General features: G+C 40.9%; 53 protein-coding genes and 3 tRNA genes (2 of these 56 running past the window's edge). 35 read left to right on the forward strand and 21 right to left on the reverse strand.

Annotated features, from left to right (window positions below):
* On the forward strand, nt 1-498 hold the 3' portion of the coding sequence (locus MSKOL_RS18075) for a protease inhibitor I42 family protein (RefSeq protein WP_048123307.1). The gene continues 369 nt to the left of window position 1, outside the view; 498 of the gene's 867 nt are visible here — the last part of the coding sequence; its start codon lies off the left edge, out of view; it ends in the stop codon at nt 496-498.
* A 104-nt stretch (nt 499-602) separates the two neighbouring features.
* Here the strand turns inward: MSKOL_RS18075 and MSKOL_RS18080 are convergent, their stop codons facing one another.
* On the reverse strand, nt 603-794 hold the full coding sequence (locus tag MSKOL_RS18080; RefSeq protein ID WP_048123308.1) for a hypothetical protein: 192 nt from the start codon (nt 792-794) through the stop codon (nt 603-605).
* A gap of 233 nt (nt 795-1,027) precedes the next feature.
* On the opposite strand from MSKOL_RS18080, the gene MSKOL_RS18090 reads away from it, so the two are divergent.
* From MSKOL_RS18090 to MSKOL_RS18100, 3 genes are all read left to right on the forward strand, one after another.
* Nucleotides 1,028-1,102 (forward strand) — tRNA-Met (locus MSKOL_RS18090).
* 63 nt (nt 1,103-1,165) lie between these two features.
* Nucleotides 1,166-1,240, forward strand: a tRNA-Met gene (locus tag MSKOL_RS18095).
* A gap of 344 nt (nt 1,241-1,584) precedes the next feature.
* Entirely contained in the window at nt 1,585-2,916 is a 1,332-nt protein-coding gene (locus MSKOL_RS18100; RefSeq protein WP_048158002.1) for a signal recognition particle protein Srp54, read from the forward strand.
* Nucleotides 2,917-3,126: 210 nt separating this feature from the next.
* Here MSKOL_RS18100 and MSKOL_RS18105 read toward each other — a convergent pair whose 3' ends face one another.
* The gene (locus MSKOL_RS18105; protein WP_048158003.1) at nt 3,127-3,696 is read right to left on the reverse strand and encodes a GMP synthase subunit A; all 570 of its coding nucleotides are present in this window, start codon (nt 3,694-3,696) and stop codon (nt 3,127-3,129) included.
* Between the two features lie 426 nt (nt 3,697-4,122).
* Here MSKOL_RS18105 and MSKOL_RS18110 point away from each other — a divergent pair, with 426 nt between their 5' ends.
* The 6 genes from MSKOL_RS18110 (at nt 4,123) to MSKOL_RS18135 (ending at nt 11,023) form a co-directional block, all read left to right on the forward strand.
* Nucleotides 4,123-4,920 (forward strand): 2-amino-3,7-dideoxy-D-threo-hept-6-ulosonate synthase, encoded by a 798-nt coding sequence (locus MSKOL_RS18110; RefSeq protein WP_048123315.1) that lies wholly within the window; start codon nt 4,123-4,125, stop codon nt 4,918-4,920.
* Between the two features lie 97 nt (nt 4,921-5,017).
* Nucleotides 5,018-6,160: a 3-dehydroquinate synthase II gene (locus MSKOL_RS18115; protein WP_048158004.1), complete on the forward strand. Its 1,143-nt coding sequence runs from the start codon at nt 5,018-5,020 to the stop codon at nt 6,158-6,160.
* Between the two features lie 169 nt (nt 6,161-6,329).
* Entirely contained in the window at nt 6,330-7,073 is a 744-nt protein-coding gene (gene aroD / locus MSKOL_RS18120; RefSeq protein ID WP_048158460.1) for a type I 3-dehydroquinate dehydratase, read from the forward strand.
* Nucleotides 7,070-7,912: a shikimate dehydrogenase gene (locus MSKOL_RS18125; RefSeq protein ID WP_048158005.1), complete on the forward strand. Its 843-nt coding sequence runs from the start codon at nt 7,070-7,072 to the stop codon at nt 7,910-7,912. The genes aroD and MSKOL_RS18125 overlap by 4 nt, the downstream gene beginning before the upstream one ends.
* A complete protein-coding gene (locus MSKOL_RS18130; protein ID WP_082091192.1) occupies nt 7,909-9,375 on the forward strand; it encodes a prephenate dehydrogenase in 1,467 nt (488 codons plus the stop codon). Before MSKOL_RS18125 ends, MSKOL_RS18130 begins: the two co-directional genes overlap by 4 nt.
* 97 nt (nt 9,376-9,472) lie before the next feature.
* On the forward strand, nt 9,473-11,023 hold the full coding sequence (locus MSKOL_RS18135) for a HEAT repeat domain-containing protein (protein ID WP_048158006.1): 1,551 nt from the start codon (nt 9,473-9,475) through the stop codon (nt 11,021-11,023).
* A gap of 72 nt (nt 11,024-11,095) precedes the next feature.
* Here MSKOL_RS18135 and MSKOL_RS18140 read toward each other — a convergent pair whose 3' ends face one another.
* Both MSKOL_RS18140 and MSKOL_RS18145 read right to left on the reverse strand, forming a co-directional pair.
* Nucleotides 11,096-11,599: a VTT domain-containing protein gene (locus MSKOL_RS18140; protein WP_231592312.1), complete on the reverse strand. Its 504-nt coding sequence runs from the start codon at nt 11,597-11,599 to the stop codon at nt 11,096-11,098.
* A 50-nt stretch (nt 11,600-11,649) separates the two neighbouring features.
* Nucleotides 11,650-12,129, reverse strand: a complete 480-nt coding sequence (locus MSKOL_RS18145) for a hypothetical protein (protein WP_048158007.1) — start codon at nt 12,127-12,129, stop codon at nt 11,650-11,652.
* Nucleotides 12,130-12,253: 124 nt separating this feature from the next.
* Here MSKOL_RS18145 and MSKOL_RS18150 point away from each other — a divergent pair, with 124 nt between their 5' ends.
* The 4 genes from MSKOL_RS18150 (at nt 12,254) to argS (ending at nt 18,609) form a co-directional block, all read left to right on the forward strand.
* Nucleotides 12,254-13,303, forward strand: a complete 1,050-nt coding sequence (locus MSKOL_RS18150; RefSeq protein WP_048158008.1) for a metallophosphoesterase — start codon at nt 12,254-12,256, stop codon at nt 13,301-13,303.
* A gap of 224 nt (nt 13,304-13,527) precedes the next feature.
* A complete protein-coding gene (gene twy1, locus MSKOL_RS18155; protein WP_048158009.1) occupies nt 13,528-14,556 on the forward strand; it encodes a 4-demethylwyosine synthase TYW1 in 1,029 nt (342 codons plus the stop codon).
* Nucleotides 14,557-15,333: 777 nt separating this feature from the next.
* Nucleotides 15,334-16,581, forward strand: a complete 1,248-nt coding sequence (gene prf1 / locus MSKOL_RS18165; RefSeq protein ID WP_048158011.1) for a peptide chain release factor aRF-1 — start codon at nt 15,334-15,336, stop codon at nt 16,579-16,581.
* Nucleotides 16,582-16,899: 318 nt separating this feature from the next.
* Complete coding sequence (gene argS / locus MSKOL_RS18170) at nt 16,900-18,609, forward strand: arginine--tRNA ligase (protein ID WP_048158012.1); 1,710 nt, start codon at nt 16,900-16,902, stop codon at nt 18,607-18,609.
* Here the strand turns inward: argS and MSKOL_RS18175 are convergent.
* Nucleotides 18,602-18,850 (reverse strand): hypothetical protein, encoded by a 249-nt coding sequence (locus tag MSKOL_RS18175; RefSeq protein WP_052725607.1) that lies wholly within the window; start codon nt 18,848-18,850, stop codon nt 18,602-18,604. The genes argS and MSKOL_RS18175 overlap by 8 nt on opposite strands.
* 105 nt (nt 18,851-18,955) lie before the next feature.
* Between MSKOL_RS18175 and MSKOL_RS18180 the strand changes: the two genes are divergently transcribed.
* From MSKOL_RS18180 to MSKOL_RS19630, 5 genes are all read left to right on the forward strand, one after another.
* Nucleotides 18,956-19,366 (forward strand): hypothetical protein, encoded by a 411-nt coding sequence (locus tag MSKOL_RS18180; RefSeq protein ID WP_048158013.1) that lies wholly within the window; start codon nt 18,956-18,958, stop codon nt 19,364-19,366.
* Nucleotides 19,367-19,685: 319 nt separating this feature from the next.
* Nucleotides 19,686-20,399 carry a hypothetical protein gene (locus MSKOL_RS18185; protein WP_156151142.1) on the forward strand — a complete coding sequence of 238 codons (714 nt, stop codon included), beginning with the start codon at nt 19,686-19,688 and terminating at the stop codon, nt 20,397-20,399.
* A 1-nt stretch (nt 20,400) separates the two neighbouring features.
* The gene (locus MSKOL_RS18190) at nt 20,401-21,198 is read left to right on the forward strand and encodes a hypothetical protein (RefSeq protein ID WP_231592313.1); all 798 of its coding nucleotides are present in this window, start codon (nt 20,401-20,403) and stop codon (nt 21,196-21,198) included.
* Nucleotides 21,199-21,318: 120 nt separating this feature from the next.
* Complete coding sequence (locus MSKOL_RS20580) at nt 21,319-21,495, forward strand: hypothetical protein (protein ID WP_156151143.1); 177 nt, start codon at nt 21,319-21,321, stop codon at nt 21,493-21,495.
* A gap of 72 nt (nt 21,496-21,567) precedes the next feature.
* Nucleotides 21,568-21,975 carry a hypothetical protein gene (locus MSKOL_RS19630; RefSeq protein ID WP_082091194.1) on the forward strand — a complete coding sequence of 136 codons (408 nt, stop codon included), beginning with the start codon at nt 21,568-21,570 and terminating at the stop codon, nt 21,973-21,975.
* A 204-nt stretch (nt 21,976-22,179) separates the two neighbouring features.
* Here MSKOL_RS19630 and MSKOL_RS18200 read toward each other — a convergent pair whose 3' ends face one another.
* The 3 genes from MSKOL_RS18200 to MSKOL_RS18210 all read right to left on the reverse strand — a co-directional run bounded on the left by MSKOL_RS18200 (nt 22,180) and on the right by MSKOL_RS18210 (nt 28,621).
* Nucleotides 22,180-25,077 carry a type I restriction endonuclease subunit R gene (locus tag MSKOL_RS18200; protein ID WP_082091195.1) on the reverse strand — a complete coding sequence of 966 codons (2,898 nt, stop codon included), beginning with the start codon at nt 25,075-25,077 and terminating at the stop codon, nt 22,180-22,182.
* 113 nt (nt 25,078-25,190) lie between these two features.
* On the reverse strand, nt 25,191-26,582 hold the full coding sequence (locus MSKOL_RS18205; RefSeq protein ID WP_082091196.1) for a restriction endonuclease subunit S: 1,392 nt from the start codon (nt 26,580-26,582) through the stop codon (nt 25,191-25,193).
* The gene (locus MSKOL_RS18210; protein WP_048158016.1) at nt 26,579-28,621 is read right to left on the reverse strand and encodes a class I SAM-dependent DNA methyltransferase; all 2,043 of its coding nucleotides are present in this window, start codon (nt 28,619-28,621) and stop codon (nt 26,579-26,581) included. The genes MSKOL_RS18205 and MSKOL_RS18210 overlap by 4 nt, the downstream gene beginning before the upstream one ends.
* Before the next feature lie 315 nt (nt 28,622-28,936).
* Between MSKOL_RS18210 and MSKOL_RS18220 the strand changes: the two genes are divergently transcribed.
* The 6 genes from MSKOL_RS18220 (at nt 28,937) to MSKOL_RS18245 (ending at nt 33,525) form a co-directional block, all read left to right on the forward strand.
* On the forward strand, nt 28,937-29,623 hold the full coding sequence (locus MSKOL_RS18220) for a hypothetical protein (protein ID WP_048158018.1): 687 nt from the start codon (nt 28,937-28,939) through the stop codon (nt 29,621-29,623).
* Nucleotides 29,624-29,778: 155 nt separating this feature from the next.
* The gene (locus MSKOL_RS18225) at nt 29,779-30,291 is read left to right on the forward strand and encodes a DUF6398 domain-containing protein (protein WP_048158019.1); all 513 of its coding nucleotides are present in this window, start codon (nt 29,779-29,781) and stop codon (nt 30,289-30,291) included.
* Between the two features lie 188 nt (nt 30,292-30,479).
* A complete protein-coding gene (locus MSKOL_RS18230; protein ID WP_011306037.1) occupies nt 30,480-30,704 on the forward strand; it encodes a hypothetical protein in 225 nt (74 codons plus the stop codon).
* Nucleotides 30,705-30,731: 27 nt separating this feature from the next.
* Nucleotides 30,732-30,983 carry a type II toxin-antitoxin system RelE/ParE family toxin gene (locus MSKOL_RS18235; protein ID WP_011306038.1) on the forward strand — a complete coding sequence of 84 codons (252 nt, stop codon included), beginning with the start codon at nt 30,732-30,734 and terminating at the stop codon, nt 30,981-30,983.
* A gap of 167 nt (nt 30,984-31,150) precedes the next feature.
* Nucleotides 31,151-32,197 (forward strand): methionine synthase, encoded by a 1,047-nt coding sequence (locus MSKOL_RS18240; protein WP_048158020.1) that lies wholly within the window; start codon nt 31,151-31,153, stop codon nt 32,195-32,197.
* 293 nt (nt 32,198-32,490) lie between these two features.
* Entirely contained in the window at nt 32,491-33,525 is a 1,035-nt protein-coding gene (locus MSKOL_RS18245; protein ID WP_048123352.1) for a methionine synthase, read from the forward strand.
* A 278-nt stretch (nt 33,526-33,803) separates the two neighbouring features.
* Here MSKOL_RS18245 and MSKOL_RS18250 read toward each other — a convergent pair whose 3' ends face one another.
* The 4 genes from MSKOL_RS18250 to MSKOL_RS18265 all read right to left on the reverse strand — a co-directional run bounded on the left by MSKOL_RS18250 (nt 33,804) and on the right by MSKOL_RS18265 (nt 36,478).
* Nucleotides 33,804-33,974, reverse strand: coding sequence for a ribbon-helix-helix protein, CopG family (locus tag MSKOL_RS18250; RefSeq protein WP_011306041.1), 171 nt, complete (start codon nt 33,972-33,974; stop codon nt 33,804-33,806).
* 520 nt (nt 33,975-34,494) lie between these two features.
* Nucleotides 34,495-34,568 (reverse strand) — tRNA-Lys (locus MSKOL_RS18255).
* A 399-nt stretch (nt 34,569-34,967) separates the two neighbouring features.
* Nucleotides 34,968-35,693, reverse strand: coding sequence for a transposase (locus MSKOL_RS18260; protein ID WP_048158021.1), 726 nt, complete (start codon nt 35,691-35,693; stop codon nt 34,968-34,970).
* Nucleotides 35,690-36,478 (reverse strand): transposase, encoded by a 789-nt coding sequence (locus tag MSKOL_RS18265; RefSeq protein WP_048158022.1) that lies wholly within the window; start codon nt 36,476-36,478, stop codon nt 35,690-35,692. The genes MSKOL_RS18260 and MSKOL_RS18265 overlap by 4 nt, the downstream gene beginning before the upstream one ends.
* A gap of 458 nt (nt 36,479-36,936) precedes the next feature.
* On the opposite strand from MSKOL_RS18265, the gene MSKOL_RS18270 reads away from it, so the two are divergent.
* From MSKOL_RS18270 to MSKOL_RS18290, 5 genes are all read left to right on the forward strand, one after another.
* Nucleotides 36,937-37,143, forward strand: a complete 207-nt coding sequence (locus MSKOL_RS18270) for a TRAM domain-containing protein (RefSeq protein WP_048123355.1) — start codon at nt 36,937-36,939, stop codon at nt 37,141-37,143.
* Nucleotides 37,144-37,207: 64 nt separating this feature from the next.
* Complete coding sequence (locus MSKOL_RS18275; protein ID WP_011306043.1) at nt 37,208-37,414, forward strand: TRAM domain-containing protein; 207 nt, start codon at nt 37,208-37,210, stop codon at nt 37,412-37,414.
* 55 nt (nt 37,415-37,469) lie between these two features.
* The gene (locus MSKOL_RS18280) at nt 37,470-37,676 is read left to right on the forward strand and encodes a TRAM domain-containing protein (protein ID WP_011033303.1); all 207 of its coding nucleotides are present in this window, start codon (nt 37,470-37,472) and stop codon (nt 37,674-37,676) included.
* Nucleotides 37,677-37,728: 52 nt separating this feature from the next.
* Nucleotides 37,729-37,935, forward strand: coding sequence for a TRAM domain-containing protein (locus tag MSKOL_RS18285; RefSeq protein ID WP_048123358.1), 207 nt, complete (start codon nt 37,729-37,731; stop codon nt 37,933-37,935).
* Nucleotides 37,936-38,412: 477 nt separating this feature from the next.
* On the forward strand, nt 38,413-38,841 hold the full coding sequence (locus MSKOL_RS18290; RefSeq protein WP_048123360.1) for a polymer-forming cytoskeletal protein: 429 nt from the start codon (nt 38,413-38,415) through the stop codon (nt 38,839-38,841).
* An 83-nt stretch (nt 38,842-38,924) separates the two neighbouring features.
* Here MSKOL_RS18290 and MSKOL_RS18295 read toward each other — a convergent pair whose 3' ends face one another.
* From MSKOL_RS18295 to MSKOL_RS18305, 3 genes are all read right to left on the reverse strand, one after another.
* A complete protein-coding gene (locus tag MSKOL_RS18295; protein WP_048123362.1) occupies nt 38,925-39,689 on the reverse strand; it encodes an ABC transporter ATP-binding protein in 765 nt (254 codons plus the stop codon).
* Between the two features lies 1 nt (nt 39,690).
* Nucleotides 39,691-40,476 carry an ABC transporter permease gene (locus MSKOL_RS18300; protein WP_048123364.1) on the reverse strand — a complete coding sequence of 262 codons (786 nt, stop codon included), beginning with the start codon at nt 40,474-40,476 and terminating at the stop codon, nt 39,691-39,693.
* 143 nt (nt 40,477-40,619) lie between these two features.
* On the reverse strand, nt 40,620-41,648 hold the full coding sequence (locus MSKOL_RS18305) for an ABC transporter substrate-binding protein (protein WP_048158023.1): 1,029 nt from the start codon (nt 41,646-41,648) through the stop codon (nt 40,620-40,622).
* Nucleotides 41,649-42,287: 639 nt separating this feature from the next.
* Here MSKOL_RS18305 and MSKOL_RS18310 point away from each other — a divergent pair.
* Nucleotides 42,288-42,809 (forward strand): helix-turn-helix domain-containing protein, encoded by a 522-nt coding sequence (locus MSKOL_RS18310; RefSeq protein ID WP_048123368.1) that lies wholly within the window; start codon nt 42,288-42,290, stop codon nt 42,807-42,809.
* 219 nt (nt 42,810-43,028) lie between these two features.
* On the opposite strand, the gene MSKOL_RS18315 is transcribed toward MSKOL_RS18310, so the two are convergent.
* From MSKOL_RS18315 to MSKOL_RS18335, 5 genes are all read right to left on the reverse strand, one after another.
* The gene (locus tag MSKOL_RS18315; RefSeq protein WP_048158024.1) at nt 43,029-46,517 is read right to left on the reverse strand and encodes an S-layer protein domain-containing protein; all 3,489 of its coding nucleotides are present in this window, start codon (nt 46,515-46,517) and stop codon (nt 43,029-43,031) included.
* A 162-nt stretch (nt 46,518-46,679) separates the two neighbouring features.
* Nucleotides 46,680-47,702 carry a thiamine-phosphate kinase gene (thiL, locus tag MSKOL_RS18320; RefSeq protein WP_048158025.1) on the reverse strand — a complete coding sequence of 341 codons (1,023 nt, stop codon included), beginning with the start codon at nt 47,700-47,702 and terminating at the stop codon, nt 46,680-46,682.
* A 682-nt stretch (nt 47,703-48,384) separates the two neighbouring features.
* Nucleotides 48,385-49,167, reverse strand: coding sequence for an anaerobic ribonucleoside-triphosphate reductase activating protein (locus MSKOL_RS18325; protein WP_048158026.1), 783 nt, complete (start codon nt 49,165-49,167; stop codon nt 48,385-48,387).
* 48 nt (nt 49,168-49,215) lie between these two features.
* On the reverse strand, nt 49,216-51,600 hold the full coding sequence (nrdD, locus tag MSKOL_RS18330) for an anaerobic ribonucleoside-triphosphate reductase (RefSeq protein ID WP_048158027.1): 2,385 nt from the start codon (nt 51,598-51,600) through the stop codon (nt 49,216-49,218).
* 105 nt (nt 51,601-51,705) lie between these two features.
* Nucleotides 51,706-51,957 carry a glutaredoxin family protein gene (locus MSKOL_RS18335; protein WP_048123380.1) on the reverse strand — a complete coding sequence of 84 codons (252 nt, stop codon included), beginning with the start codon at nt 51,955-51,957 and terminating at the stop codon, nt 51,706-51,708.
* A gap of 787 nt (nt 51,958-52,744) precedes the next feature.
* Between MSKOL_RS18335 and radB the strand changes: the two genes are divergently transcribed.
* Entirely contained in the window at nt 52,745-53,443 is a 699-nt protein-coding gene (gene radB / locus MSKOL_RS18340) for a DNA repair and recombination protein RadB (protein ID WP_048158028.1), read from the forward strand.
* Nucleotides 53,444-53,791: 348 nt separating this feature from the next.
* Here the strand turns inward: radB and MSKOL_RS18350 are convergent, their stop codons facing one another.
* Nucleotides 53,792-54,892 carry an inositol-3-phosphate synthase gene (locus tag MSKOL_RS18350; protein WP_048123386.1) on the reverse strand — a complete coding sequence of 367 codons (1,101 nt, stop codon included), beginning with the start codon at nt 54,890-54,892 and terminating at the stop codon, nt 53,792-53,794.
* Nucleotides 54,893-55,430: 538 nt separating this feature from the next.
* Here MSKOL_RS18350 and MSKOL_RS18355 point away from each other — a divergent pair.
* The 3 genes from MSKOL_RS18355 to MSKOL_RS18370 form a co-directional block, all read left to right on the forward strand.
* A complete protein-coding gene (locus tag MSKOL_RS18355; protein WP_048124342.1) occupies nt 55,431-56,450 on the forward strand; it encodes an S-methyl-5-thioribose-1-phosphate isomerase in 1,020 nt (339 codons plus the stop codon).
* Nucleotides 56,451-56,911: 461 nt separating this feature from the next.
* The gene (locus MSKOL_RS18365) at nt 56,912-57,079 is read left to right on the forward strand and encodes a preprotein translocase subunit Sec61beta (protein ID WP_048123390.1); all 168 of its coding nucleotides are present in this window, start codon (nt 56,912-56,914) and stop codon (nt 57,077-57,079) included.
* Between the two features lie 26 nt (nt 57,080-57,105).
* Nucleotides 57,106-57,671: the 5' portion of an alpha/beta hydrolase gene (locus tag MSKOL_RS18370; RefSeq protein ID WP_231592314.1), read on the forward strand. 406 nt of this gene lie beyond the right edge of the window; the window shows 566 of its 972 coding nt (coding positions 1-566); its start codon is at nt 57,106-57,108; its stop codon lies beyond the right edge, outside the window.

A 57,671-nucleotide genomic window follows, 5' to 3' on the forward strand; every position in this document is an offset into this window, starting at 1 on the left:
GATGCATTCTGTACACAGGCTATAAAGAGTTTTACAGAAACAATTCCACTTGAAGTTCAGGGTCTCAAAGCAGGAAATTACACTGTAAATGTGAATGGAGTAACGGGGTCCTTTGAGCTACCTGTAGATAACGTACCTGAAGAAACTTCCGGCTCTATGTCGCCAAAACAACAGGTAATAACCGAAGCGGACAACGGAACAAGTATAAGTCTTGAAAATGGAAGCACATTTTTCCTAAGGCTTAAGGAAAACCCAACCACAGGTTACTCATGGGAACTCAATCTGAGCCAGGGGCTCAATAATATATCAGGGGAATACTATCCACCGGAGCAGCCTGAAGGAATAAAGCAACCTCTTGTGGGCGCGGGAGGAGTCCATTTATGGGAGATTAAAGCCGTATCTAAAGGCAGTCAGCAAGTAACTGGAATATATAAAAGACCCTGGGAGAACGTAACCGGAGAGGAAGAGAACTTTATACTCAATGTTGAGGTTGTCTGAGTTGCCAGCAATACCTACCCTTTTCCAAATTTTTCCCATTCGGTAAAGAAGAAGGCATTTTTAACTTTTAATCCGGTACTGTATATTCTCTCCGGCTGGTCTTTTTAAAGAGATCCAAGAGCCTGTTTCAAGTCTTTAAGGCAGTTTTCGCAGATGTAGGATGTACCGATTTGTGTACATCCAAGAATTTCCGCACCTTCTTCCTTTTCTCTCTCTTCCTGGCCTCCAGGATAGCCTTCGCAGTAAACTCCACACCTAACTTCGCAATAAGCTCCGCAGAATAAGCACCTTGTCATAATATGATTTAGGGTTTGAAATATCAAATATATTTCCGGAAAAGCCTGAGAAAATAAAGGGCAGAATATGAAATATGACAAATTGCAGTTAACTGAGGAATTTCTTTAGAGAAACGCCTAAATTCTACGATAAAACTCTGAAGATTAAAAGGCCAAGCGAAAAGTATATAAACGATCGTTAGTATGTTCTGATAGTTGTCCCAGGCAAGGTGGCCTGATAAATAAAACCCTGTAGCGGGGTGGGGTAGCCAGGAGATCCCGACGGGCTCATAACCCGTAGACCGATGGTTCGAATCCATCCCCCGCTATAGTAAAGCTCTTTTCTGAGTTTATTTGTGGTTTGACACATTTTCAGATTTTAATTCCCCGGTAGCGGGGTGGGGTAGCCAGGAGATCCCGACGGGCTCATAACCCGTAGACCGATGGTTCGAATCCATCCCCCGCTATAGTAAGTTTATTTATAGATTTTTATGGTGTTTTTTGGCTTTATGGTATTTTTTGGTTTTATGACATTTTTTGGTTTTATGACATTTTTTGGTTTTATGACATTTTTTGGTTTTATGGTGTTTTACGCTTTTAAGAATCTTTCAGATAACACATTTTCAAATCTTCATACCCGGCAATGTTTTTATAGCCGGTTACCGATTCATATATAGAATCCATTTACTTATCCCTTTTTTAAGCTACTAAACTCAAGGCTTATTAAGGAAGGTTACTTTCTTACACAAGGTCAAAAAAGTGTGAGTATCTTTTCATTTATCCTCAAAAAAACCAGCAGGATGACTTTCATATGGTAATGGAAAAACTTGGAGACTCCTTACAGGGGGCACTCAAGAAGCTGATCGGCGCGGGGCGAATTGATGAGCGTACGGTCAATGAAGTAGTAAAAGATATCCAGCGGGCTCTGCTCCAGGCCGACGTGAATGTAAAACTTGTTATGGGAATGTCCCAGAGAATCAAAGAGCGTGCGATGAAAGAAGACCCTCCTGCAGGTATGAACCCGAGGGAGCACGTAATCCGCATCGTATACCAGGAATTAATGGAAATTATCGGCAAAGGAGCTGTGATTCAGCTCAAGCCGCAGATTATAATGATGGTTGGGCTTCAGGGAAGCGGAAAAACTACCAGTACAGCAAAGCTTGCTCGCTACTTCCAGAGAAAAGGACTCAAAGCAGGGGTTATCGCCGCAGATACCTTCCGACCTGGCGCATATCACCAGCTTAAAACTCTCTGTGAGAAGCTCAACGTAGCTTTCTATGGAGAAGAAAACAATCCCGATGCCGTTGAAATTACCAGAAACGGGCTCAAAGCCCTGGAAAAATACGACGTAAAAATTGTGGATACCGCAGGCCGGCATGCTCTTGAAGCCGATCTAATAGAAGAGATGGAACAGATCAACGCCGTTGCCAAGCCAAACCAGAAGTTCATGGTACTGGATGCAGGTATCGGACAGCAGGCAAGCCAGCAGGCACATGCATTTAATGATTCTGTCGGGATTACGGGCGTTATCATAACGAAACTTGACGGCACTGCAAAAGGAGGCGGAGCCCTGTCTGCCGTTTCCGAAACAAAAGCCCCTATTGCCTTTATCGGCGTTGGGGAAACGCCGGAAGATTTTGAAAAATTCGAAGCCGACAGGTTCATTTCAAGGCTTCTTGGCATGGGAGACCTTAAAAGCCTGATGGAAAAAGCTGAAGAGACCCTTAGCGAAGAAGACGTAAATGTCGAAGCCCTGATGCAGGGGAGATTCACCCTCAAGGATATGTACAAGCAGCTTGAAGCCATGAACAAAATGGGCCCTCTCAAACAGATTATGTCCATGCTGCCACTAGGAATGGGCGGGATGGGAGGCGTTAAGCTCTCAGATGAAATGTTCCAGGCTACAAGTGACAAGATGAAGAATTACAAGATAATCATGGATTCCATGACTGAAGAAGAAATGAATGACCCCAAGCTTATAGGCGGTTCCCGGATCAAAAGGATTTCAAGAGGCTCGGGATGCAGCCCTGAAGAAGTAAGGGAGCTTCTGAAATATCACAAAACCATGCAGACAGCTCTAAAAGGCTTCAGGGGTGGAAAATTCAATATTCAGAAAATGATGAAGAAAAGACTCGGGATGTAATTTATCCCGAAGACTTTTTTATCTTTATATAGTGTTTATTTGCGTTTATTTCTCTTTTACAATTCTAAATTTAAAGGACATTTCATTCTTGAGATTAATATCGATTGTTAATATCGATTGTTAATATCGGTTGTTAATACCGGTTGCTAATATCGATTGCTAATATCGGTTGTTAATATCGGTTGTTAATGTCGATTATTAGCATCAATCTTAATATTTTTCACAAATTTCAAGGAAGTTAGTAAGCAGTTCTTCTCCCTTCTCTGTATGGGAAACCTCGGGATGCCACTGAACACCGTAAATAGGTTTTGTCGGGTGGCGCATGGCTTCAATTTCACATATATCAGAACGGGCAAGATGGATAAAGCCCTCAGGCAGAATGGCAACCTCATCTGCATGGGAAGCCCAAACTGTAGTCCTGGGTCCGAGTCCACGAAGAATATCATCTTCTTCGAGAACTTCTACCTCAACCTCTGCATACCCGCCTTTTTTCCCTGCATGAACGTGCCCTCCATATGCCAGGGCAATTGCCTGATGCCCGAGGCAAATCCCAAGAATAGGGAGATCGATTTCCCGGACGTAATCAAAACATAAACCTGCCCTATCCATTTCCGGCCCACCACTCAGGATCAGTCCGTCCGGTTCTTCTGCCAGGATATCTTCAATTGGCGTTGTATTGGGAATTATTTTCGTATCCATGTCAAGGTCTCGAACAGCCCGGTGAATGAGATGGCAAAATTGTCCGTAGTTATTAACAACAAGAATTTTCAGCTCTTTCATAGTTCCTTCAGTTCCTGTTTTAGTCTGATTGTATTTTCTGACGCTCTGAGTTTACTCTATTAGCCGGTCTTATCCTATTTTAATTCTTGTATGTTTTCAAAGTTTAGAAATGCGAATTGTTTTCGTAGTCAGTAGGCTTTGAGTTCGGTACGTTTCTCCAATCTATGTTTCTATGGCCTGGAATGTATTTTCAATGATACTATTTACTCATAACAAAGAATTGACTCTCAGATGTGGTCATTATAGTACATTGTTATACAGAAAAGTTCAAGAATATCCGTTACTATTAAAGTGCATACTTTGTCTCATAGCTAGTTGGAATAGCTTTAAATAGGTTTAGTGTGCTAACGTGTCACATGCTAGCACGGAGTTTCTTAATAAATATAGCAATAATTTGAGAACATTTTGCGCTCGAAGGAGATTATAATGTCAGAAATCGGTAAAAAGATACGGATAGAAAGGCTGATGAACCGGGAAAGCAGAAACATGGTCATTATTCCCATGGACCATGGGATCTCAGACGGGCCTATTGACGGGCTTATCAATATCACTGATACAGTGAACAGAGTTGCCGAAGGAGGAGCAAATGCCGTCCTTATGCAGAAAGGAATGGTAAAATACGGGCACAGGGGATACGGCCACGATATAGGCCTTATTGTGCATATAAGTGGTTCTTCTTCCCTGAGTCCGGACCCCAATGCTAAAGTGCAGGTCTGTACAGTAGAGGAAGTCATTAAGATGGGAGCTGATGCTGTTTCCATGCACATAAACGTAGGCTCTGAAACCGAAGCTGACCAGCTCGAGCAGCTCGGAAAAATTTCCAGAGACTGTACGGAATGGGGCATGCCTCTCCTTACTATGATGTACCCCAGAGGTAAAAAGATCACAAATCCTCACGACCCTGTAAATGTAGCGCACGCTGCAAGGATCGGGGCCGAGCTAGGTGCTGATGTTGTGAAAACGGTATACACCGGAGACCCTGATAGCTTCAGAGACGTTGTAAGAGGCTGCCCTGTACCTGTAGTTATCGCAGGAGGACCTAAAACCTCAACGGATCTGGAACTCCTGGAGATGATTGACGGGGCGATGGAAGCAGGAGCCAGAGGTGCTGCAATTGGAAGAAATGTTTTCCAGCATAAGGACCCTGTTAGACTCACCCGGGCTATTTGCGAAATAGTACATCATAGAAGGCCTGTAGAAGAAGCCCTCGAACAGCTAAAGTGAGAGCTAGATATTGAAAAGCAAGACCAGAACCCGAAACAGAAGTTAAAAAAGGGAAAAGGCCTGAGTAAAAACAGAAAATATACAGGGGTTGAAGCCTTTGAAGAAGAAAAGCGTGTGGATAAAAGCCGATGAAGGCGGATGGGAACAACAGAAAGAAAGAATCACGACAGGCCTTGAATCAGGAGCTGACTGCGTACTTGTAAACCCAGGAGATGTCGGAAAAACCAGGGAACTGGGAAGTATTCCAGTAGCAACCTTTGGCCGTGACAATAAATCCGGGGCTGAGATTATTGTCGTTGGGAAGAGGGGAGAAGGCGACGGGACGAAACCTTTACCCCTTGAAACTCAAGGTTCTCTTGACATAAACGCAGCAACCCTTCTCAGGGATAAAGGGGTGGCTGTTGGCGGATATGTTATAATCAAAGACAAACGCTACGAGCAATTTGCAGCCGAACTCGGAAAGGTATGCGACTTCCTGATTGTGACAGGCACGGACTGGAAGGTTATTCCTCTGGAAAACCTGATAGCTGAGCTTCAGCGTTATGACGTAAAAATAATTTTCGGGGTAAAGAGTGCTGAAGAAGCAAAGCTGGCCTTCCAGACCCTTGAGACCGGAGCAGACGGCGTCCTTCTTGACAGTGGGAACATCCAGGAAATAAAAGATACCATCCAGGCTGCAAGGGAGCTGGAAAACGAAAGTGCTGAGCTTGAGTCTGCGGTTGTAACCCGGGTCGAGCCTCTTGGAATGGGAGATAGAGTCTGTGTGGACACATGCAATCTCATGCAAAAGGGGGAAGGCATGCTCATAGGTTCTCAGGCAAGCGGGATGTTCCTTGTAAATTCCGAATCTGATGACAGCCCATATGTGGCAGCCCGCCCATTCAGGGTAAATGCAGGTGCGGTTCACTCTTATATAAAAATTGGAGATAAAACCCGCTACCTTTCGGAACTTAGAACCGGAGATGCGGTAACCATAATCGATTCAAAAGGGAGACAGAGAGAAGGTTTTGTGGGTAGAGTTAAGATAGAAAGCCGTCCTCTCATGCTTATTGAAGCAAAAGCAGGCAATCGTATTCTGAGCGCAATCCTGCAAAATGCCGAAACTATCAAGCTGGTCGGAAAAGACGGAAATCCGATTTCAGTCGCCAAACTCAAGAAAGGCGATGAGGTTCTGGTCCGCCTGGAAGAGGGAGCCAGGCATTTCGGTAAAAAAATTGAAGAGACAATTATAGAGAAATGACCTCCTAAAAAGGAAAAATCCTGAAAAGAAACGATTGCCAGCGGGAAACAAAAACCAGAAAAAGAAACGGTTATCAGCGGAAAAACGGAAAAAGAAACGGTCATCAGCGGAAAAACGAAAAACGGAAAAGGAAACGGCCATCAGCGGAAAACAAAAACCGGAGAAAACAATGATTCATATTGGTCAGCTTGACCTTGAGAAAAAAGCTGCCGTTGTCGCAGTAATCCTTGAAAAACCTCTTGAAACTTCAAGAAAGGCCGCCAAAATGGGAGCCGACCTTCTCGAAATCCGGCTGGATTTACTTGGAATCAGGGATCTTGAAACAGCTGTAGAAACAATCCGAAAAGTAAAATCCGAAACCGGACTTCCGGTAATCCTCACAAATCGCTCAATTAAGGAAGGAGGGAAATGGGAAGGAAGAGAAGACGACAGAATTGAACTTCTTACAAATCTCTTTTCTACAAATCTCATTTTCCTGAAAGATGGGCCAGATGCAGTAGACATCGAGCTCTCTGCCGGAAGAGAAGCAAGAGACAAGGTAATAAAAGCGGCAAAAGCCTGCGGAAAAACCGTAATCGTTTCTTCCCATGACTTTTCAAAAACTCCGGATTTCCAAGAAATGAAAACTATTCTGGAAGAAGCATTCCTGGCAGGGGCAGATATCGCGAAACTTGCTGTTATGCCGCAATCGAGAAGAGACGTACTTGACCTGTTAAGAGTTGCACTGGATGCCAGGGAGGCAGGAAACGCTGTATGTACAATCGCTATGGGCAAGCTTGGAAAACATACAAGGGTAATTGCTCCTTTCTACGGTTCGGTCCTGACATATGCGGCTGTTGATAGTGAAGTTTCTGCCGCTCCCGGGCAATTTCAGGTAGATGAAATAAAGAAGATATTGGAGCTGCTCGAATGAAGCGAGTTTTTGGCGTATTTGGAGACCCTATAGCCCATTCCCTTTCTCCTGCAATGCATAACGCAGCTTTTTCAGCCCTTGGGATGGACTGTATCTATCACGCTTTCAGAGTGAAACCCGAAAAACTGGAAAAAGCAATTCTTGGGGCTGCAGCTATGGGGTTTGGAGGGCTCAATCTGACAGTACCCTTAAAAGAGGTAGCTTTGAAACTTGACTGCATAAAACCGGACCCACTTGCCGAAAAAATAGGAGCTGTAAACACTGTCGTTTTCGGGGAAACCGGAGAAATAAAAGGGTACAACACGGATGGATTAGGAGCAAAACAGGCACTTCAGAATTCTGCAGTGGAAATAGAGGGGTCTAAAATCGTAGTTGCAGGAGCAGGGGGGGCAGCAAGATCCATTGCTTTTCAGCTTGCAGCCGATGGCGCTGAAATCATAATAGTAAACCGGACCGAAGGAAGGGCAATTGAGCTTGCAAAAGATATCTCAACTGCCGCCCTTTCTGGAAACGTAACTGGAAGAGGACTCTCCGGATTAAAAGAACTGTTGCAGGATGCCAATATTCTGATCAACACCACGACTCTTGGAATGCACCCGAACACAGAAACTACAATTGCCACAGCAGAAGATCTTCACCCTGACCTTACTGTTTTTGATATTGTCTATAATCCTCTGGAAACCAGGCTCTTAAGAGAAGCAAAAGCCTCAGGCGCAAAGACTGTGAGTGGAGTCTTAATGCTTGTCTATCAGGGAGCTGAAGCTTTCAAACTCTGGACAGGAATCGAACCTCCAGTTGAACTTATGAAAAAAACGGTTCTGGAGGCTTTGCAGGCTTGAGTGTTAATCTGAAACCAGGGAGTCAGGTCAATACAGATCAAAACCCTGAAAAAACGAAGGTGCTGATCCTTGGCGGAACTGGGGAGATGGGACAATGGTTTACCCGTTTTTTCAAAGAAAAAGGCTACGAAGTTACAGTCTGGGGAAAAGGGGGGAAAACCGAGATTGCAAGGAAATTAGAAGTTCCTTTTGCCTTAAATCTTGAAGAAGCTATTCCGGGAAGTGACATAGTAATAGTCTCGGTGCCCATCAATGTAACTGAAGAGACTATTGCGGAATTTGCCCCAAAAATGAAGGCTGGAAGCCTCCTTATGGACTTTACTTCCATTAAAGTAAAGCCTGTGGAAGCTATGAAAAAGTTCGCCCCTTCAGATGTGGAGATTCTCGGCACACATCCAATGTTTGGCCCAACAATTCCTACTATCAGAGGGCAAACTGTCATTCTCGTCCCTGTAAAAGGGCGTTCAGAGAAGTGGTTTCCGGTAATAAGAGAGCTTTTTGAGGAAGGAGGGGCGCATGTTGAAATTACTACTGCGGCCGAGCATGATAGGCTTGTATCGGTTGTGCAGGGGCTTACCCATTTTGCCTATATTACTATAGGAACGACAATTGACCGGTTAGATTTCGATATAAAAAAATCTAGAAAATTCGTAAGCCCGGTCTACGCCATAATGCTTGACTTTGTAGGCAGGATCCTTGGCCAGAACCCCTATCTGTATGCCCTCATCCAGATGGAAAATCCCGGAGTGCTGGAGGTTCATGACGCATTTATCAGGGAATGTGAAGAGCTCTCGAAGCTGGTGCGAGCCCATGACGAAGAAAGTTTTGTGAAAAAAATGAAATCTGCTGCTCGTAAGTACGGAGATACGGCTCATGCCCTGCGTAAATCGGACAAACTGATTAATTCCAGAATAACTGAATACGAGACAATCCTGAACTCTATTGGAAAGGTCTGTGGCTTTTCTCATTTTTATTCCGGAAAAATCCACGTAGGTCTCCTGGAAAAGGCAGGACCGGATGAGATCGTCCTTACAAAGCTGGTATCAAAAGGCACCTCTCCCCATATAAAAAACAAATTTGTAAAACTCAAGCTTGAAAATCTTCGCATGCTTTCGGAATCAGAATTGTGGGAATGGAGAAAAGAAAACCTTGAACATTCCACAAGGGATATTTCAGTCCTTATCCCTGAAGGGGCTGACCCTGCAGTTATACTTAACGCTATAAATACTAACAAACAGCTTGCAGCCTGCGAAATAAGTGATATCTATAAAGGGGAAGATTATAAAGAATTTAACCGGATAGAAACTGAAAAAGAAAAAGAAGAATTAAAAAGGCTCGGAGTTACTTACAGGATAACGGTTTTTGGGGATTGTGATGCTAATTCTGTCGAATATGATGTTACATCACTCCTTTGCGGCCTTGGGTGCAGAATAAGAGAGAAAAATCTGAAGCAGAAGAGATGAAAACTCCTTTCTCCTTATAAGTCCTCCTTATAAGTCCGCGTTGTCTGTATAAATAAAGAGAGAAAGTGATATAAACAATAAAAAAAAAGATAGTGTAATGTCCGGAGTTAGATGGAGAGTCTCTCTTTTATTTGCGCTTATCACTCTTTCTATATTTTTTTCACTTCTTGCAAATAGTGATAGGTTTATGGAATTCAGTGGAAATGGAACATACACACAAACCGGAACTGGGAGTTTAAACAATTCAATCATAAATCTCACAAATAGGCTGGAAGCCGACAATCATGAAGCGAGACTGAATGCTGCAGCTGAACTTGGGGAGATTGGCAGGCCTGCGGCAAATAATCTTGTTGACAAAATAGCGTCAAATAATTCGAGTTCGGAAGAAATAAACAGTTACATGCTTCTCGCACTTCTTGAAACCGGAGATGACAGGGCAGAAAATATCCTTTCCGAAAACTTTGAGAAAATTGGGGCTTCGAATAATGCCACAAACGAGAGCAAAGCTGAAGAATGGAAACAAGGGACCTCAGAAGACACCCTGCAGGCCATAGAAGCAAAAGATACAACCACAAGAAAGTACATTGCAGATTCCATTGCTATGGACTCAGCCAGGGCGGGGGACAGGGGAGAAACAAACGCTTTTGAGAGGGCTCTTAAATCAGAAACACAGAATTCAAGTATCTATGTTCCTTTTGCGCTTTCAGACTTTGGACCTGAAGAACCAGGAAGTGAAACCGAAAAACTTCTTAAAGCTCTTAAAAGCAATAAAGGAAGCACAAGAGTTGCAGCTATGATGGCTCTTGGAGAAATGAGAGAAGAAGCGGCAGTAAATCCCATAATTGGAATTCTAACGAAAGATTATCCGCCAGTACAAGCCAGTGCAGCAATTGCACTTGGAAAGATCGGGGATGAAAGGGCAGTAGAAGTTCTAAGAAAAGAAATGAAAGATGGCGATAACGAATATGTTAAAGGCAGCTCCGCAATTGCGCTTGCGAGGATAGGGGACGAAAATTCAGTACCCTATATTATAGATAGGCTGAGAGACCAGAGAATCAAAGTAAGAAGTAGTGCGGCTCTTGCACTCGGAGAAATAGGAAACGAGACCGCAGTAGAACCCCTAATAGAAATCCTGAAAACCGGAAAGAGTACAGAAGGGCAAAAGAGTACTTCCTTGAATGCAAACCCTGATGTCCGAAAAAGCGTCATCCTTGCCCTTGGAGAAATAGGGAGCACTAACTCTAGTGAAATTTTAATCGGCATAATTACCGATAAAGAAGAAGAGCTTGAAGTCAGAACAGCGGCAGCTTCAGCCCTGGGGAATATAAAAGATCCAAAAGCTGTAGAAACGCTCAAACAGACGTTTGCTGACGAAACTATGGATGCAAATATTAGAAACGCGACTTTTCTTGCACTCAGCAAAACAAGAGACCAGGAAACTGTAGGAATGCTTGTAGGAAAACTGGGAGATGAAGAATTTGGGGCTATCGCAAGAGAAGCTCTCATAGATCAGGGGGAACTGGCTGTTGGTCCCCTTATAGAAAATTTGAAAACGGAAGACAAGAAAATTAGAGCTGAAACAGCCTTAATTCTTATTGAAATTGGGGATCAGAGGGCAGTTACGCCTCTTATTGAGGCTTATAAGTAACTTTAAGGAATGATTCAAGTATAATATCAAGGTATTTGTTGCCAAGAATCATTATTAAGATGCTGAAATTACTTATGATAAACTGCCTTTTATAAGCATCGTGGCTGTAATTATATAAAAAGCATTAATTATAGATTCTCCTATGAAAACCCCAAGGAGACACTTGAATACATTTATTCTTAGGCTGGACACAATGTAGACGATCAAATTTGTGGGAACCATAGGAAAAAAACTCCATCCAACAATCAAAGGGAGTTCTTTATCCACGAGTTTGGATTTCATTTTATGGGTATATTTACTGTACTTTGTTTCAAGATAAACGTCGCATTCAAGGTATCTGGAGAAATAATATACTATTGTAGCAGAGGTCATTACACCAGCCATGTTTACTACAAATAATTTAATTGGATTGAATATGAGTGTCCCTACAAGTATAAGTGGTGAGGGCATAAATACCACTCTTTGAAATGAAAGGAGAAGGTAATAAATTATAGGAGTTTCAACAGGATAATTTGCAGCGGTTTCTTCCAGGAATGAAAAGCTTAATTTTTCTGGAAATAATAGGTATGTAGTCATACCTCCGAGAATAATAATTATCCACAGGTAAAAAGTGATCTTTTTAAAATTCATTTGAAGCCCCATTCTCCTGTATGTCGTTCACCTTCAGATCTGTGAAGTTTAATCCGCTTGTGTTTTGGATCTGATAAGTCCAGTTGCCGAGTGTTTTTATAGACCAGATTCATGTACTTATTGATTCCATAAATCGTATACCTAGACTTATCGTTAGGATCCTGGATATCATAAGTGATCATGAATATTCTTTCTTTTTTGTTTTCTGTCCCATAGTGACTTTCAAAAAGCTTTATAAAATCGTCTTCTGGGGTTAGTGAAATATTAAAAAATTCAGATGCAAATTCTTCTTTTGAATAGGCTTGAAAATTTACTGTGCCAGAATCTATGTCATTAAATTTAATCAATGAATTCGCAAATAAATTCATGAATAATGGGTTTGAAAATATCAAGAAACCGAATATAAAAGTGAGTAGAGAAAAGGTCAAAAAAGTATAAAAAGCAATTTTTAAGTATTTTTTTATTTTTTCGGCCATTAGATTCAGTTAATTGTACCATTTATATAAACTCAGTGTCTCAAAACATTAATTAGATTACAATGGATGCCCAAACAATTGTCTTGAGATTATTATTTATTTCAGTAATCTAATGAATTCTCAAATGAAGCAAGCTTATATAGTTATCTCAGATGTACATTTAGGCAACGGGGAATGCAATCATAAAGATTTTTGTGATTTCCTTGAGTGGGTGCATGGCTTGGAAAAACAGTCTGAGGTTATAAAATGCAAGGATAAAAAAATAACAATTAAAACTCCTGATAAAATAATTCTCTTAGGGGATATCTTGGATTTGTGGAATCCAAAGAATAGTGACAGAAATAACATTATAAAAGATGTTATGAAGCCTTTTTATTTACTTACTAATATTAATTGCGACAAAATATATGTAGTTGGCAACCATGACGATTCTTTGGGCGAACTTGAAGGAAAGGGTGATTTTGATGTTTTAAATAATGGAAAAAAAATTGTTATTTACAATAGGCATTATCCTAAAAAAGATAAGAAATCTGGTAAAGCACACGGTATTAAAATTGGAAACAAATCATATTTTTTTCTCCATGGTCATCAATTTGATAAAAATCAAGCTATTTTAAAGCATGTCAATAGAATCTGGAATCCCATTAATTGGTTCCAAGATCTTTTCAATGTCAAATTTACTAAAAAATACTGGAAAGCAAATTTTGCTATATTTTTAGGCTTGTTAATTTGTGATAAATACTTTTTAATGAGAGAATTTCCACAACCTGATTTTTTTGATAATCTGAGTTGGGCTATGATTATTGGCTTTTTTGCATTGAGTTCGATTCCTGGTATTGTTGCCAATACTCAAGGAATAATTTACAACTCCACGAAACCTAGGGATAAGACTGTAGAACAAGTCATTAAAGATAAGTATTACCAGAAAAACAGGGAAACTATAGATGCAGATGTTGTTGTTTTCGGTCATACTCATTTTGCAAGCTCTTATGAGCTAAAGACAGAAACAGGGAAGAAATTATTTCTTAATAGCGGGTGCTGGGTTGGGTCAGACATAGAATATAATGGAATAATGTGTTATGCAAATACGTTTCTATACCTAGATGAGAGCGGGGCATATATCATGACATGGCGTGGCTCTGGTAATATCGAATGTATTGAAGCTTTTACATAAAATGAAGTATGTAGAGTGATATGTCAGAGATTGAACAGAGTTATCTTTTTTATTGACGCATATTTTTACTACAAAAACTATGCATTTTCTCGTCTTAGCTTCTATCTTTACAGAATTTTGGTGCACTGCCTTGAGGTTTATTCGATTTTAACTTGATCGCTGAAGCCCTCTCCAAAATTATTTTCCGATCCTTATATATACCACAAAGATTTAATATGCGGAAAATGCCGCTGGAAGAAAAAAAAGAAAATACCTGGGAAGATTTCCCCGACGTTCCGGAAAAAAACAGGGGGGAAGATACTGCTTTGCTTCCTTTTGACATCCCTGATTTAAAAACTCTCCTGAAAAAACAGGGCTATGCTCTGGCAGGCCGCCACTCAGCTGTTAAGACCTGTCTCTGGCTAAGGCACGCTATGAATGGCCAGGGCTTTTGCTATAAATCGAAATTCTATGGAGTTCAGTCTCATCGCTGCCTTCAGATGACTCCAACACTTATGTGCAACCAGCGCTGTCTTTTTTGCTGGCGTCCGACTGAGGTCCCTGTTCCTGCGCCCGAGGAATGGGATTCACCTGAAAAGATAGTAGAAGAAAGTATTGCCTGCCAGCGTAAGCTAATTACCGGCTTTGGTGGTTCTCCTAATGCACTGAAGGAACGCTGGCTTGAGGGCAATGAGCCGAATAATGTTGCAATTTCCCTGTCTGGAGAACCAACCTTTTACCCTTATCTCCCTGAACTTATCGAGGAGTACGAAAAAAGAGGTTTTACGACTTTTCTTGTCACAAACGGCACAGTCCCCGAAATGCTTGCAAAGGTTTCCCCTTCCCAGCTCTATATGAGTCTTGATGCTCCAGATATTGAGACTTACCTGAAAGTCTGCCAACCCAGGTCGCCTGCTCTATGGGAAAAGATCAATGAATCTCTGTCCCTGATGAAGCAGAAAAAATCAAGGACAGTCATCCGAACAACCCTTGTGAAAGGTGAAAACCTGTTCAAGCCTGAGGCTTATGCCAGGCTAATGGAAAAAGCCTCCCCTGACTTTGTGGAGATAAAAGCATATATGCATCTGGGCTTCTCAAGACTCAGGCTTGACCGCTCTGCAATGCCTACTCATGAAGAGGTCCTCGAGTTCTCACAGGAACTTGCAAAACATCTTGGATATGAAATCGCAGATGAATCTGAAATCAGCAGAGTAGTCTTGTTATCAAAGGATGGGAGAAAATCTCCTGTCAAAAGAGTTTCCTGCCCTGACTAAATTCAAGTTTTTGATCTTAGTACCAGTAACATCCAATGTGGAAACACAGCATGGTTTTTATATATTAATTGATATATAAAATACGTTTGGGGATAGAAACAAATATAAACTCATGTTTCATTTAGGGGTATAACTCCAGCATGGATTTATCCAGTTTTATAGTTTATATACAGTTTGAGTAAAATTATGTCTCACATCTAGTGATATCAACAGAGCACGAAATAGGAAAAGTTTACGTAGCAAAGGAGCCGTCTTTTTCCGGAATTTCTGAGTGTCTTTCCCGGATTCGAAGTGTCGGTTCTTCTGGCAGCGTACTCTTACTCTTAGTTTCTTGTGTTCAGAGCGGTTTTTACATTCAGCTTTCGGTGAGATGGGGCTCGCTGTGTAATTTGCCATTATCAAATCCTCTGTCACCCTTGTTAAACTAACCGAAAAGCTAAACGAACGACAAACTGGGGAATAAAAATTACTAAGATAACACATTTGGAATGAAATTAAAATTCTTAATAAAATTAAAATTCTTAAATGTGTTTTCAAATTCGATAGTTTCAAAAAGGCTAACCAATTCATTGAAAACTTCAACGCGCTCAATAGCTCAAGTTAACTCAGCAGTTGAAGTTAATTTTATAACTCAACTTTATTAAATAGTCTAGATTAATCTGCCTCAAATTTATCAATCCAGATCGAAAAGACAATCTCAAATTTAATAAAGGATTCAACCTCAAACCTGCCAAAAATACCAAAATTTTGCTATTATCTTTACGGGGAACATTTAAAATGGCTGAACAATCTGCACACGAAAAGTACGAATTTAAAAAGAAGCTTGAAAGCCTGAGGGACAAAAAAGGAAGAAGCACTGAATTAATTTCTCTTTATATCCCTGCTGACAAGCAGATTTTTGATGTTACAAACCAGTTGAAAGACGAACACGGACAGGCGGCAAATATTAAGTCCAAACTTACCAGGACTAATGTACAGGGAGCCATTGAATCTCTTCTTTCAAGGCTTAGATATCTTAACAAGGTTCCTGAAAACGGGATCGTTTATTTCACAGGAGCCGTGGATATCGGGGCTAACAAGACAAACATGGAGAGCGAAGTAATTATCCCCCCGGAACCCATTACTGTCTATAAATATCATTGCGACTCCTCTTTCTTTCTTGAACCCTTAGAGGAAATGCTCAAGGATAAAGGCACCTTTGGGCTTCTGGTGCTTGACCGAAGAGAAGCTACAGTAGGGCTTCTTGTCGGAAAAAGGATTCAGGCTTTCCGCAATCTTACCTCAACAGTTCCGGGAAAACAGAGGAAAGGTGGTCAGAGTTCTCATCGTTTCCAGCAGCTCAGGTTAATTGCTATCCATGATTTCTATAAGAGGATAGGAGACGCCGCAGATGATATTTTCCTCGCCGTTGAGCCTAAAGATCTCAAAGGTATCCTGATAGGAGGTCCTTCTCCTACAAAGGAAGAGTTCTACGCCGGGGAATTTCTGCACCACGAACTTATGAGAAAGATCCTTGGGCTCTTTGATACGGCTTACACTGACGAATCAGGGCTCTCGGAACTTGTGAATGCTGCCGCAGATAAGCTCCAGGATCTTGAGCTCATGGGACAGAAGAACGCTGTCAGGGCCTTCTTCAAAGAACTTATTTCCGACTCAGGCAAAGTAGCCTATGGGGAAACTCAGGTACGGGCAAACCTTGAAATCAATTCTGTGGAAATGCTCCTGCTTTCCGAAGATCTGCGGGCTGAAAGGGTAACCACGAAGTGCAGTGTTTGCGGATATGAAAATAAGTGGACACGGCGCTGGAAACCCGGAGAATCTGCACCTACAGCCGGGAACTGCCCGAACTGTGGAGCTTCCCTTGAAGTTACGGATGTTACCGACATCGTTGACGAGCTCTCAGCCCTTGCTGACAAAAGCAATGCAAAAGTTATTTTCGTGTCTACAGACTTTGACGAAGGCTCGCAACTTATGAATGCTTTCGGAGGCATTGCTGCAATTCTCAGGTACAGTACTGGAGTCTGATTTCACTCTGACTCCTATCAAATACTTCCCATCAATATTTTTCGTCCAATAATTTTTACCCAATACTTTTTTAATTAAACCGTCCTTAGATCACTGGATCAAAATTAGTAAATTAAAGCTATTGAATTAAAATCCGTAAATCAAATTTAGTGAATTAAAACTGTTAAATTAAGTTTAGCGAATAAAATTTAGTAAAGTGGGATTAGTGAACCAAAATTAAACTCAGGAAATTAAACTCAGCAAAGTAAACTCAGTAAATTAAACTTAGTAAACTCAAGGCTATCACATTGTTTTCGTAGTTTTTACAGGTGATTTATCTTGTTCCTGGAACTAAAAGCTCAGGCTACATCAATCTTAAAAGACGCTATCCAAAAGGCCGGACTTGAAATTGAAGATTCCGAACTTTATTTCGAAACCTCATCTTACGCTGACCTCGCAAGCAGGGCCGCTTTCAGACTGGCAAGTCTGTACAGGCAAAACCCGAAAGAATTAGCAGCCCGTATTGTTTCTGCAGTTGAAATTCCGGATGGTTCGTACATAGGAGAAGTAAGTGCTGCTGGCCCTTACATTAACTTCCATGCTAGCAGGCGCTATCTGGACATAACGGTTACTACAGTCCTTAAAGAGAAGGAGAAATTTGGCTGTGGAGCTCCAAAGGATAAAATTTTACTTGAGCACACCTCAGCAAACCCGAATGGTCCCCTGCATGTAGGCCACATCCGAAACTCCATTATCGGAGACACTCTTGCCCGCATTCTCAGAAGAGCAGGATATGACGTGGAAGTACAGTATTATGTCAACGATATGGGCCGCCAGATTGCAGTAGTTTCCTGGGCGTGCGAACGTTTTGAGCTTGACCTTTCCAGAAAATCCGACTCTGCCATTGCTGATGTGTATATCAAAGCCAATGTCGAGCTGGATAAAAACCCGGAGTATGTAAAGGAAATCGACGCTCTGATGGAAAAGGTAGAAATAGGGGATGTCAAGACAATCGACAGTTTTTACAAGGCAGTTTCTCTGGCGGTTTCCGGGATCAAGGAGACCTTACTTCGTTTAAATGTTGTCCATGATAAATTTGTCAGTGAATCAACTTTCCTTAAATCCGGCGCAGTACATGATATTGTCGAGCGGATCAAAGCAACCGGAAGGACAAAAATAGACAAAGGTGCCCTCGTAGTAGACCTTTCGGACTACGGGTTTAAAAAAACCCTTGTTATCCAGCGTTCAAACGGCACTTCTCTTTACACAACCAGAGATCTTGCTTACCATGAATGGAAAGCCGGCCAGGCAGACCGCATAATCGATGTCTTCGGAGCTGACCACAAGCTGATTTCAGGCCAGCTAAGGGCTACGCTGAACTCAATCGGGATCAAGGAACCTGAGGTTGTTATCTTCGAGTTTGTCTCCCTCCCTGAAGGTTCAATGAGTACCCGCCGTGGGCAGTTCATAAGTGCAGATGATCTATTTGACAGAGTTACGGAAGCTGCCCTTGAACAGGTCGAAACCCGCCGTCCTGAAACCTCTGAAGAGTTCAAGAAGCAGGTTGCGGAAATGGTCGGAATTGGTGCTGTAAGATACGATATAGTAAGAGTCTCCCCTGAAAAGTCTACGGTTTTCAACTGGAAAGAGGCACTGGACTTTGAGAAGCAGGGTGCCCCTTATATCCAATACTCCCATGCCCGCGCCTGCAGTATTCTCGAGAAAGCAAAAGAAGAAGCAGCCTGGGACCCCTCGGCAGAAATAGATTCTTCTCTGCTTGTTGAAGATACTGAAATCGATCTTATCAAGAAGATGGCGTCATTTGACAGCATAATCGACCTTGCAGCCCGCGAACTCAAGCCTCATGTGCTTGCAATCTACGCCCGCGAACTGGCAGATGCTTTTAACCAGTTCTACCGCTTTGTCCCTGTAATTGCTGCCGAGGACGAAAAAGTCAGGGCTTCAAGACTGGCTCTTGTGAACTGCGCAAGGATTGTGCTTGCAAACTCGCTTGACACGCTTGGAATTGCAGCTCCCGAATCTATGTAAATATTTTTCTTGTTCCCCTTTTTCTTTCTTTATCTTTCTTTTTCTTTTTTTTCGTTTTCCCCTCTTGTTCCTTTTTTCTCCTCGATCTGTCCTTTTTCCCCTCTTTTTCCCCTCTTTTTCCCCTCTTTTTTTCTATTTTCTCCTCGATCTTTCCTTTCTTTTTTTCTTCAGTCTTACTTTTTGTTTTGCTATTTATGTGGATGTACGAGTTTAATACTTCCTGGGCACCTTCTAGAGACACTGGCTATTGAAAATCAGTTCTCCAATCCTGTACAGAAGGCCTTGAGAAAAATATAAAATCTTTTGCAGCAAAAAGGATAATTTACAAGTACTGCTGCAGGATATTATGACAACGATAAACGAAGCTTTTCGGATGTTCTTGAATGAACAGGAAGGCAACTTGAAACCTGATACCTTCCTGGACCTTGAAGATGTGATCCTTCTTTACGAGGAATTCCTTGAATTCAGTGCAGAAGATTCTTTTTCTGAAGAAGACAGGGAACTTTATAATGCCCGACACGAAAACGAGAACAGGAGTTACTGCGACATTTTCGGCCCTGAGCATCTCACCCCATCAGGAATTAAAGAATTCCTCGATGATTATGTAGTTGAGGTAGGAGGAGGCAAGAAGTTTATAGGTACAGCCGCGAAAGTCATTGAAAAATTCTTTGAATGGGCTCAGGAAAAAGGTTACATTGACGAGAAGGCTTTAGAAGTAAACAGCGAAGTTCTCAGGAAATATAAGAAAAGGTACTGATGTTGCGTAACTAGCAAAATGTCGAAAAAACCAATCGCAATTATTCAGAATCGTTAAATCCTTGGGGGTTGACGAGACAGTAAACAATGTGTTGAAGAAACTTTTTCTGAAATAGAGGCCTGAAAAACCTGTTTTCAGGTAGTCCTTTTCCTTTTTTGCTTATTTTGTAAATCCCGTTAATTCTGCTGATTCCATTTATTTCGTTTATTTATCAAACATTTTGAAGTTATTTATCCTTGGAAGGAGAGTAGGCCGGAAACTCTCAAAAGCAGGGCAAAATCTTGAAAAATTGGAAAAACAATTCTCTTATAGAACTGCCATGAAAACGATAGATGAAGCTTTTCGGGAATTTTTAAAAGAGCAAAAAAGAGAGTTGAGTCCCAGGACACATCGGGACTATGAAAATTTAATCTCTCTTTTTGAGGAATATCTCGATGTTTGTGCTTCTGATGACCTTTATGAAGAGGATCAGGCACTCTATGAAGAGAAGCATAAGAACGAGCATAAAGAATACTGCCAGATTTTTGACCTTGAGTATATTGTGCCTTTAGATATTGAATATTTCCTTGAGGATTATCTAATTAATGATTTTGGAGGGAGCGCGGCTTTCGTTGAAACTTCGCGGCGTTTTTTCCGTAAATTTCTGCCCTGGGCTTATGAAAAAGACTACCTTGATCCAGAGCATTATAGTGAACTTGCTGAGGTTGTAGGGAATATAAGAAAAAAAGGGAAAAAGACTGCTTCTCAAGTTCAGAAATTTGGCAGTTTGCTCTGCGATTATGTGGACGCACATCCGGCTGAGGAGAGTCCAGAGTGGAAAGAGGGAGATTTTGAGATCAGGAGAGTCGAACCCGGAAAGTTATGGGTAGAGGATTATCTGGACCCTTACATCGAAATCGGGCCTGTTAAGGTTTCGGAAGAAGTGAGTTCGCTGGCAAAGACAGGCTGGTACCTTAATTTCGGAATAGTAAAAGTCAGGGACTTCTGGCAGATAGTATATGTAGAGGGAGTTTCGTCCCGCTGCCCTTATTGAAATGCTCGACACTTTCTGGAATTATTGGATATCTCCGGGATTTTTAAAAGAAAAAGAATATCAAAGAACGGGAGGTAAGGTCGATAAAAAGAAAACAACAGTCAGTAGGTCAATTCATGAAATTCTGAGGGAATTTCTGGCTGAACAGGAAGCCCGCCTGAGCTCTAAAACCTATTCTGGATATGAAGAGGCAATTTCTTTTTTCAGGACATATCTCAATAACTTCGGGCATCAGCACTTGAATAGGGCTGAGACTGAAAGATATGAAAAACTTGAAGCTTCCGAAGACAAGCAGTTCTGGGACATTTTTGGCCCTGAACACCTTCGCTCTTCGGAAATCTCTGATTTTCTGGCCGATTTCATGGTCAGAAAGGTTGCAGGCAGCAGGACCCTTATGGAAACAACAGGCAGGGTCATGTATAAACTGGTCAAATGGCTGCATGAAAAAGGTTACATGCCTGATAAAGAATATGAAGAAGCGACTGAAAACGTAAAAGAACTCAAAACCGCCCTCCCGTTAGTTGGAGAAGTTACTGACCTGATCTGTGATTATGTAGAGCGACATCCGGTTGAAACCCGGTATACCAGTGACCTTGATGCATATTTCGATATCGTAAAAATCGAGCCTGGAAAGCTCTGGCTTGAAGACTACCTGGAATCAGGAAAACGCGTCGGGCCGGTTGTCGTTTCTGAGGAAATCAGTTCAAAGTGCAAAGTTGGCTGGACGGTGTCCCTCTGGGTTGCAAAAATAGGAAAGATCTGGAGGATTCTCGAAAGTGGGAATGTACTGCCCCGATGAGAAGAAAGTCCAGTTTTGTATTCTAACGGCCTATAAAGAGCCAATATGAGTTCTTCATACCAATTTTTAAGATCGATGATTTACTTTAGTTTAATTAAAAGATTGTAAATAGGAAATGCCATGAAAAGTACGAAAGAAAAGACTCTACAGAAAGTTTTTCAGGAATTTCTGGCTGAGCAGCAGAGCGTCCTGAAGCCTCAGACCTATTCAGGAAGTAAACTTGCGATCAACTATTTCGAGCGTTATCTCAATGGCTATGGATCTGAAAATCTGACAGAGACGGAACTGGAGAGATAAGAAGAGCTGTCTGAAGGCAAAGGAAAGGAATATTGTGAGATCTTTGGCCCCAGTCAGCTTGGACTCAAGGAAATGGAGTCTTTTCTCGGCCTTTTTATGGTTTTGAGAGTTGAAGCCAGTAAAAACTTTCTGGCTATTGTGGGAAGGGTTATGCACAAACTGGTTAAGTGGCTGCACGAGAAAGGATATCTGGCTGACGGTGATTACAAAATAATGGACAGGAGGGTAAAAGAACTCAAGGCCGACCTCCCGCTAGCGGTAGAAGTAAATGGCCTGATGTCTGAATATGCTGCAAAGTCTCCACATGGAAAATACACGGAAGAGCTGAAAAGCCGCTTCACCATCAAAAAAATCGAGCCCGGAAAATTGTGGCTTGAGGATTTAATGGGCCCAGGAAAACTTACAGGGCCTGCTCTCGTTTCCGAAGGAATCAGTTCCATGTGCAAGACCGGCTGGACTGTAGTGCTCTGGATAGGGTAGACAGGAAGTGTGTGGAAGGTAATTGATAGTACGGTTGTGTATCCTATTACTGAATACTGACTTTCTGATCCTTTTTTGCTTTTTCTTCTCTTTTTCACTCTTTTTTGCCTTTTCTTACTTCTTTCACTCTTTTTTGCTTTGTCTCACTTTTTTCACTTTATCTTGTTTTTTGCCTTTTTTCAGTCTTTCTTGCTCTTTTCAGTCTTATTTTTTCTGTTCTCCAGTCAAATACCTGTAAACACTATCAAATAGAGCTCTCTTAAATATATCACCAAAATCTCTATCATCATTGATTTTGGTGTAGAGATCAAAGTTTGAATCTATCATATCGTTCAGAACATCGTCAAAGTATTCGTTATAGATAAGTTTGAAGTTGTCCTTTGTGTTTATTTTCGGATTTGCAGCCCGCGCAAGGTTTTCGTTTTCTACAAGACGACGCTCCATATCTTCTGAAAAGTATCTTAGTTTGTCTGCGTCTGTAAAATCAATATCTCCAAATCTTTCATTTATTTCCTGAATAATTATGGAGAGGGGTGTGATTTCTTCTTCAGGTTCACTGAAGTTTTCGGGTTCCCGGCTAGGGCCGAGCTTTCCGTCCTCGTCCGCAAGAGCTATTTTTCCACTGCTGGTCTGCTGAATACGGTAAGAATCCATGTTTATGTTTTCAGTAATTTCCACAGGAAGGCGGTCTCTTGAAACTGGAAGTTTCCTGTGCAGGTGCCGCAAAAACTGGTAAAGTTTTTCCAAATCAACGTCTTTGAAGGGGATTACATGAGAAAGGTAGGAATAGAGCCTTACATATCTTTTAGCCAGCGTTCTGAAATCATGCTGTTTCTCTTTTGGTTTTGCGAGGTAGCGGTCAACAACCGGGGAAAGTATGGAATGAAGCTTTTCTTGCTTGCCTTTTGGTGAGAAATATTCCCTGGCAAAGGTTTCTACATCTTCTTCTTCAAAAATATGGTATTCTTTAAGCTCATATTCAAAATCATAGAGCTTATTGGGGTCAGTTGCTTCAGTGAGAAGGGTTTTTTCGTAGTAGGGCTGAAAACTCCGCTGAATAAGGTCTGCTTCATTTTCAAAGTCCAGGACCATTGTATCTTCTTTGTTTGTATATTTACGGTTCAAACGGCTTAAAGTCTGGACAGCATTTACGCCCCCGAGCCTTTTATCCACATACATTGCGTACAATAAAGGCTGGTTAAAGCCGGTCTGGAATTTATTGGCCACTATCAGGATGCGGTATTCTTCCCGCTTGAAAACTTCTGCGGTCTGGCTTTCCGAAAAACCGTTCATGCCTGTTTCCGTAAATTCTCTGCCGGTCTCCCTATCCTGAACCGTACCTGAAAAAGCTACAAGGGCTTTGAAAGGATATTCATGGGTTTTTATGTACCTGTCAAAAGCCAGTTTATATCTGACTGCGCTTGCCCTGGATTTTGTGACAAGCATTGCCTTTGCCTGCCCGTCAATTCTATTCATGACCTTTTCACGGAAGTCCTCGACAATGATGGCCGTTTTTGTCCTTATAGAGTGGTCATGGTTGTCCACATAAGCTTTGAGGAGGTGCATGCCTTTCTTTTTGCTGTACCTGGGGTCGTCTTCTATTGTTTTGAGCAGGTTGAAATAGACTTTAAAGGTAGTGTAATTTTCAAGCACGTCCAGGATGAATTTTTCCTCAATTGCCTGCTTCATGGTGTAGAGGCTAAAAGGCTCATAGCTCCCGTCAGGCTGCTGGGTGCCGAAGAGTTCAAGGGTTTTGGTTTTCGGGGTTGCAGTAAAGGCAAAGAAACTGACATTGGGAAGCCTGCCTTTGTGCTTTAGTTCTGCCTCCACTCTCTGGTTTACAAGGTCTTCGTCATCTTCCGGTTCTTCTTCCTGCTCATCATTTTCGAGATCAGCAGATCCCAGGATCTTTTTTACGCTGTCTGCCCCTTCCCCGCTCTGGGAAGAATGGGCTTCATCTACGACTACGGCAAAGTGCTTTCCCGGCATCTCACTGAGCGCATCTACGGCAAAGGGAAAAGTCTGAAGTGTGCAGATGATGATGTCCTTTCCTTCCTGAAGTGCGGCTGTTAGGCTTTTTGCTTTGTCTTTTTTGATGGTTGCAACTGTGCCCTTGACATGTTCGAACTGTGTGATGGTGTCCTGGAGCTGCCTGTCAAGCACTCTTCGGTCCGTAACAACGATAATTGAGTCAAAAACCCGCTTGTTTTCGGTATCATGCAGCCCACATAGCTGCAAACAGAGCCAGGCTATGGTATTGCTCTTCCCGCTTCCCGCGCTGTGCTGAATAAGGTAATTATGACCTGTACCGTGATATTTAGCATGTGCAACTAGCTTTTTTACGGAATATAGCTGGTGATAGCGCGGGAAAATGAATTTTTGGCTAATTTTCTTTTCTTTCCAGTCCGTTCCATCTTTTCCGTCCTTTCCGGCTTTTCCTTCCTTTTCTTCCTTTACGAACTGCAGGAAATTCTGGATTATCTCAAGCATCTGGTCTTTCTGCCAGACCCGCTTCCAGAGGTAAAAAGTCCTGTACCCGTTCGGATTGTCAGGATTCCCAGCTCCTCCGTTTCTTCCCCTGTTAAACGGCAGGAAATCCGTAGAACTCCCTTTCAGTTCCGTAGTCATGAAAACAAGGTCAGGGTCAACCGCAAAATGAGCAAAACAACGTCCCAGCTTAAAGAGAGGCTCGTTCTGGTTTCTGGTATCCCTGTACTGTTTTACTGCATCCTGAACGTTCTGCTCCTTCAGGGGATTTTTAAGTTCTGCTGTAACTACCGGAAACCCATTCAAAAAAAGCGCAAGATCTAGGGAAAGCAAAGGTTCCTTTTTACTGTAATGAAGCTGCCGCACTACAGAAAAGATATTCCCATTGTAAAGCCGCCTGTGTTCTTCATTAAGATCACTTTCCGGCTTGAAATAAGCGAGCTTGAAATGGCACCCACTGTCCTTAATCCCTTTCCGCAGAAGGTCAAGCACTCCGCGTCTATCAATCTGTTTCTGAAGCCTTTCCAGAAAAAGTTCCCTATGCCTCGGTCCTCTGCGTTTTTTAAATTCGTCCCATGTCTCAGGCTGTGTAGTCCTCAAAAAGTCAAAGAGCATTTCCGTGTCCAGGCAAAGTTCCCTGTCATAATTCTCAGATTTCCGCTTCAGATATCCGTCTTCAAGCAGGCTCCTTTCAATGCTCTCTTCAAAATCCTTTTCAGACGTATCGATTATGCAACTTCCTCCCGCACATCAATTTTTCCAGTGACAGCCGCAGAGATCAGAGCAGTGCGGTACTCTTTCAGTTTTTCTATCTGCGCGCTTATCTTATTTATAAATGTATCAATTTTTTCAGTTTCACAGTCGAGGAAGTTGGCAATTTCTTCTTGCTCTTTTGGAAATGGAACAGGTACTCTGATATCTCCAATCGTATCTGTATTTAGGTTAAGTTGGGTTCCAAGTTTACCTAACCCTTTATACATTTCGCTGCAAGAAAACAAATAGAAAAGGTATTCTGAATTTTGTTTCGATCCTTCAAAATATACAAAACCATCATGTATGCAGCATTTGATTTTTGTGATTATTGGTTTTCCTACTGAACCCGCAATACTTAAGAATAAACTTCCCGGTTCAAGGCAAATGCTCTTACTTTGGCCTAAAAGGGATAATTTTTGTTCTGTTACTCTCAAGTATTTATTACTAGCCGTGACATCTGAAATTCTAACCCATGAGTACTCTCCATCGTCATCAAAATAAATTGGGTTGTCAATGGGCCGAGGAGATGCTCCTCTTTTGACTTGGCACAGCCGTTTTATTTTTATTGCATTCCAGTTTTCAGGTATTTCTCCAATCCACTCGACTTCTGAATCTTTCATCTTCACATCAGGATCAAGCCCTTTTGTTACTGCATGGCTTATCAGGGCAGAGCGTTTTTCTTCTAAAAGTTCAATTAAACGTTGCTTTTTTTCGATTAAGGTATTGATTTTGGAGGTTTCGCGGTCGAGGAAGTTTACTATAGCTTGTTGTTCTATGGAAGAAGTAATCAAAATTGGCAATTTCCCAAGAACCGATGTATTAATGGCTGGATATCCTATGCCTTCAGAATGGGCCATTACTGCTTCTATAAAATTAGTTGATCTTACAGCATAGTACAGATATTTTGGATTATTGAACAGAGATGATCTTATTACAGCAAAACCCGTTGAAACGATGAGATTTGGATCTGGATTTGTAATTAGAAGAATTGCCTTTAAGTAAGTTCTCACAGTGGATATTATAATGTCGCCGTTTTTCACAATTTTCCTTGCTCTTGAAGGTGAATTACAGAACTTCATTTCTGTTGGTTCAGAAACTAAAGTTCCTAGTGAAACATTACCTATATCTATGTACTTCAAAATATAATCAGGATCAGTATTTTCGGGAAGAGCTTCAGGATTTAATTCAGAAGCAAATTTTAATGGTTTTACTTCCCATTCTTTTGGAATCTCCCCAATCCATTCCACCCCTGAATTCTTATACTCGGGATAGCGTTTCCACTCACGAATACCCAGCTTTACATCATATTTTTCCTGGCCGTTTTTCACTTCGATACTCTCATTGACTCCTCCCACAAGCGCACTCATTCCGCCACATCCCTTAATAGTTCTAGAATTTCATTTTCCAGCTTATTGATATCAGCTTCAATATCTTCAAGTGATCTTGGAGGCTCATATTTGTAGAAGTAGCGGTTGAAATTCAGATCATACCCGACTTTTCCGACCTTTCCGTCTTTTGGGTCGCGGGTGGTTTCATCAATCCAGGCATCCGGAACATGCGGCTTGACTTCTCTTTCAAAGTAAGCGTAAATATCCTCTTTCAGGGAAACATTTTCAGTGTCCCTAAGCTGGGAATCGGCTTCTTTATTACCTTTTTTATCTTTACAGGTCTCGGCGTTTTCGTCTCTTTCGGAAAGAGCTTCAAAGATCGCCTTTTTTACTGCTGCGGCAGGTGTCAGGCCTGCTTTTTTCAGGGCTGCGTTCAGAGCTTTTTCGAACTGGTCCCGGTCTGTGTAGAAAATGCTTGCATCCATGCCGGAAAGGGCATTTATGATCTCTTCCTGGGATTTTCTACCTTCAGCTTCCTCCCTGGCTTTTTCCTGAAGGTCTTTTTTCTTTTTGCTGACAGCAAGGTTCTGGAAAGCTGACTGTTCTTTTAAGCGGGCTATTCTTTCGGAAGAGGCCTGGAAGTTCAGGCGCGAGGGGCGTTCGACTGTAATTTTCCTGTAACCGAAGTCCTCATTATCGAAAATATTTACAAACTCGTTCTCTTTGAAATCGGTATGAAGCTTTGTGATCTCTTCGATCTGGGAAGGAGAGATCTCATTGCGCTTGTCGCCGAGGCTCTTTCGCATTTTTACGTAGAAATCGGCAGCATTTATAAGCTGGACTTTGCCTCTGCGCTGTTCATCCTTGCGGTTTGTGATAATCCAGATATAGGTGTTAATGCCTGTGTTGTAGAAAAGCTGGTTTGGAAGGGCCACAATAGCTTCGAGCCAGTCTTTTTCAATGATCCAGCGGCGGATCTCACTTTCACCTGAACCTGCATCGCCTGTAAAGAGGGGCGATCCATTCATGACGATAGCGATTCTTGAGCCGCCTTCTTCAAGGGGCTTCATCTTGGAAATCATGTGCTGGACAAAAAGAAGCTGGCCGTCGCTTTTTCTTGGAAGTCCGGCTCCGAAACGGCCTTCATAGCCTTTCTTTGCCTCTTTTTCAATGAAATCCTCCTCTTTTTTCCAGTCTTTGCCGTAGGGGGGATTTGAGAGGATATAATCAAAGGTTTCTACTGCATGGCCGTCTTTTGAAAAGGAAGAGTCAGGCTTAATATTGTCGGCGTCTTTGTCGTCGCCTTTAATCAGCATATCGGATTTGGAGATTGCAAAGGTCTTATCGTTTACTTCCTGGCCAAAGAGCTTGATATTTGCATTGGGGTTAATGTGGTCAAGAATATGCTCTTTTGCAATTGTCAGCATTCCACCTGTACCGCAGGCAGGATCGTAAACCGTTCTGACAATGTGGTTCTGGGCAAGCTTTTCCTGGTCCTGGCTTAACAGTAAGTTCACCATCAGCCGTATTACCTCTCTCGGGGTAAAGTGCTCGCCCGGGTTTTCATTCGTCTGCTCATTGAACTTACGGATCAGCTCTTCAAATATGTAGCCCATTTCATGGTTGCTGACAGCGTCGGGATGCAGGTCAACGTTTGCAAACTTCTGGATTAAAAGGAACAACAGGCCTTTTTCTTCCAGCGTGTCAATGGTTCCCCAGAGTTTGAACTTGTCTATAACCTCTCGCATGTTTTCCGAAAAACCATTAATATAGGCGCGGAGGTTCTGGCCAATGCTGGTTGGAGCTGCAAGGAGTTTTTCAAAATCATAAGGTGATGTATTGTAAAAACTGTAACCTGAAGCATGACGTAGTGCACCATCCTTGTTCTCAATTTTTCCTTCCAGTTTTTTGTCATACTCAAGGACTTTATCTTTTGTAGGCGCAAGTACGCAGTCAAGCCGCCTCAAAACCGTGAATGGAAGGATCACATCAGGGTATTCTCCCCTCTTGAAGTCGTCCCTTAAGACTTCATCTGCAACTGACCAGATAAAACTCGTTTTTTCCTGAAAATTATTCAAACTGGATCACCCTTTTTATTATTTTTCTTTATCTATAAACTGCTTTTTCATTTGGTCTGGTTTCTGGTGGTAGCACTTTCTTTTGTATTTCGTTTTTTTCTTTATCAAGGGAAATGCCGCTTGCAAGAAAGTGGAATAAATGATTAAAGGCGAAAAACGATTTAATACAATATTCTGGATACTTTGACTGCTATCAACTAGCATTATAGCTTTACTTTCATTTTAAACTTCCTACAATTTAGTCAACTGCTTGTAATGTAGTTGAGACCACCCATAACTTGAAAAACCAGTACGGATAAATTGAATTTGAATTCTATGAAGACCATTGAGGAAGTTTTGGATGAATTTCTTTTTGAACAGTGGGCCCGCCTGAGTTCTAAAACCTATTCGGGGTATGAAGATGCGATTTATTATTTTGAAGAATACCTCAACGGCTGGGCTCACAAATATTTGAGTGAAATAGATCAGATTCGCCTGAATGAATTTTATGAAGAGGAAGGTAAGAGATACTGTGCAGTATTCGGCCCCGAATACATCAGTTCTCTGGAAATCAAGGACTTTCTCGGTCATTTCATGATCAGGAATGTATTGACCAGTAAGACCTTTCTGGAAACTATGGGTAAAGTCATGCACAAACTGGTAAAGTGGATGCATGAGAAGGCCTACATGAGCCATGACAATTATGAAGCTTTGAATTTGCTTGTCAAGAGGCTCAAGGTTGATATGCCAGTGGCTGAGGAAGTTTCTGATTTGTTGTGCCTTTATGCTCTGTCTCATTCTGTTAAAAATTATTCTGAAACTCGGGATGATTTCTTCATTATTACCGAAATTAAAACCGGAAAACTCTGGTTTGAGAGTTATTCGGACGGGAAAAATATTGGGCCTGTGCTTGTTTCAGAAAAAATCAGTTCCATGTGCAAGGTAGGTTGGACTATTTGCCTCCTGCTTGCAAAAACAGGGAACAACTGGAGGGTTCTGGAAAGCGGGAACATGTATCCTTAATTGATATTTGGTTGAAAAATCTTTTTTTAAAAAATTTCATCATGCTACATAATACTCTTTTTCACCACTGGTATCAATCAACTGATTATTTGTAAACTGAATAGTCACAAGCTATAAAGTATAATTTATATTATTTGAGATTTAGAGGATAAACTATGGCCAACCGCGAACTTGTGCAACAAAAGAAAGACACTCTTATCCAGATGACAGACGGATTTGCAGACAGCTACCTTGATGAAGACTATAAAATGCTGTGTCAAAAACTAATCAATAAAATGAGCCGGAAAAGGCAGGTACCTTTTCTTTCCGGAAGGCTGGATATTTGGGCTGCTGCGGTGATTTATGCGCTTGGACAGATCAATTTTCTTTTTGACAGAAGTTTTGAGCCCTATGTAAGTGCTACTGATCTCTGTGATTATTTTGGGACAAGCCAGAGCACAACCTATCAAAAAGCACAGAAAATCCGCGATATGTTCAAAATAAGACATTTTGATGATGAGTTCTCTACAGAAAGGGTGCAAAATGAGAATCCTTTTAATGACTTCGTAATGGTCAATGGGCTCATTGTCCCGATTTCTACTTTTATGAAAATGTTGGAGAACAGAGAAGTAAAGTTGCGGAAAGAACTTGAACCGGAAGACGAAGATCTTGAAACTGAAGAAAAATGAGTTCAGATCCCATTTCCCATTTCGTCAACTATACTGAGAATCTTTATTGTTTTTGTCTATTCTTTAAGGTATCAGTCTTGTACTCGGGATTAATTCTTAAATAGACTTCAACTAACCTTCTTCTCGCTATAGTTTGTTATAATCTGTTATAATAAACTATAAGTAAATCTCTCTGTATAAAGTAAAACATGGCTGAGACAACAACCATTCAAGTGAAACAGAGCACTAAAGAAGCTCTTGAAAAAATGAAGATCTATAAGCGGGAAACTTACAACGAGGTACTTGAGCGGTTACTGGAAGAAGTCCAGGAACTAAATGAGGAAACAAAAAAAGAAATCGAACTTGCCCGAAAAGCTGTTGAGGAAGGCAGGTACATAACACATGAAGATTTAAAAAAAGAGCTGGGTTTCTAAGAAACTGATACTGAGAGCGAGATTTTGATGCATTACCAAATCATCTGGTCTGAACCTGCGGTCAATCAGCTCAGAAAGCTCGATCGCCAGCTGGCAAAGCGTATTTTTCGTAAGGTCTCTGAGCTGAAGGAGGATCCATTTCGCTATGTAACAAAACTGGTCGGGTCTCCAAATTACCGGTTGAGGGTAGGGGATTATAGAGTGATCCTGGAGATTCAGGGCAGTTGCTTGAAAATACTCGTGCTTAAAATTGGGCACCGACGGGATATCTACAAATAAAATCTTTTTTGCTTTTACTTTGAATCCTTTACTTTGAATCCTTTACTTTGAATCCTTTACTTTGAATTCTCTAATTTGAACTCTTTACTTTGACTTCTCTACTTTGAATTTTTAGCTCAAACCAATTCCAATACTTATAATACTTGATACTGTCTTACATAAGAGGTATGCAGGACATTATTTTTACTGATGGAGGCAGCCTTCCCACGCCTGAGGGTATTACAAGGGAATGGATAAAGACTGCGGCTGAAAACCGGGATGAAGACGAGAAGCTTTTTTCTATTGTAAGAGAGACTTTCCGGAGGAAAATCGATGTGGGTCTGCATGTTCCTACTTATCCTCAGTTCAGGGACATGATAGGACAGTTTCTGGACATTATCAAAGACGAAAAAAACTGTTATGAACCTTATTTACTGAAAGAGGAAAATGCAAAGATCCTTGAACTGGAGATCATTGACGAGGTTGCAAAACAGTACAGGGAAGAAACAGGAGAAACGCTTGAAGTCAGGGTTTGTATTGCAGGCCCAACAGACCTCTACCTCCAGGCCTTCGGGGCAACGGGTTATGCTGACGCTTATCATGTCCTTGCACTGGATATTGAAGATTTCATAAAACAGGCGTTTGTAGCTGCGAAAAATTTCAAAATAAAGATCATAGCCCTGGACGAGCCAAGCCTCGGGATAAATGACAGAATCCAGTTTTCTGACGCCGATATCGTCTCTGCTCTCACCGTCGCTTCCACTTACGCCCGGAAACAGGGAGCTGATGTGGGAATTCACCTTCATTCGCCGTTAAAATACAAACTTGTCTGCGAGACCCCTATTAATGTTATCGGTTTTGAATACGCGGCAACTCCTTCTTATCTGAACCTCCTGGATAAAAAAGTGCTTGAGGATTCAGACACCTATATCAGGCTCGGAGTCTCGAGAACCGATATTTCCAGTCTTATTGGCATTGTCAATGAAACGTATGGGGTTAATGTCTGGAAGGAAAAGGAGTATATGCAAAAAATCGTTACTGACCTGGAAACTCCGGCAGTTGTAAAAAAGAGGCTTGAAACGGCTTATTCTGCCCTTGGAGACCGGATAAAATATGCAAGTCCGGACTGCGGGCTGGCTTTCTGGCCGGACCAGGAGCTTGCCTTTAAACTTCTTGAGAATACCGCAAAAGGAATTAATGAGTTTAATGAAGAGAAGAGAAAACAGGAAGAGTAAATCTTTCTAATATTTCTTTTTAATATTTCTTTTTAATATTTCTTTTTAATATTTCTTTTTAATATTTCTTTTTAATATTTCTTTTTAATATTTCTTTTTAATATTTCTTTTTAATGTTCGATCGTTCTAATGTTCGATCGTTCTAATATTCGATCGTTCTAATATTCGATCGTTCTAATATTCGAACAATTGAATAACAGAATAAAATTTTATTTTTCTTAATTTTTTCTGTTTTTTTATATTTTTTTTGTCTTTCCAATAACGCTAAATCCTTACAGGTCTACTAAGAGGATATGGAAGAAATCATCTTTGACGATATTGGGAGTTATCCCCTTCCTGACGGAGTCAGTAAGGAATGGGTCCAAAGTGCCTTTAAAACGAGAACCGAAGATGAGAAACTCTTTACGGTAATCAATGACGCCTTTCAGCAGAAAATAGATGCAGGTGTTAATGTTCCTACCTATCCTCAGTATCAGGATATGAATGAACAGTTCCTGAAGGTTATTCGGGACTCTAATTGCTGTGACGGCCCCTTTGAGGTAAAACTTGAATGTGCCAGGATTGAGGAGCTTGAGGCTATAGAGACGGTTGCAAAAGCCTATAAGGAACGATTCGGAGAGACACTCAAGGTTCGGGTCTGTGTAACCGGTCCAACGGAACTTTACCTAAAGGAATTCGGAGGCACACGGTATACGGATATCTATTCTATTTTTGCAAAAAGTGTGAATAATTTTGTAAGAAACTCCATGAGATCTGCAAAAAATTTCAAGATTGCAGCGGTTTCTATTGATGAACCAAGTATAGGGCTGAATCCTGAGCTTGCTTTTGATGAGAACGATATTATTTCTGCCCTTACCAGCGCCTCAAAAGCGGCCAGCAAATGGGGAGCCGACGTACAGATTCACCTTCATTCTCCTCTCTACTATAACATTGCCTGTCAGGTCCCCACAATAAACGTCATAGGAGTAGAATCCGCAGGCACGCCATCTTACCTGGAATTGATAGACAAGAAAACTCTGGAGGACACAGATTGCTTCCTGAGGCTTGGGATTGCAAGAACTGATGTCTATACCCTGGCAGGAATCATTAGTGAAAAGTACTGTACTAACGTCTGGAAAGAGCAGCAATACCTTCCAGAAATTGTTAGCGGACTTGAGACCCCGGCTACTATAACTAAAAGGCTGAAGGTTTATTACAGGCGTTTTGGCAACCTGATAAAGTATGTGGGTCCTGACTGCGGGCTGGGCTCCTGGCCTAACCAGAAAATAGCATTTATATTGCTTTCCAATATATCTCAGGGTATAAGGGATTTCAGGGAATCTCTCTAACCCCTGAATTTTTAATTGACTTTTATATTAAGTTCATCCCGAAAATCCACACCTGAAAAGTCTATGACTTGAGAAATCAGGCTATGTTTCTTATTCCAGTGGAAACTCTACTATAAGTTTTAAATTCTAAAAATTCGGCGATAGATATCAAACCACAGTGGAAATAAAGGGGTATTTTTATAATGTGTAAGATTTACATTGTTGGACTGAGAAATCAATAGCATTAAGGTTTAATGCTATAACCTCAACTGTTTTACTTCAATTATCAGGATTTTTAATCACTTCTCGAGTCTCCCATGCCTTCTATCGATCTCGTCCATCATGTCCAGCATTTTTCGAATAGCGGTTCTGATAGCATCAGATTGACTGACAAATTTTTTGTTATCTCCCACATGCCTGTTAAGGTCATCCAGAAGTTCTTGAGGGATTTCAACACTTACTTTTGGCATTAGAGCTGCACCCATTGAGATGTTCTATATATTTAAAGTTTATTTGGAAATTGATTTTTAACAGCTGATTTTTAACAACTGATTTTTAACAACTGATTTTTAACAACTGATTTTTAACAACTGATTTTTAACAACTGATTTTTAACAACTGATTTTTAACAACTGATTTTTAACAACTGATTTTTAACAATTGTTATAAGCTATTTTTAGCAATTACTATTTTTAGCAATTAATTATTTCCAAACATGCAACTGATTTTTAATAACGAGCCCATCCTAAAACTAATTTCACCGTCAAATTAGTAAAATGTCAAAATTATTTTCGTGATTCGAAAATTTACTGATTATTGCGGATATGGGATTCAGAGTAATTTTGAGTTTTAGGGTCAGCTTATTATCAAATTATTGAGAGTATAACCTAAAATTAGTAAAATGATGCCTAAAATCAGTGAAAGAATATATAAAATAAGTGAAATATACCCATAATCAGTTAAAGAATTCTCAGAAATAGATAACGATAGCGGGCCCGAAGGGATTTGAACCCCCGGCCTATGGATTAAGAGTCCATCGCTCTGCCTGACTAAGCTACGGGCCCACACATTGTTATTATCATTAAATGAGCGATTCTCACAATGGAGTTTTAAATATTTATAAGTTTCGGCACAATCCCTTATCCTTCTAATCTTTTTGAAATAAAACCCTAATTTTATGGAGTTTATTCAGGCTTTCTCAAGAGAACACTTACTCAAAAATCTTTAAATTTAATAGAGAAATATCTTTTTATTCAGAATAATTTTATTTTTTTGATGAATTGTCCTTATTTATATGATAGAGTCGTAAAAGTAGCTAATGATTAGCCATCATAAAAATTTCAGCGCAAAATTTTGCACTTTACAAATATTCTCCAATTTTTGGAGGAATTTTCATCAAGACGATTCATTCTTTTCATCCTTTTCTTTCAATTTTTCATTCTTTTTACATATTTTTATGAGCTCTATTGATAGCCACAGCTATTCAATGTAACAAGTCTTTTTACATTGACCACAATTGCACTTATTGTTGCCTGTATATTTATTTTCTGAAGTCCCCAATATTTTGCCCTCTGCAATCCATGATATCTTTTCATTTCTCCTTGCTTTGGTTCGATATGAGCTCTTTGTTTCATGTCTTCCTTAAAATCGTCAGTTTTATTGTATTCTCTTGCTCTTTTTAGTAGCTCATAATGTTCACTGATGGTAATTGTCCTTCTTTTCTGAACAGTACATTTTTGTTTCAATTTACAGCTTTCACAATCCTTTTTATTAAAAAAGAACGTGATTTGTTCAGTCTTCTTATTGTGATTCCATACCATCGTCCTGCATTCTGCAGGACATATCACTCCATGTTTCTCGATTCTGAATTTACTTTGTGGGAAAAGCTCATTTTTGTTAGTTTCCTTTTTAAATGGAGCTATTACAGTTATCCCTTTCAACATCAGTTTATTCCTGTTGTCAACTTCTCCATAAGCAGTATCTCCGACCACTTCACTTGCAGTAAACCCTTGTTCTATCATTTCATCAATTAGAGGAATAAGTATATCTCCATCATAGGAATTGCCTGGAGTTGCATTGATGTTTTTTATGAATCCATCTTCAGACATTATTGAGTTCACTTTGTATCCCGTGAACTTCTTGTCATCTGATTTAGCACCATGTCTTGCATCTTTGTCAACAATGCTCACGAGTCTATCTTTAGTCTTATCTTTTTTTTTACAATATTATCATCATTTTCTTCTATATTTTCATTAAGAATCCGTCTTAGTTGCCTAGTTTTTTCACTTACTCTTCCTCCAATATATTCGGATTTTTGGTTTATCTCTCTGGCTTTTTTAACCAGTTCAACAAGCTTGCTGTCTCTTTCTTCAGGGCTTAACTTGTATACCTTTTTGTCATCATTAGCAGTTTTTTCTCCACCAAGTTCCTCATAAAGGTCTGGATCTATCTCCTGAATGGCTTTCATTACATCCTTTATTCCCTGTCTTAACAGGTCTATCGTACCTGGAATTGCAATGTTTGCTATTACATGAGTAGCATCCACGTACTCTTTACCTTTAACGAATCCAGCATTTTCTATTTGCTTTAATAGGCTGAAGAATATTTCTTTCCATCTTTCTTCCCCCAGAAGATCCCTGAAACGTCCAAGTGCACTATGATCATAGGAAGAATCGTCAAGGTTCAAACCAATGAACCATTTTACCATTATATTATAGCGTGCTTCGGACTCCATTTCTCGATCTGAGTAGTCATAGAGAGACTGAATAATAGCTGATCTAAACATGATTTCAGGAGTGTTCGTTACAGGTCTCCCCATCTTTTCTGAGTAAAGATTACGGCATTCTTCATTGATGAAAGTGAAATCTATTGACTCATTGATCTTGTATAGAAGATGATCTCTAGATACGAGTTTCTCATAAATTTCAGGTCCATAAACGAACGTAGTCTGCTTTCCTTTTCTGGGAGAAAACATATTATCACTAAAAAAGTATGTATTTTATGTGATAAAAGTGTTAACAGTATATAAGTCATTTGATTTGTGATAAAAAAGAAAAGAAAAGTGCAACATTTGATTATAAATTTAACAGTTCTGTACTTTTGCGACGCTCTCTTATATATCTTTGAAATTAGAAACCAGAAGTCTGACAACCAGGGATTGAACATTTTCCAAACTTCATTATTTTCCTTTTTTAATAGATAATAAAGCAAAACGTTATATACAAGCGGATATGAGTATGACCAATTAATTGACTTATCCGAAGCTCTGTTGGGGATCAATTAATCAAATAGATTAAGTAGAGAATAGATTAAGTAGAATGTGTACTTCCTGAATTTGGGTTATCAAGTTTGGTTTGTCAAGTACTGCTTTTACTCTTTTCTGTCGATAGAGCTTTCTTAAGCTGATTAATAGAAGTTAAAGGAATGAATGTAATGTTTAGAGATGAACGTGCTCCTGTGCCCATTGAAGAGGGCGAAACCTACAATGTAACTATTCAGGATATTGCTCGCCAGGGAGACGGCATTGCCCGTATCGAAGGTTTTGTAGTTTTTGTCCCGAATACGAGTGTTGGCGATGAAGTCCAGATTAAGATCGAAAGAGTGCTTCCCAAATTTGCATTTGCAAGCATTGTAGAGTAAATGTGGGATAAAATAACTGCGTTAAATTAAAGTTAAATTCAGTAAATTAAAGGAATGATTTTTCATGTTCAGAGAAGAAAGTCGCTCAGTCCCTGTCGAAGAGGGCGAAGTTTACGATGTAACAATTCAGGACATTGCTCGTCAGGGAGACGGCATCGCTCGCATTGAGGGTTTTGTAGTCTTTGTCCCAGGCACCAAAGTTGGAGATGAAGTCCGGATTAAAGTCGAAAGGGTTCTTCCCAAGTTTGCATTTGCAAGCGTTGTCGAGTAAATGCAGAAAATAAAGTAACCACGTTAAATTCAGTAAATTAAAGGAATGATTTTTCATGTTCAGAGAAGAAAGTCGCTCAGTCCCTGTCGAAGAGGGCGAAGTTTACGATGTAACAATTCAGGACATTGCTCGTCAGGGAGACGGCATCGCACGTATTGAAGGTTTTGTTATCTTTGTCCCGGGCACCAAAGTTGGAGATGAAGTCCGGATTAAAGTTGAAAGGGTTCTTCCCAAATTTGCATTTGCAAGCGTTGTCGAGTAAATGCAGGAAATAAACCATATCAACTTCAATTAAGTCATTAGGAATGGTTTTCATGTTCAGAGATGAAAGTAGCTCTGTTCCTGTTGAAGAGGGCGAAGTTTACGATGTAACTATCCAGGATATCGCTCGCCAGGGAGACGGCATTGCACGTATTGAAGGTTTTGTTATCTTTGTCCCGGGCACCAAAGTTGACGATAAAGTCCGGATTAAAATCGAAAGGGTTCTTCCCAAATACGGTTTCGCCAGTCTCGTTGAATAAGCAGGTCATTTAAAAAGAGAAAAACCGAGACTGAAAAATGATATCTATATCTAATCTTCAGTCTCTTTTCCATTCACAGATATTATAATCTCCGGATATTCTATTACCGCGTACATTCCGAATACCTGCCAATTTAAGAAAATAATCACTTGATACTGGCCGTTTGGTTAATGGCTGACCATTATAATTATACTTTTGTGATTTTAAATTGTACAAATCAGACTACGTTTTTCGCTGTTTCTATCGATTATATTTTTCAGCTTACTTTGACAGGACAATATTTTTGCGATTTTTAGCATGTCGTTTATGCTTTAATTGTTTGTTCATGGCGTCTGATAGTGAACATTCGATGCTGTTAAATAATAGATATTCAATCATATTTTGGAAATTTAATTGACAAAATTTTTGTAAATGCCTTGCAGAATAAGTATTTGCTTTATATCTATAACCGGGGAAAGTATCCCGGAGTGATCTCTAATGATTCGTTTTATCAAGTACCACCCCAGATCCAATACTTATGTCATTGAAAAACGAGCTTTTCTTGATGAGGATCTTACTCTGGATGGCAATGTAATCGTCGGGCAGGAAGTGAAGTTCTGGAAGAACCTCACAGTAACTGGTAAGCTTGAACTCGGAAAAGGTTCGGTTATTAGAGGCAATGTAAAAGCTAGAAGTGCTCTTGTCTGTTCTAAGGCAAAAATTCTGGGCAATATCGAAACAGCTTCTGAGCTTGTCCTTCTCGATAAAGCTAAAATAAATACCGCAGCCTGCCAGGGAGATATCCACGTCAGGCCTGGGTGCGTTCTTGACTTCGTAAAAGCAGACGGCACGCTTGAACTTATTGGAAAAGTTCTTGTCAGGAAAGTCGCGCCATTAACGAAAGTGATTATCCGGGCTGAAGAATAATCGAGAGTTTCCAGTGAACATTTAACTTTTTCTTTACCCCTTCGCACGGTGGCTTTATCTCCTTTTTGCCAAAGTCATAGACTTTACCTGTGAAATCTTTCTTCTTCCAGAAGTCTCAGGATGCGGTCTCTTAAACGGTTAACCTCTTGACTTGTCCTGGAGCGCGGGCGGGGCAGGTCAACTTTTACAATCTCTTTTATTCTTCCTGGTCTTGCGGTCATGACCACTATCCTGTCCGCGAGAACAACCGCTTCATCCACACTATGAGTTACGAAAAGGAAGGTCACATGTTTTTGTTCCCATATCTTCAGAAGTTCATCCTGAAGGATATTTCTAGTCTGAGCATCCAGGGCCCCAAAGGGCTCATCCATAAGAAGGACTTCGGGCTCGTTGGCAAGGGCTCTTGCAATGGCTGCACGCTGCTGCATACCTCCGGAGAGTTCGTATGGATAGCTATTTTTGAACTGCTCCAGGCCCACAAGGTCTATATACTTCTCCACCTGCTTCCTGGCTTCAGTCTTACTAATTCCCTGCATTTCAAGTCCAAAAGTAATGTTATCGATGACTGTTCTCCAGGGAAATAAAGAATATTGCTGAAAGACCATCCCTCTTTTGGGGTCCGGGCCAGTTATAGGGACTCCGTTCAGTGTAATTTCTCCTGAAGTCTGGGTTTCAAGTCCAGCAGTAATGCGTAGCAGCGTGGTCTTCCCACAGCCGGACGGTCCCAGAAGGCAGATAAACTCTCCATCTTCTACATCAAAGCTCACATCGTGTAAAGCTTCAGTGCCTACATTCTCTTCTTTTTTAGTAAAGATACGTGAAACATTTTTTACACTTACTCTGCCCATCTTATACCACAGTTCCTGATGTCCATCTCAGTAATTTTGCGTCTACATAATATCTGAAGAAACGGTCAATTAAAAGACCAACAAATCCGAGCAGCAACATATAAACAAGTACGAAATCCATCCTGTGCATGTAGTAATTGTGCCATATCTCATATCCGAGTCCGCTGTCGCTCCCCATCATTTCTGCAGCTACAAGGCACATCCAGCCTACACCCATGGCAATCCTGATTCCTGCAACAATTGAGGGCATGGCTGAGGGAATTGCAATATAACGTATAAGGTCCATGTTTCGGGTACAGCCAAGAACTCTTGCGGCTTCAACATAAACCTTCGGTACGTTCTTAAAGCCTGTATATGTATTAATGATAATTGGAAAAACCATTCCTACAAACACAACAAAACCTGCGGCCTGGTGGGTAAGCCCAAACCATATGATGGCAAAGGGAATCCAGGCAATAGGAGGGATAGGACGCAGTATCTCTATTATAGGGTCAGCTGCTCTGTTTATTTTCTTGAACCATCCCATAGCTATTCCCAGGGGAATTCCAATTACAAAAGCGCCAGCAATACCAATTGAAAAGTTAATTAGGCTAGTAGATACATCTGTAAAAATTAGCCCACTCTTTACAATTGCAGAAAAAGAAATTATCACATCATAAAAACTAGGCAGCTTAAATTTATTCTGTACAATCACGTCTGCTGCAAGCTGCCATATTGCAATTGCAACTATGAGAGATAACGCTTCAACGCCTTTTTCTTTAACTGTTTTTATGAAGTTAACGTTCATGTCTAATTAAAAGAATTCTTACCTTTTTATCTTTCCGGCAGACTTCATTTTTCAGAAAAAATAAGGGTTCAATTGCCTTCTATAAAGCCGAAGCAGTTGAACCCTTTATTTAGAGTTCTCTTTTTCTTCAGTTACTCTTATTTTTAGTTCTCACTCGTGACTTTATCATAGAAACTTGTGTCAAAGATTTCGTCCTTGGTCAGAGATTTCGGAATATACCCAAGGTCATGTTGAACCTTTGAGTAATTGACAGCTGAGTCTTCAATCAAGGTTGGATCTGTGATCCATGCACCATCCCATTCCTTAAGAGATTCCTTTACAGTGTCAAGGTCCTCTGTAGTCTTATTTGAAAAAATCTGAGCAGCTTCATCCACATGTTCCTGATTATACTTGGTTGCCTTAATATGGGTCTTTACAATCTGCTCCACAATATCGGGGTGCTCCCTGATAAGTTTTCCACTTACGACAAGTACACAGCAAGAATGATTTGCTTCCATCTCTCCAGACTGCACTATAGTACGCCCAATATTTTCCTTTTCTACAACTGCCGGAGAGGGATGAGGCAGAAACACAGCATCAACCTGTTTAGCTGAAATAGCGGTGACAGCATCTCCTGGAGTCATTCCAAGGATTTTCACATCTTTATCAGGATCAAGTCCGTTTTCCTTGAGCCAGTTTCTGAGCAGGGTATCCTGAATAGTTCCTGGTGGGTAAGTAGCGATCTTAAGGCCCTTTAAGTCTTGAGGGCTTTTGTAGTTGTATTCGTTACGAAGAACAAGACTTGAACCGTTTATCTGGACAGGCGCAACAATCTTTGCGTCAAGGCCCTGGCTGAGAGCTGTAATTACAGGAGCTGACCCTACATAGGCGGCATCCAGGTCTCCAGCCAGCATAGCCTGCATTTCAGGGGCTCCTGTAGGAAACTGGTATTCATTAATTTTCGTAATTCCATATGGTGCAAGGTCTTCTTTCCACCATCCTTTTTCAGCCGCAGTCATATATGCGATCTGATGGGTGCTTGGCTGATAACCAATATTCAGCTCAGTAATTGTAGTGGTCTCTTCAGGTCCGGTTTCGTTCTCGGATACATTTCCTTTATTGGATGCACAGCCGGATACGAAAATAGATGCGACCAACAAGAAAGTAAGTATAAGTATGCCTAGTTTTTTCAAAGTTCCACCTCAATTAATCCTTACAACTGGTAATAGTCCTGCTGATAATTATCCATGTGCTGATAATTATCCATGTGCTGATAATTACCATGTGCTGATAATTACCATGTGCTGATAATTATCCATGTGTTGATAATTAATCATGCACTGATAATCTGTATTGATAATTATCCATGTACTGACAGTAGTCCATATACTGATAATCAATCATGTACTGATAATCTGTATTGATAATTACCATGTACTGACAATAGTCCATATACTGATAATGAACCATATAAAATGATAACTTTCATTACTACTTTCATTACTAAATACTGTTTGAAATCGAGATTTCCTATCGAAAAATCACAGACTTTTATCTTTTTTGTCAGCTTTCCATAAACTCTTTTGCAAGAGAGTTTGTACTTCTCCAGAAGAATCCCGGTAAAAATAAAAAGTAAATATCTAACGGTATATTAATATTTTTACAATTTCCTATATATATTCTCTCAAAGTAGCCTTGATTATATCCCAAATGTATTAATATATCGGGATATATTTCTCATTAAGGACTAAATTTCCTGTGAAATGTAGATTAAAATGTACATTATTTTTTGTTGTTTAAAACTCTTTACAGGACTTAAAAGGTTGAATTTTATGAATGTTGCAGACAAAGTTATCAAATCCGCATTTGAATCCGATGAAGTTTTTCAAAAAACGCTTTCCACTGTAATAAAAGAGGATCTTAACCTCACTGCTGTGGATTTCGCGAAAAAAGCGAATATCCCGCCGAGTACTCTTTACAAGATCCTGTCAGGGAACCGGGACCCCAACATTAAAACTCTCCGCCAGATAGTGAAAACTATCCGCGATATTAAAGAAACAGATAGTGGAGATTTTATAGCTGTGATTGCAGCTCGCTCGGTGCTTGACAACATAGTAGAAACAAAGAAAAAGATAGCTGGTAGGCTGGTCACAATAAGGGAATATTCGGCAACCTCAATGGAAGAAGCCATAATAGCAGCCGTTAACGCTGAAAGAGATGGAGCAAAAGCCCTTGTTTGCGCCCCTATAGTGAGCCCGACAGTGGAAAAGATCCTCAACATTCCAGTAACAACCATTATTCCAAAGAACAGCCTTATAGACGCCATTGAACTTGCGCTCAAAAAGATGGAGTAAAACTGCATAGAGTGCTAGAAATAAATGCTGCGTCGCGTGGAACAAAAAGTTTCCTGAAATAAAAGATACTGAATATCTGTCAGCAAAACCCTGAAAGACTGCTGAACGTAAATCAAATTTGAACTGTTCTAAAAATAGGAAGAACCCGCGTTTTGGGTTAACGCGGGAATTTTAAGTTATATTCTCTTTTGTTTTTGAATTTTTTGTTTTCCTGTAGCTTTATTTCTTTGGTTTCACCGAGTTAATAAGTTCTTTTACCTGTTCAGATAGCTTTGACATGTCTCCGCCACCCTTGGTGAAGTAATAAGCAGCTCCACCGATTATTAACAGGACAATGAATCCAAGAATATAGAGCATTAAGGAAGATTTTTCCTTTACAGTGTAGGTTGAGTTTTCTCCTCCAATTTCAACCTTGTAGGTTCCCGGAACCTCTTCTGCATGCTCAAAGGTTACAGTGGTATTGTTCCCAATGCCCAGGGAAACGTCTTTTGAGTCACTTATGTTTCCGTTAATAAGCAACTCCACACTTTCATTTCCTGCAGCATTGCCTGTATTTTCGACACTAACTGAGATTGTCGTATCCTTACCTGCACTTACCTCTAAAGGATCGATTACCAGGTTTGAGTATGTGTAGTTAGCTTCCAAATCTTTTACTTTTACATTTATTTCCTGGTCTTCGAATCCTTCTTTTGTTAAGCCCAGTTCAAGAGTGCCTCTTTTATCTGTCTTATAGGTAGCTTTTCCACTGGAATCTGTTTGACCAATGATTTTTCCGTCAATCGATACGTTTGCACTATCAATTGGATTGCCGCCGATTGACTTGACAGCTTCAATGTTCAGGGTATCGCCTACATAAACTGTCTCAGGTGAAACATTAACTGTCATTTCCTCTTTTGGAGCACTGACATTAATATTTTTATTTGCAGTTTTGTAGTCATCCTTTTCTGCAGTTATCTTCAAAGTTCCGACGTCTTTGGCTGTATACTCAACAACTCCATCATCATCGGTTTCGCCTACACTACTTTCGTTAACCGAAACATTAGCGCCTTTTATAGATTCATTACCAGCAGTTACTTCGATATCAAACGAATTTCCGGCATAAATCTTATCAGGAACACTTATTTTCAGGGAATTGTTGTCGCTTCCATTACCGCCGGTTTCAACTTCCACGAAGGGGTAGAACCTGAGAGTATCGTCATTAGCAGTCTTGAAACTGACATTGCCCATTATCTCGGAGGTTTCATCTTTTCCAAGACCGATGCTATCATCGTTTTTCATTATAATGCCACTTTCAGAGACGCTTGTGACCTCCATATCGCCAAAAGTATCTCCATTATTGATTTCGGTGTACTGGTCCGAGAGCTGGAAGATTCCCTGTACAAAGACAGCAGAGGTCTCGCTTCCTTGGAAAACCGTGCCGAAATGGACTATAATCAGCGGTACGTTTTCCGCGTCTCCAAGATCAGTTTCATAGACATAGTCATCGCCCGAGCTGAGGAATGCCTCGTCTACGACATCACCATCTTTTTCAAGCTGAACCCAGACAGATTCTCCATTGACATCGACTTCTTTGATATTCAAAGAATAACCCTCTTCAAGGGTAAGGGCAGAACCTGAATCCATAGACCTTTTGTCGTCGCTGTCTGTAAGGACTTTACAGAGAATATTATCCGAAAGAAGGCTCACATCATCAACAGCTCCTTCAACAGAACCATCAGTATACCCGGCAAAGTACTTGTCTGCCATGAAACCAATAACTGTGAAATTGCCCCATTCGTCGTGATCAAAATCAACCGCCTGTGGTGTTGATTTGTAGACAAGGTTATCTGCAGGTATATTCCTGCCGTCAAGCTCTTCTACTGTAAGATTTTCAGTCCCAATTCCCTCATCTATGTTGTAATAGAAACCTTCAAAGTTAAAGGGCGTCCAGCTAGGGAGTGAATCACCATCGATATCCTCATCATAGACAGTCCCGCGAAGCTCGTATGTACCGGCTTCCGAGGTGTCAAGTATCGGGGCAAAGCGCAGTGTATCATCATCAGCTACCTGAATCTGTATTTTACCCATAAGGTCTACTGTATCTCCCTTATCAAATCCGACGCTATCATCATTCTCCATCTTTATTTCACTGCTGCTAACGGAAGTTACTTCCATTTCCCCAAAAGTATCTCCGTTTTCAACTTCTACATAATCATCCGAAATCTGGAAGAGACCCTGTATGAAGACAGCAGAGGTTTCAGCTCCTTCAAAAACCGTGCCTATATGGGCAATGATTATGGGCACATCTTCTGAGTCTCCAAGATCAGTTTCATAGACATAGTCGTCGCCCGATTTGAGGAATGCTTCGTCTACTACATCACCATCTTTTTCAAGCTGGACCCAGACAGATTCTCCATTGACATCAACTTCCACAATATTCAGTGAATATCCTTCTTCGAGAACAAGAGAATCTCCGGCGTTTGCTGATTTTTTATCGTCAGTGTCTATGAGAATCTTGGAAAGAACACCATCAGAAATAGGGCTGATGTCATCTCCTATAACTGTGGAATTATTTTCAGTATAGCCTGCAAAGTATTTCTCTGCCATGAACCCGATTATCTGATATGAACCCCATTTACTGTATTCAAAATCAGTCTCAGTAGGTTTTGTGGAGTACTCAATATTTCCTGATTTTATGCTGCTACCTATATCTGTAATGGTCATTTCTTCTGAGGATACTCCGGAATCAAGATCATAGTAGAAGCCTGAGTAACTCTGGGCAGTCCATGTGTAAGTTGTGGGCATTCCTTTTTCCCAGATCCTATTCCCAGTTGAATTATCTGTAGAAGACCCGACGCTTACAGTCCATGTTTTTGTCGAATCATCGTAAGTACCATTAGGATCACTTACCACTGCCTTGAGGGTATAATTTCCTGCACTGTCTTCTTCAAAGTCGTATGAAGAAGAGGTTACACTTTCATCTTTTTTCTTTGATTCGCTATCAACAAGCCACTCAACATTAATATCCTGGTCGTCCGTGCTGGAGTTGACCTGGAAAGTTTTAGATGCTCCTTTATCGACTGAAACAGTTCCTTCGGAGGGGTCAACATTAACAGATAATCCTCCGACCGTTGATATTTTCCATTTCCAGGATTTTTCTACACTGCCATTTTCGTTTTCTGCACTCATTTTAATTGTATGCATGCCCTGTGTTGCAGAAGTATTGATATATGATGAATCAGTGACAGAATTGTTTTCCTGAACCTGGACATCATCAACATACCATGTCATATTTGAAGTCTGGCTAATAGTTGCATTAAATTTTCTTGATTGTCCTACGTTATTGTTAACGGTTGTGTATGAAGGGAAAAATGATGTGATTTCCGGTACATCCGACCCTCCGGTTACACTCCAGGTTCTACTCCCTCCAGTTGACTGAACAATCGCTTTGACGTCGTATGTACCTTGCGTAACGGTGTGATTGAGGGTAGAGGTATTCGTTGCACTATCATACGATGTTTCGGAAACATTGCTTCCATCAATCTGCCAGTCAATAGTTGCTGACTCGTTTGTTTGAATGCTAAAATCTTGAATCTCGCCGACTGTCTTATTGACCGTCGCATTGTCTCCAGGCGATGCTGCTATTATACTCGGAGCTGCAGCTGCAGTTCCGCAAAATAGCCCTAGCACCAGAATTGCTGTAAATATTTGTAAACTAGCTTTTTTCATGTTCTATCCTTCTGAACCTTGTGCATAAATTATTATGAATTTGGTCAGTTTCTCCTGAGACTTGCTCGATTTTTGTAAGTTTTTTGGGCTTATCAATCAAGAGTTTCTAAATTTTCGTCTCTCTAATCCAGGCTTTTGTTTCACAGGGGTAATTATTGTTAATCAGGTGGATCTATCAACAGCTTCGGCTTTTAACTGCTGGTATCCTCTCTGCTCTATAGTTATAAGGTTGCATTCTGGGGATTCGAGCACAATGCCTGCTTCATACTTTGTACATTCTCCTATAACGACTAAGTTACATATATTTTGTACTTTTTTGATCTTTTGTGGATCAATTGTAATAAGAAGTTCGAAATCTCCACCCGTGTAAAGGGCAAATTCCCTTAGCTTGTCCGGATTTGAAGCAAATTTCCGGACTTCCACGAGGATAGGAAGGGCATTTTCCCGGACCCTGAAGCCCACACGGCTCTGCCTGGAAAGGTCGTAAAGGGACATTGCAAGGCCGTCACTCGTATCCATCATAGACGTGACTGCTCCGGACTCAGCCAGCATCCTTGCTTCTTTCGTGCGCGGGACAGGCTCAAAAAGTGCATTCAGGACAGTTTCGCTCACAGGCTTGCGAGACTGAAGGGCCTCCAGAGCTGCTCCTGCTGACCCTGTATAACCTGTGACACATACAAGGTCACCTGGTCTTGCTCCACGCCGAAGAAGGAGCTGGTCTTTTTTCACTCTGCCAAGTGCCGTCCCTGTAATTGTCAGTTCTGCGTGGGTATCAAGATCGCCTCCTATAATCGTAGTTCCGCAGAATTCGGCACATGCCTGCATACCTTTTGCAAGGGCTTCAACAAAAGCAATTTCGGTATCTGCAGGCATCCCAATTGCCATAACAAGCCCTATGGGCTCTGCACCCATGGCTGCAATGTCACTGAGGTTTACGGCTGCTGACATCCAGCCCATCTGCCAGGGCGTCATCTCTTCCGGAAAATCAGTAGTCCTATGCAGCATATCGGTGGTAACAACCAGGCAGTCTTCGCCTTTCAGGTCAAGGACGGCGCAGTCATCCGAACCTGCGCCTATAAGGATTCCTTCCTGTCCTTTCTCCCTGCCGTCAGGTGCTTTGAAAATCTCAGATAAAATGGAGATTAGAGCGCGCTCTCCAACTGAAGATACTTTTGTGTTTTTCATGGTTTTTTTGAAAAAGATGATTTTTGTTTTCTTTTCTATATAAATGCACTCTGTGAACCAAAAATACTGAGTTTCTCTCCTTTATTTAATTTGTGTAACACATAAAGTAATACAAAAATTTTAATAGTTCTCACCGAACCATTTTCGATACTGGGAAAGATGTTTTCTCAAAAAGTCTATTTTTTTCCACGAGAATTGAATAAATAAATTTTCTCAAATAAATTTCTTAAGGGCTTCACATTTGCCTTTTATCTCTAGGGATGTATAAGACTTTTGTAAACTTCAAATTCATTTGAACTTAAAACATGTTTTTCTGTAGGACTCTAAAAGAGAATATTTTACACTTTATTCACAATGCAGACAAAAAAGAAAAGTACAAAGAGAAAAAAACGAGTTAATATCAATAAACTGTCAGAGCAGGTCAGAAAACATTATGCTGGATTCTGCAAGATTATGGCACATCAGATCAGAAAACATTAGATGCTGGATTCTGCAAGATTATGGCACATCAGATCAGAAAACATTAGGTGCTGGATTCTGCAAGATTATGTCATACAGAATCAGAGATCACTTCGTCTCCGCTTTCTCTTGTTCTTATTGATTCCATCAGATTATGTCATACAGAATCAGAGATCACTTCGTCGCCACTTTCTCTTGTTCTTATTGATTCCATCAGATTATGTCATACAGAATCAGAGATCATTTCATCTCCGCTTTCTCTTGTTCTTATTCTCACATTTTCCAGAAAACTTTTTGCGATTTTCCCCAGTTCATATAGTTCATCCCTTTCCAGAACCCGCCGATCTCTTAAATTTTCCTGCAAGCTATGTTCCGGAATCCCCTGCTGCAATACATAGGTAAGTTCTCTGTTTTTCATATGTTTCGAGATCCAGGCAGCTATACTGGCTATTTCTTCCCTGCTTCCGATAAAATCTCTAATTAATGTTGTCCGAAGCTCCAGTTCTAAGCCGCAGGAGTCTGCAATCTCAAGCGTTTTTATTACAGATGCAGTTATCGGTTCTGGAGTCTCTTTCACAGCTTCTGATTTTTTGAAGCCCGTAACTTTCCCATAAAGTTCGGGATCGTCCGGGGGAGCTTTTATATCTATAAAAAATTTATCAACTAGCTTTCTTTTAACCAGTTCATTTGCCATTTCAGGGTAGCAGCCGTTTGTATGAATTCCAATTGCAAGCTCCATTTCTCTCGCAAATTCAGCAAGAGGAATAACTGCTTCCTGCATCAGAGGTTCTCCTCCTGAAAATACAACTGCACTTACAAAGGGTTTCGATTCTTTAATCTGCTTTTCCACGAACTCCAGTTCTACAGGGTTAAACCCCTGGAGGTAGGGATGGTTCTGGCAGTAGGGGCAGCGAAGCGGGCATCCCCGAAAAAAGATAGTAACTGCCGCCCTCCCTTTCCAGTCCACGGTAGAGAGCGGGACGGTACCTGCGTAGTTTACTTTCATGACCTACGTTCTCACGCTTTTATGTATAAAAAAGGATTAAAGGAACCCTTATCTGAGTTCCCTTGCGCTGTATCGTTTTCTGTCCAGAAGTTCCTGGCGCTTGCCTTTGTTCCAGCCTTCAACCGATTGAAGGTATCCTGTGATCCTTGAGAGATGCTGCACATTTTCAGACTTACACTTCGGGCATCTGTCCAGCAGCCCATCGGCTACGTAGCCTTCGTCAGTGCATACGGTCATGTCCTTGGTAAAAGCAAAGTAACCTGTCTGGGTGTTCTTTGCTATATGCATAGCAAGCTCCTGAAGGCCGTCAGGGTCCGGCTGTCCTTCTCCAAGCCAGACATGCATGATATTTCCGCCGTCCACAATCGGGAAGAAAGTATGTTCGTACTTTATTCTTTCAGGTAGAGATATATCTGCACCAACGGTAACATGAGTTCCATTAGTATAGTAGATTGGCAGGTCATGCGTCTGATTCAACTCACTCTTTGCGGCTTCCAAATTCCCTTTAATTGTGAACTCGGCCTTGTCGGCATATTCCTTATGCAAGAGGTCCGAGACTGCGAAACGCTGAGCTGTCGTTTCCGCAGGCGTTCTTGCAAGAGCAATCTCCATGCCGGTTTCTTTTGAAAGCTTTTGAGCGTGCATTTTCATTTCAAACATGGCCCTGATAGCAAGCTTATAAGCAGCAGGAGACTCATGGATCTGGAAACCTGTATGGTACTGAACCATTTCATTGATCCCTACCACTCCGATAGTATAAACCAGGCTTTCGAAGTCCACAGCTATGGCCCCTTTTTCCTCTGTATTAGGATCTTTGGGATGCTGAGCTGCAAAGGGAATCCTGTTTTTCTTAATCAGACTATTCATCCATCTGCGCTTGATCTTGAAAACTTCCACTCCCTTATTCATCATGGTCTTGAGCTCATTGAACAGTTTTTCATCATTATGTTCAGCCCTGTATGCGGCCCTTGGGCAGTTTAAAGACAGGACCATCCATGAGCCCATTGAAAAGTGTTTTCCATTCCTGAAATGAAGTTTGTCGTCGAACTCTTTATCATCAGTAGGGTTTGCAGAAAACTGATACGCACAACATTGATAACATGAAATTCCTTCTCCTGCGCCCCTGTACTCCGGAAGCTGATTATCAAAGTAAGGAGTCCCGAATTTAGCAGCCAGCTCGAAGGTCATCCTGTATAACTCTTTGTAAGTCGGAAACTCAGGGTGAGCTATGTTGAATTCTTTGTTTTCTTCCATAAAGTCAGGTTCAATGGAAATTTCGGGCTTTGGGAAGCTGAAAGGTTTGCCCCAGGCATCCCCTTCGAGCATAACATCCATAAGAGCCTTGAACCCGAGACGGACTTCCTTTTCGAATTCCCCATAGGTTCTGAGAGGGGCCTGCTTGCCGTCCCAGACCTTACCCTTAGCAACAATCGGAATGTTTCTCCAGAGCTTTGGGACACCAGGGGAAAGCTGCACGGATGAAAAGACAGTCTGTCCGCCTCTTGCACACATCATCTGCATCATTTCATAGACGAACATTTGCATAAGCTGTCTTATCTCGGTTTCGGACTTGCCTTCCAGATATGGAGCCATGAAAGTTAGGAAATTGTAAAAACCCTGCCCACCTGCAAAATTGGTCTGAGCCGAACCCATAGCTTTTACCGCATGAAGGAAAGCTACCTCGGCATTCTTTGCAGGTTTTGCCACGCTTGATTGAGTTCCCACTCCGTCAGGCATGAGTCCATAATAAAAAAAGTAACGGAGATCCCAGTCCTGGCAAAATGGTCTTGTGCCCATATATTCAAGGTCATGGATATGGAAATCCCCATTGAGGTGAAGGTCGGAAAGCTCTTTTGGCATTAGAAGGAGATTTTGCTCCTTGGACATTTTGTCAGCTTTTCTTTTATGTGAGGTTTCGGCGTTGTTCAGCTGGTTTGCATTATCATTTGCCTCAAAACCGTAACCAGTATCGATTTCGTAGGCATCATAGACCGAAGCTCCGACCCTGGTCATAATGTTTCTCCACTCAACATGCCCCCTGTCAAGTAGAATATTGTTTACTATTTCCCGGATAAGAGGACCTGAGAGAAACTTGAGATTCATCTTTTTAATGATCTTTTCTGCGTCCTTTGCAATCTCAATGGCTTCTTCTTTTGTGATTGAGGGTTTGTTATAGAAAATTTCGCTTAATTTTGTTTCTTTCAGAAGCTGATTTACAATAATGTTCCTGTCCCAGTTAAGAATGAAACCATCTGTTGTCCTTACCCTGGGGAGAGGAGAGACGGACAGCCCATCAAGGGTTTTTTGCACTGGCTGGTTGTCAGATAACTGGTCATTTTTGGGGAGAGGAGAGACGGATAATTCTTCAAGCATCGTTTGGGCTGATTGGTTGTCAGATACCTGGTAATCTGGTAAGAGAATCTCGCTTGTCATTTTCTCATCTTCAGTGATTGTCTTAATAATAGAATTTTATAAAATTTGAAGAAATATTCAATTTATTTTTAATTTCAGATCTCTGTTATCACAGGATTTTCTTCATCACAGGATTTCCTGGATTTTTTCAGGGTTTACTTCTCCTCCACTGAAGAGTTCCTCGTGCGTAAGGAAAGTATCATTGATCTGTAAAACAGGCGCTGTCACTGTGAAGACCCCATTGAAACGCAGTTCCGTTAGAGCTTCGGGAGTAGACATATCTGCTACCTCAAAAGCAACTGAATGTGCCTCCAGGAAATTTTTTAATTTATTGCATTTCGGACAGCGTTCCGTTGTATATATGATTATTTTTGCCATGCTTTACGTCCCTCTGATTTTACTCTAATTCTTAATCTGATTTTTAGTTAACGTTTCTTGTGTGGGACCCGTTTCTTTATCACATTTTATGTTTATTTTCATTGTCTGCGGGGTGAGCGCGCAGACACAGAACATGTTGCAGCATAAAACAAAGCCCCACGTGGGTTACCATTCCTCAGCTAACCCTTATAATCCCTACAAATGTATATTTTCAAATATCAGTCATCAATATCGGAAAAGGGCGCAGCTTCTATAAAGTGACCCCCATGATATCATTTTTTCATTCTACTGAGTGAAAATGACCTTTATTTTCAAGTAAATATTCTAAACGCCCTATCCTTAATAATGGTTTTTAACCTCAGGTCTGGATACAGTGAAACCTTCATCTGGATACAATAACACCTTTGTTTTGTATACAAAGACGTTCGATTTGTTACCAGATTTGATAACAAATTTAAGGACCCCTGTTTTTGAAAAACAGCCTTCTTCAAGGAGATGATTTCAAGCACAGAAGACGTCAAGGGAATATCCGCAGCCGATTTGCCTGGTACAGTACGGCTAACATGTATAAGGAATTATTCCTCAACACTTTACAAAATATTCTAAATCATCATTCTCATTTTCACGGTACTCTTATGAAATATTTTTTAATTATTAGTAGAGCTGAGAATCTATATCCGAGCATTTCTTTTATATCCACTTTGTCTTTTTATTCCTCTTAGAAAATCTTTAATTTTCCTGAAAAGGTTGGAAATTACAAAAAAACGTTATATCATGGGCCAGTTATATTTACCAAGTACAAAAGAGGTGCCACTTCATAGAGAAATTACTATCTTCCGGCTGCAAGCCTCTTGACGAACTTCTGGGAGGAGGTTTCGAAAAAGGGATTGTGACTCAAATCTTCGGAGCTGCAGGAACCGGGAAAACAAATATCTGCATCCAGCTTTCAGTGGAATGCGTAAAACAAGGGCAGAGAGTCATCTTCATAGATACCGAAGGGCTTTCTCCTGTTCGATTCAAGCAGATTGCAGGGGAAAATGCAAAAGAAATAGCTAGAAGTATCATTATCTATGAACCCCTGAATTTTGAAGAACAATATGCAGCCGTAAGGGAAGTGGAGAGAATAGCAAGTGAGAATATAGGTCTCGTGATACTCGATTCTGCAACCTCGTACTACAGGTTCGAGCTTGAAGACGATGAGACAGGCATGAAAAGCCGCAGAGAACTTGCTAGCCAAATAGGATTTTTACATGCTCTTGCCCGCAAACACGGTTTTGTTGCAGTCATAACCAACCAGGTATATTCCGATATTATCTCAGGAGGGGTGCGCCCGCTTGGCGGTAGTTCCCTGGAACATATTTCAAAGGCGATTATTCAGCTTGAAAAAACCGGCAAAGGGACCAGGCGCGCTATTCTGTACAAACATCGGTCCTGCCCTGAAGGTTCGAGTGCAGAATTTAGAATTACAGCCGAAGGGATTCGCTAAGTCGAAGAAATTAGATAAACTGAAGAAATTAAAGAAGTTGAAGAAATTAAATAAGCTGAAGAGATTCGATAAGCTGAAAAAATCCGCTAAACTGAAGAAATTCAATAAACCGAAGAGATTCAACAAACTGAAGAGATTCAACAAACCGAAGAGATTCAACAAACCGAAGAGATTCAACAAACCGAAGAGATTCAAAAAACCAAAGAGATTCGATAAACCGAATTAAGAAATCGGAAAAAAGCTCTTAGAATAACCATTTAATACTCATTCTGGACAGAAAAACTTAAAACTCCCGGTACTTCCGGGGGTTTGTAGAATTCCTTTTTACAGGAATCTCTTACCAGAATTTTAACGTTCTCTGGTTCCAGATATAAATTCTTCAGTCCGCCTGTAAGCTTCATCGTCAGTGTACTGAATCGCCGGATGTTTCATAAAGTAGGAAGCCGGGGAATACAACACGCCTCCTATCCCGCGGTCAAGAGCCAGTTTGCAGCATCGGATGGCATCGATTACCACACCTCCGGAATTAGGAGAATCTTCGACGGAAAGCCGGAGTTCAAGGTTCATAGGCACATCGCCAAAAAGCTTGCCTTCCATTCTCAGGAAGCAAATCTTATTGTCCTTTTGCCAGGCTACGTAATCGCTAGGTCCGATGTGGATATTGTCGTCATCAAGCTTCCTGGAAAGGACGGATTGAACAGCTTCGGTCTTTGATTCCCTTTTGGAAGCAAGCCTGTTCCTGTTGAGCATATTAAGAAAGTCCGTGTTTCCCCCAGTATTGAGCTGATATGTTCTCTCGAGTTTTACGCCTCGTTTTTCAAAAAGGTCTGCAAGAATCCTGTGCGTGATAGTAGCCCCAAGCTGAGCTTTGACATCATCGCCAATGATTGGGATATTCTTTTCCTCAAATCTTTTTGCCCATTCTGGATTGCTTGCGATGAAAACAGGCATATTATTTATGAAAGCCACACCTGCTTCAAGGGCACACTCGGCATAAAAACGGACTGCTTCTTCAGAACCTACGGGAAGGTAATTGAGAAGCATATCGGCACCCGAGTTTTTAATTTCATTCACGATATCGGCTTTTGTGGATTCCTGTTCCTTGCTGACAACAAAAGTTTGACTTTCCTTATAGTTCTTCATATGGTCAGAGACCCCGTCGAGAACCCTGCCCATTTTAACCTTCACACCTGTGGATGGAACATCAGGACAAAAAACCGCTGTGCAGTTCGGGGGAGCAAAGATGGCCTCAGATACGTCTTTTCCCACTTTTCTGGCATCAATGTCAAAGGCAGCAACAACTTTAATATCGCCAGGTTTATAGCCTCCAATTTCCCTGTGCATCAGTCCAATTGGCTCTTTATCGTCGAGTTTATAGTACTCAATGCCCTGTATCAAAGAGCTTGCACAGTTCCCGATTCCTGCAATTGCTATTTTTATTTTTGTCATAAGCGCTTACTCTCCGATGAATACCCAGATTCTCATAAACCGCATTAATGAAATGAATATCTCGTATGATTTTTGAATCTATAGATTCAAGGATTTACGGATTCAAGGTCCATGAAGTTTAATAATTAATATTTCTGAAAATTAAGACTTCTTGTATTTTAGCTATGGATTTTAAGTCTTGTCTTATTTGCTCTGTTACTCTATAAATCTATTATTTGTAAGTTTGCTTCTATGAAAAAAGAGATTGCTTTATTTATATCTCACGTGTTGCTTATTCCCCAAACAAAGTTTTTATTATGAATGCTGGTTGCCAGAAGCATGATCTGCCGCATTTTTTCCGGTTATTCTAAGGTTTAAGAATTATCTTTAATATAATTAATTTTAACTTTCTTCAATTACTCAGATAATGAAAGGAAAGAGTAACGATATGAGAGTCACGAGACATGTCAGTTGAATAGGTTTTTATCTTATGGGGAGCTTGAAAGAAAAGCGGAAATTTTTCCGGCAGAATCTGACGTTTACATCGGAAAGTGATCAAATGAGGACAATTGACTGGAAGGAAGAGTCCAACTCTGTGGTGCTGGTAGACCAGACCCTTCTCCCTAAAGAGTACAGGATAATAGAATGTAAAACACTGAGTTCTCTCTGTGAAGCTATCAAATCTCTCAGGGTAAGAGGTGCGCCTGCTCTCGGTGCAGCAGGAGGTTTTGGGATTGCCCTTGCAGCTTTCCTGAGTGGGGCTAGAGATTTTGAAACAATAATAAGAGACCTTAATGTCGCGGGAAAAACTCTTAAGTCAACACGCCCTACGGCAGTAAACCTTAGCTGGGGTGTCGATAGAGTTCTGAAAGCGGTTTCAGATGCCTTTGATGTTCAGGGAGTCCGGGAAATTGCCCTCCAGGAAGCCATGGATATTGCGGAAGAAGATGTAACCACTAACAAGTTAATAGGTGAATCCGGGGCAAAACTCCTGAAGGACGGAGACACCGTACTTACACACTGCAATGCAGGCAGGCTAGCCTGCGTTGACTGGGGCACAGCTCTTGGGGTTGTGCGCTCGGCTATTGCTGAAGGCAAAGAGATAAAGGTTATTGCCTGTGAGACCAGGCCGCTGAACCAGGGAAGCAGAATCACTGCATGGGAGCTGATGCAGGACAAGATTCCAGTAACACTTATTTCGGATTCTATGGCTGGATGGGTAATGCAGCAGGGGCTTGTAGACAGCGTGCTTGTAGGAGCTGACAGGATCACTCAGGATGTCGTTTTCAATAAAATAGGTACTTATTCCCTCTCCATTCTTGCAAAAGAGCATGAAATTCCTTTCTACGTAGCAGCCCCCGCCTCTACTTTCGATTTCAATGGCTGGGAAGGCAGTGTAAAGATAGAAATGCGAGATCCTGATGAGTTGCGCTTTTTCGGATCGGAACAACTTGCCCCAAAAGATGTAGAAGTTTACAACCCTGCTTTTGACGCAACTCCTATGGAAAACATAACTGCGGTAATTACTGAGAAAGGAGTGTTTTACCCGCCCTTCCTCCTGGACGAAGTACTTGTTTGAGAAACACTTGTTTGAGAAACACTTGTTTGAGAAACACTTGTTTGAGAAACACTTGTTTGAGAAACACTTGTTTGAGAAACACTTGTTTGAGAAGGACCTGCTTCAAGAGCGTGAATTATCTCCACCTTTTCAGAATCCAATTATTAGACATTTCTCTGCTGGATTTATATATCAGAACTGTAAATTATGTGATAATTACCAAATTTAAGAGGAAATTTAACAGTTATTTAATAGTTGATTAACAGTTATTTAATAGCTGATTAAAATATTTAATAACTGATTAACAGTTATTTAATAGTTAATTAATGGTTATTTAATAGTCAATTAACAGTTATGTTAAATTTCTGATTTTCGACTGTTAATTTCAAGATAATCTTAATTATTATCCAGAAAACCTATTGTAGGCAAATATAGGTAACGAAATTATATCCCAATCAATGCGTTCATACAGGTGTTAACACATGGCTAAAAAATCAGGTTCCGGGCTCCAGTCTTCTGCAGGGCTCATGCGCTATTATGAAGCAGATAAAAATGCAGTTCAAGTCCAGCCCAAGGTAGTGCTTATTATCGGTGCCATTACTGGCATTGCAGTATTATTCTTAAGTGCTGTAAATGGTTTCTGGCCGTAACCGCAATTTTTTTTGGCAGGGTTTCCTTGAGCAGGCAGAATTCAGGAAAAAAAGAAAGTAAACGCAAGGCTTCTTCAGGGACAAGAATCTCCAAGCCCACAATTTTTCTTCTGGGTTTTCTTCTTATACTTGTGGGTTTTTTTGGAGTCCTGTATAATCCATCTAACTCTACAGGCGCTGAGGCTCCCTGGAAGGTTTCGGAAGCAGGGATTCTATCTTTCCCAGATAGAGAAAAGCCAGTATTCACAGCTCAGGAAATCGAAGATGTATACGCTCCTGAAAGCTCGGATACTTTAAAACTGCTGTCTTTTGAAAGCAAAGGGGAAAAAATCCAGGCTCTCTTAAGAATTCCTGCAAATTCATCTTCTTCTCCTGGCCTGGTCCTGTTGCCCGGAGCAGGGATTAGCAAAGAAGCCGAACAGGGTCTAGCTGTGGAACTCTCTAAAATGGGATATGCAACTCTCACGATTGACCAGCGCAATCTGGGCGGCATAAATATAGAAAAAGATCTTGAACTTTTCAAAGCCGGCCTTGAGCCCGTAGAATATAACATGATTTATGACGCTCTTAAAGCCTCAGATGTACTTGCAGC

It is taken from the genome of Methanosarcina sp. Kolksee (genome assembly GCF_000969945.1).
GTDB lineage: Archaea > Halobacteriota > Methanosarcinia > Methanosarcinales > Methanosarcinaceae > Methanosarcina > Methanosarcina vacuolata.

Bases quoted from the DNA above. Each gene is read 5' to 3' on its own strand.
- MSKOL_RS18080 (WP_048123308.1), bottom strand. From the start codon at position 794: ATGACAAGGTGCTTATTCTGCGGAGCTTATTGCGAAGTTAGGTGTGGA.
- MSKOL_RS18100 (WP_048158002.1), top strand. From the start codon at position 1,585: ATGGTAATGGAAAAACTTGGAGACTCCTTACAGGGGGCACTCAAGAAG.
- MSKOL_RS18105 (WP_048158003.1), bottom strand. From the start codon at position 3,696: ATGAAAGAGCTGAAAATTCTTGTTGTTAATAACTACGGACAATTTTGC.
- MSKOL_RS18110 (WP_048123315.1), top strand. From the start codon at position 4,123: ATGTCAGAAATCGGTAAAAAGATACGGATAGAAAGGCTGATGAACCGG.
- aroD (WP_048158460.1), top strand. From the start codon at position 6,330: ATGATTCATATTGGTCAGCTTGACCTTGAGAAAAAAGCTGCCGTTGTC.
- MSKOL_RS18125 (WP_048158005.1), top strand. From the start codon at position 7,070: ATGAAGCGAGTTTTTGGCGTATTTGGAGACCCTATAGCCCATTCCCTT.
- MSKOL_RS18135 (WP_048158006.1), top strand. From the start codon at position 9,473: ATGTCCGGAGTTAGATGGAGAGTCTCTCTTTTATTTGCGCTTATCACT.
- MSKOL_RS18140 (WP_231592312.1), bottom strand. From the start codon at position 11,599: ATGACTACATACCTATTATTTCCAGAAAAATTAAGCTTTTCATTCCTG.
- MSKOL_RS18145 (WP_048158007.1), bottom strand. From the start codon at position 12,129: ATGGCCGAAAAAATAAAAAAATACTTAAAAATTGCTTTTTATACTTTT.
- MSKOL_RS18150 (WP_048158008.1), top strand. From the start codon at position 12,254: ATGAAGCAAGCTTATATAGTTATCTCAGATGTACATTTAGGCAACGGG.
- twy1 (WP_048158009.1), top strand. From the start codon at position 13,528: ATGCCGCTGGAAGAAAAAAAAGAAAATACCTGGGAAGATTTCCCCGAC.
- prf1 (WP_048158011.1), top strand. From the start codon at position 15,334: ATGGCTGAACAATCTGCACACGAAAAGTACGAATTTAAAAAGAAGCTT.
- MSKOL_RS18180 (WP_048158013.1), top strand. From the start codon at position 18,956: ATGACAACGATAAACGAAGCTTTTCGGATGTTCTTGAATGAACAGGAA.
- MSKOL_RS18185 (WP_156151142.1), top strand. From the start codon at position 19,686: ATGAAAACGATAGATGAAGCTTTTCGGGAATTTTTAAAAGAGCAAAAA.
- MSKOL_RS18190 (WP_231592313.1), top strand. From the start codon at position 20,401: ATGCTCGACACTTTCTGGAATTATTGGATATCTCCGGGATTTTTAAAA.
- MSKOL_RS20580 (WP_156151143.1), top strand. From the start codon at position 21,319: ATGAAAAGTACGAAAGAAAAGACTCTACAGAAAGTTTTTCAGGAATTT.
- MSKOL_RS19630 (WP_082091194.1), top strand. From the start codon at position 21,568: ATGGAGTCTTTTCTCGGCCTTTTTATGGTTTTGAGAGTTGAAGCCAGT.
- MSKOL_RS18200 (WP_082091195.1), bottom strand. From the start codon at position 25,077: ATGCTCTTTGACTTTTTGAGGACTACACAGCCTGAGACATGGGACGAA.
- MSKOL_RS18205 (WP_082091196.1), bottom strand. From the start codon at position 26,582: ATGAGTGCGCTTGTGGGAGGAGTCAATGAGAGTATCGAAGTGAAAAAC.
- MSKOL_RS18220 (WP_048158018.1), top strand. From the start codon at position 28,937: ATGAAGACCATTGAGGAAGTTTTGGATGAATTTCTTTTTGAACAGTGG.
- MSKOL_RS18225 (WP_048158019.1), top strand. From the start codon at position 29,779: ATGGCCAACCGCGAACTTGTGCAACAAAAGAAAGACACTCTTATCCAG.
- MSKOL_RS18230 (WP_011306037.1), top strand. From the start codon at position 30,480: ATGGCTGAGACAACAACCATTCAAGTGAAACAGAGCACTAAAGAAGCT.
- MSKOL_RS18235 (WP_011306038.1), top strand. From the start codon at position 30,732: ATGCATTACCAAATCATCTGGTCTGAACCTGCGGTCAATCAGCTCAGA.
- MSKOL_RS18240 (WP_048158020.1), top strand. From the start codon at position 31,151: ATGCAGGACATTATTTTTACTGATGGAGGCAGCCTTCCCACGCCTGAG.
- MSKOL_RS18245 (WP_048123352.1), top strand. From the start codon at position 32,491: ATGGAAGAAATCATCTTTGACGATATTGGGAGTTATCCCCTTCCTGAC.
- MSKOL_RS18250 (WP_011306041.1), bottom strand. From the start codon at position 33,974: ATGCCAAAAGTAAGTGTTGAAATCCCTCAAGAACTTCTGGATGACCTT.
- MSKOL_RS18265 (WP_048158022.1), bottom strand. From the start codon at position 36,478: ATGTTTTCTCCCAGAAAAGGAAAGCAGACTACGTTCGTTTATGGACCT.
- MSKOL_RS18270 (WP_048123355.1), top strand. From the start codon at position 36,937: ATGTTTAGAGATGAACGTGCTCCTGTGCCCATTGAAGAGGGCGAAACC.
- MSKOL_RS18275 (WP_011306043.1), top strand. From the start codon at position 37,208: ATGTTCAGAGAAGAAAGTCGCTCAGTCCCTGTCGAAGAGGGCGAAGTT.
- MSKOL_RS18280 (WP_011033303.1), top strand. From the start codon at position 37,470: ATGTTCAGAGAAGAAAGTCGCTCAGTCCCTGTCGAAGAGGGCGAAGTT.
- MSKOL_RS18285 (WP_048123358.1), top strand. From the start codon at position 37,729: ATGTTCAGAGATGAAAGTAGCTCTGTTCCTGTTGAAGAGGGCGAAGTT.
- MSKOL_RS18290 (WP_048123360.1), top strand. From the start codon at position 38,413: ATGATTCGTTTTATCAAGTACCACCCCAGATCCAATACTTATGTCATT.
- MSKOL_RS18295 (WP_048123362.1), bottom strand. From the start codon at position 39,689: ATGGGCAGAGTAAGTGTAAAAAATGTTTCACGTATCTTTACTAAAAAA.
- MSKOL_RS18300 (WP_048123364.1), bottom strand. From the start codon at position 40,476: ATGAACGTTAACTTCATAAAAACAGTTAAAGAAAAAGGCGTTGAAGCG.
- MSKOL_RS18310 (WP_048123368.1), top strand. From the start codon at position 42,288: ATGAATGTTGCAGACAAAGTTATCAAATCCGCATTTGAATCCGATGAA.
- MSKOL_RS18315 (WP_048158024.1), bottom strand. From the start codon at position 46,517: ATGAAAAAAGCTAGTTTACAAATATTTACAGCAATTCTGGTGCTAGGG.
- thiL (WP_048158025.1), bottom strand. From the start codon at position 47,702: ATGAAAAACACAAAAGTATCTTCAGTTGGAGAGCGCGCTCTAATCTCC.
- MSKOL_RS18325 (WP_048158026.1), bottom strand. From the start codon at position 49,167: ATGAAAGTAAACTACGCAGGTACCGTCCCGCTCTCTACCGTGGACTGG.
- nrdD (WP_048158027.1), bottom strand. From the start codon at position 51,600: ATGACAAGCGAGATTCTCTTACCAGATTACCAGGTATCTGACAACCAA.
- MSKOL_RS18335 (WP_048123380.1), bottom strand. From the start codon at position 51,957: ATGGCAAAAATAATCATATATACAACGGAACGCTGTCCGAAATGCAAT.
- MSKOL_RS18350 (WP_048123386.1), bottom strand. From the start codon at position 54,892: ATGACAAAAATAAAAATAGCAATTGCAGGAATCGGGAACTGTGCAAGC.
- MSKOL_RS18355 (WP_048124342.1), top strand. From the start codon at position 55,431: ATGAGGACAATTGACTGGAAGGAAGAGTCCAACTCTGTGGTGCTGGTA.
- MSKOL_RS18365 (WP_048123390.1), top strand. From the start codon at position 56,912: ATGGCTAAAAAATCAGGTTCCGGGCTCCAGTCTTCTGCAGGGCTCATG.